Below are 55,244 nucleotides of genomic sequence, written 5' to 3' on the forward strand. Positions count from 1 at the left end.
CGGTTATATCCGAATTATTAAAATTAAAATGAACGATAAAATTGATTTGATTGACAACATTATGAATCATATCTATACAAGGCTCTCCCAGGCTGCTTCAGACGATATCATTTTAAGGCTTTTAGAAAATGGTGTCATTACAAAAAGTGAAGCAAAATTGATGGTGAGTGTCATGGATCGTTCTGTATTATATATTGATTTGCCTGAACGAGACGAATTAAGAGCAAGAATGATGAAAGCCATGCTTACGTCACTTAAATTTAAGTAAAGCGGGTGAGAAGCGTGATATGTCAAGAGTGTAAAGAAAGACCAGCAACTTTTCACTTTACGAAAGTCATTAATGGCGAAAAAAAAGAAATGCATATCTGTGAACAATGTGCGAAAGAAAACAGTGAGTCATATTCTATGAATGAAAGTGGCGGATTTTCCATCCATAATTTGTTATCCGGACTGCTGAATTTTGACTCGTCTTTTACTAACAGCAGCGAGGCTCAGCTTTTTCAACAGCCGGACCAGGTTCTGAGATGCAAAAAATGCAATATGACATTCCCGGAATTTCGAAAAACAGGCCGATTTGGATGTTCGGAATGTTATAAAACCTTCCATTCCTATATCACTCCGGTTTTAAGGAAAGTTCACAGCGGGAACACGGTCCATGCCGGTAAAATACCAAAGCGGATCGGCGGTAACCTGCATGTAAGAAGACAAATTGAAGCATTGAAAAAAGAGCTGAAAGAATTAATTCAGCAGGAGGAATTTGAAAAAGCAGCCAACATTAGAGACCAGATCAGGTCGCTTGAACAAAACCTGAATGCAAACAAGGAGGAGGAGGACTGATGTCACTGCAGCATTTTATTCAGAATGCTTTAAGCAATTGGATGCGGCAGGAAGGCCCTGAAAGTGACATCGTGCTTAGCAGCCGGATCCGTCTTGCTCGCAACTTGGATAAAGTTCGTTTTCCAACGCTTTTTTCAAACGAAGAGGCTTCAGCGATTATTACATTGTTTGAAGAACAATTCACAGGCTATGAAGTGCCAGGTATTGGGAAATTCGAGCTTGTGAAAATGGATCAGGTGCAGCCTTTGGAAAAAAGGGTTCTTGTAGAAAAACATCTGATCAGTCCGCATTTGACGGAAGCTTCCTTTGGCGCATGCCTTCTTTCTGAAAATGAAGAAGTGAGTATTATGCTGAATGAGGAAGATCATATTCGCATTCAATGTCTGTTCCCGGGATTTCAGCTTTCAGAAGCATTAAAAGCAGCAAATCAGGTGGACGATTGGATTGAAGAACGGATTGACTATGCTTTTTCAGAACAAAGAGGCTACTTAACCAGCTGTCCTACAAATGTCGGAACCGGGCTTAGAGCTTCTGTCATGATGCACCTTCCTGCTTTAGTGTTAACTAGGCAAATAAACAGAATTATTCCGGCAATTAATCAATTGGGGCTTGTTGTTAGAGGAATTTACGGTGAAGGCAGCGAAGCATTAGGGAATATCTTTCAAATTTCCAACCAAATTACCCTCGGTAAATCGGAACACGACATTGTCGAAGATCTGAACAGCGTCGTTGCTCAGTTGATCGAACAAGAGCGTTCAGCAAGAAAGGCGCTTTATCAGACTTCGCAAATCGAGCTTGAAGACCGCGTCTACAGATCTTACGGCGTACTGTCCAATTGCCGGATGATCGAATCGAAAGAAACAGCAAGATGTCTTTCAGACGTTCGTCTTGGAATTGACCTGGGGATAATAAAAGGTCTTTCCAGCAATATACTTAATGAGCTGATGATCCTCACGCAGCCTGGATTTCTCCAGCAATATTCAGGAGGAGTCTTAAGGCCAAACGAGAGGGACATCAGGCGGGCTGCTCTTATCAGGGAGCGTCTGAAATTAGAAAACAACGGCAATAGACAGGAGGATGAAACGATATGATGTTTGGAAGATTCACAGAAAGAGCACAAAAAGTATTGGCGCTTGCTCAAGAAGAAGCTCTGCGTCTGGGCCATAATAACATTGGAACAGAACATATTCTCCTCGGCCTTGTCCGCGAGGGAGAAGGGATTGCTGCAAAGGCGCTGCAGGCATTGGGACTCAGCCCTGACAAGATTCAAAAAGAAGTTGAAAGCCTCATTGGCCGAGGGCAAGAGATGTCACAATCGATCCATTACACACCGAGAGCCAAAAAAGTGACTGAACTGGCAATGGATGAAGCAAGAAAGCTTGGTCACTCCTACGTTGGAACTGAACACATTCTCCTCGGCTTAATCCGAGAAGGGGAAGGTGTTGCGGCAAGGGTGCTGAATAATTTAGGCGTCAGCTTAAACAAAGCGAGACAGCAAGTATTGCAGCTGTTGGGCAGCAATGAGAGCGGTGGCGCTGCTTCAGGCGCCAACAGCAATGCCAACACACCAACCTTAGACAGTCTTGCCAGGGATCTCACGGCGATTGCAAAAGAAGACAGCCTTGACCCCGTAATCGGCAGAAGCAAAGAAATTCAGCGCGTAATTGAAGTGCTGAGCCGCAGAACGAAAAACAACCCTGTGTTAATCGGGGAGCCCGGTGTCGGTAAGACAGCGATTGCCGAAGGCCTCGCCCAGCAGATCATCAATAATGAAGTACCGGAGATTCTCCGCGACAAGCGCGTCATGACGCTTGATATGGGAACGGTTGTCGCCGGTACGAAATACCGCGGTGAATTTGAAGACCGCCTGAAAAAAGTGATGGACGAAATTCGTCAAGCGGGAAATATCATCCTCTTTATCGATGAGCTGCATACTCTCATCGGAGCCGGGGGAGCGGAAGGGGCCATCGATGCCTCCAATATCCTTAAACCGTCTCTGGCGCGCGGAGAGCTGCAATGCATCGGAGCGACAACCCTTGATGAATACCGCAAATACATTGAAAAAGATGCTGCACTCGAACGGCGTTTTCAGCCGATTCAGGTTGACCAGCCGTCTCCTGAAGAGAGCATTCAAATATTGAGAGGTCTCAGAGACCGCTATGAAGCCCACCACCGCGTATCGATTACGGATGAAGCGATTGAAGCGGCTGTGAAGCTGTCAGACCGGTATATTTCGGACCGTTTTCTGCCTGACAAGGCGATCGACTTAATCGATGAAGCCGGTTCAAAGGTTCGCCTGCGTTCATTTACAACGCCTCCGAACTTAAAAGAGCTTGAACAAAAGCTTGATGAAGTAAGGAAAGAAAAAGATGCCGCTGTCCAAAGCCAGGAATTCGAAAAAGCAGCGTCATTACGGGATACGGAGCAGCGCCTGCGCGAACAGGTCGAAGAAACCAAGAAAACCTGGAAAGAAAAGCAGGGACAGGAAAATTCAGAAGTGACCGTCGACGATATTGCAATGGTTGTTTCAAGCTGGACCGGAGTGCCGGTTTCGAAAATTGCGCAGACTGAAACAGACAAATTACTGAACATGGAGAGCATTCTTCATTCCCGCGTTATCGGCCAAGATGAGGCTGTCGTTGCGGTTGCCAAAGCAGTCAGACGCGCGCGTGCCGGCTTAAAAGATCCAAAACGTCCTATCGGTTCTTTTATTTTCCTCGGCCCTACAGGCGTAGGAAAAACGGAGCTTGCCCGTGCACTTGCCGAGTCCATTTTCGGCGATGAAGAAGCCATGATTCGCATCGATATGTCCGAGTATATGGAAAAACATTCAACATCAAGACTCGTCGGTTCCCCTCCGGGATATGTCGGCTATGATGAAGGCGGACAGCTCACTGAAAAAGTGAGAAGAAAACCGTATTCCGTCGTCTTGCTTGACGAAATCGAAAAAGCGCACCCTGATGTCTTCAATATTTTGCTGCAAGTGCTTGAAGACGGTCGCCTGACTGATTCAAAAGGGCGCACGGTCGACTTTAGAAATACGATTTTGATCATGACATCAAACGTCGGTGCGAGCGAACTGAGAAGAAATAAATACGTCGGGTTTAATGTGCAGGATGAAACCCAGAATTATAAAGATATGAAAGACAAAGTCATGGGCGAATTAAAACGCGCCTTCAGACCTGAATTTATCAACCGGATTGATGAGATTATCGTCTTCCACTCTTTGGAGAAAAAACATTTGAAAGATATTGTATCCCTCATGTCAGAACAATTAACTAAGCGTCTGAAAGAACAGGATCTGTCAATTGAGCTGACTGAAGCGGCTAAAGAAAAAATTGCCGATGAAGGCGTGGATCTCGAATACGGGGCGCGCCCTCTCAGAAGAGCAATCCAAAAACACGTGGAGGACCGGCTGTCTGAAGAGCTCCTGAAAGGCCATATTGAAAAAGGCCAGCATATTGTTTTGGATGTAGAAGGCGGAGAATTTGTCGTAAAAACCGAAGCTAAAACGAACTAATATAGAGACAAAAGAAAGAGGCATACGATGTTCATCAGTATGCCTCACTTTCTTATAAAGGGAGCGTTTTGAAAAATCAATGGCTAAAACAAAGACTAAATTCATTTGTCACTCATGCGGTTACGAATCCGCCAAGTGGATGGGGAAGTGCCCCGGATGCGGCACATGGAATACCATGGTGGAAGAAACGATAAAAAAACCCGCCGCCAACAGAAGAACCGCTTTTTCACATTCCGTTCAAACGGTGCAAAAGCCTTCACCTCTCACTTCAATCGAAACAACAGAAGAGCCGCGAATTAAAACGAAACTGGGCGAATTCAACCGCGTCTTGGGAAACGGTATTGTCAAAGGTTCACTCGTTTTAATCGGAGGCGATCCCGGCATCGGGAAATCAACCTTGCTGCTTCAAGTATCTGCCCAGCTCGCTGATTCAAAAGAAAATGTCCTGTACATCTCAGGTGAAGAATCTGTCAAGCAGACAAAGCTGAGAGCAGACCGTCTAGGCATCAACAGTCCCACTCTTCACGTTTTATCTGAAACCGATATGGAGTATATTACGTCTTCTATAGAAGAGATGAATCCATCATTCGTGGTGGTTGATTCGATTCAAACCGTTTACCAAAGTGATATTACATCTGCTCCAGGCAGCGTGTCCCAGGTCAGGGAATGCACCGCTGAGCTGATGAGAATTGCAAAAACAAAAGGGATTCCGATATTTATCGTCGGGCATGTCACAAAAGAAGGTTCGATTGCCGGACCGAGACTTCTGGAACATATGGTCGACACCGTCCTTTATTTTGAAGGTGAGCGGCATCATACATTTCGGATTTTAAGAGCCGTCAAAAACCGGTTTGGATCAACGAATGAAATGGGAATCTTTGAAATGAGGGAAGAGGGCCTGACAGAAGTGCTGAATCCGTCGGAGATCTTTCTCGAAGAGCGCTCGGCTGGAGCAGCCGGCTCGAGTGTCGTGGCTTCAATGGAAGGCACGAGGCCGGTCTTAGTAGAGATTCAGGCGCTGATTTCCCCGACGAGTTTTGGAAATCCGCGCAGGATGGCAACCGGAATTGATCATAACCGCGTCTCATTGCTGATGGCGGTTTTAGAAAAAAGGGTGGGGCTGCTGCTGCAAAATCAAGACGCCTATTTAAAAGTCGCCGGCGGCGTCAAGCTGGACGAGCCGGCGATCGACCTCGCCGTTGCGGTGAGCATCGCCTCAAGCTTCAGAGACACCCCGCCTCATCCGACGGATTGTTTTATCGGCGAAGTCGGCTTGACAGGGGAAGTCCGCAGAGTATCAAGGATAGAACAGAGGGTGCAGGAAGCGGCGAAGCTTGGTTTTAAAAGAATGATTATTCCTTCTGCAAATGTGGAAGGATGGACAAAGCCGAAAGGAATTGAAGTCGTCGGCGTTGAAAATGTAGCTGAGGCCCTTCGAGCTTCATTAGGAGGATCATAATATATGGAAAAAGACAAAAAAGGAGCGAAACAGGATCTTTCAGAAATATTGCAGTTTGTCGCCCCCGGCACACCTCTTCGCGAGGGAATCGAAAACGTCCTTCGGGCCAAAACAGGCGGATTAATCGTGGTCGGCTTCAATGATAAAGTGAAAGAAGTGGTTGACGGAGGGTTCCACATTAATTCTTCTTTCTCTCCGGCTCATCTGTACGAGCTGGCTAAAATGGACGGGGCGATTATTCTCAGCGATTCAGGGCAGAAAATTCTATATGCCAATACGCAGCTTATGCCTGAGGCGACGATACCATCCTCTGAGACGGGCATGAGGCACAGAACGGCCGAGCGTGTGGCCAAGCAGACCGGCTGTCTGATCATTGCAATTTCTGAAAGGCGGAATGTGATTACGCTCTATCAGGAAAATATGAAATATATACTCAAAGATATCGGCTTTATCTTAACAAAAGCCAATCAGGCGATTCAGACACTCGAAAAATACAAACTCATTTTGGACCATGCGATTTCCAATTTGAATGCGCTGGAGTTTGAAGAGCTTGTGACATTTGGGGATGTCATCTCTGTTCTGCATCGATATGAAATGGTGCTCAGAATCAAAAATGAAATTAATATGTATATTAAAGAGCTTGGAACAGAAGGCCATCTCATCAGGCTCCAGGTTAGTGAACTGATCACTGATATGGAGCAGGAAGCGGCGCTGTTCGTTAAAGATTATGTGAAAGAAAAAATCAAAGACCCGTTTGTCTTGCTGAAGCAGCTACAGGATATGTCGAGTTTCGAATTGCTGGATGACTCGATTCTCCTTAAGCTTTTAGGCTATTCAGCAACTACGAATATGGAGGAATACGTTTTCCCGAGAGGCTACAGGCTCCTTCACAAAATCCCCCGTCTCCCGATGCCGATCGTAGAAAATGTTGTCGAAGCATTCGGCCATTTAAAGCTCATTATCGAAGCGGATGTAAAAGAATTGGATGAAGTGGAAGGAATTGGGGCGGTCCGTGCCCAAAAGATAAAGAAAGGGTTAAAGAGACTTCAGGAGAAACATTATACTGACAGGCAGCTGTGAGAAAAATTTCTAAAAGTGATTAAAATTTGCAATTTATGGGTATATTATTCTTACTTTTTGTTTTCCCTTTTTCCGGTTGAAACAGCTGCATTCATAAAAATTAAAACGATTATTTTAAAGGAGGTGAAGGTATGTTGAAACGAATAGTTCAAGCGTTCTTTGCGATTTTGGGAGGCGTTATCGGTATTTTTCTCATACCGGAATTGTTTGTGCTGTTAAATGTACAGGACATACCTTTAGTAACAAACCCGTATGCGTCCGCTTGTTTAGGAGCTATCATCTTTTTTCTTCTGGGCATCTGGTGTGCGGATCATGTCATCAACTGGGTGAAACAAATTGAGGATTCCTTGATCAAAGCACCTGTCTCAGATTTATTGTTCGGCTCTTTGGGATTAATCTTCGGACTTATGCTCGCTTATCTTATCGTCAATGTCATTCCGTTAAAAGACATCCCTTATCAGTTGATCAGCACGGTCATTCCGATTGTGTTGGCCGCATTTCTCGGCTATCTCGGATTCCGTGTAGGTTTCAAGAAAAAGGATGAAATGCTGACACTTTTCACATCGAGAAAGAAAAAAGGTTCTGCTGAGGAAGAGCGTCCTGAAGAAGACAAAAAGCTGAAAATTTTAGACACAAGTGTTATTATAGATGGGAGAATTGCTGATATTTGTCAGACCGGATTTCTTGAAGGCGTCATTGTGATTCCTCAGTTTGTGCTTGAGGAGCTGCAGCATATCGCCGACTCTTCAGACGTCCTCAAACGAAACAGAGGACGGAGAGGACTGGATATTTTAAATCGGATCCAGAAAGAGCTCGATATCAAAGTTGAAATTTATGAAGGCGATTTTGAAGATATTCAAGAGGTCGACAGCAAGCTTGTCAAACTGGCGAAATTGACCTCAGGCGTTGTCGTTACCAACGATTTCAATTTGAACAAAGTATGCGAGCTCCAAAAGGTTGCCGTATTGAACATCAACGACCTTGCCAACGCCGTCAAACCTGTCGTGCTTCCGGGAGAAGAAATGAAGGTGCAGGTCATCAAAGACGGGAAAGAACATAATCAGGGCGTGGCTTATCTGGACGACGGCACGATGATTGTTGTGGAAGAAGGACGAAATTATATCGGCAAACATATCGACGTGCTCGTGACCAGCGTGCTGCAGACAGCGGCTGGCAGAATGATATTCGCCAAGCCAAAACTGCTGGAAAAGGCGCTTTGAAAAAGGGAGAAATAAAATGAATTACGAAGTCGTCATTCCTGCCGCCGGACAAGGTAAACGAATGAATGCCGGGAAAAACAAACTGTTTATCGAGGCGAAAGGAATACCTGTGATTATTCATACATTAAAGGTGTTTGAAAACCATGATGCCTGCAAAAGGATCATTCTTGTCATCAATGAACAGGAATTCGGTGAATTCAGCACCCTTTTAAAAACCTATCATTTTACAACGCCGATCGAGATGGTTCCGGGCGGAAGAGAACGCCAGCAAAGCGTATTTGCGGGTATTAAAGCGGCCGGCAAAGAGGAAACGGTCCTCGTCCATGACGGAGCAAGACCCTTTATTAAACGGGAATATATCGAACAGCTTGTCGAGAAAGCGAAGGAAACAGGGGCTGCTATCGTTGCCGTACCTGTTAAAGACACGATCAAACGCGTTCAAGACGGTGAAGTAGCCGGAACGATTGAACGTTCAAGCTTGTGGGCCGCTCAAACCCCACAAGCTTTTCGTCTTTCTATTCTGATGAATGCTCACCTTGAGGCTGAAACAAAAGGTTTCCTCGGTACGGACGACGCCAGTCTGGTCGAGGAAGCCGGAGGTACGGTTGCAATCATTCAAGGGGATTATCAAAACATCAAACTGACGACCCCGGATGACTTGCTTGTCGCAGAAGCGATATTAGAAGCGGAAAAGAGGAATGAACATGTTTAGAATAGGCCAAGGATTTGACGTCCATCAACTAGTGGAAGGCAGGCCGCTCATTATCGGGGGAATTACGATTCCTTACGAAAAAGGCCTGCTCGGACATTCGGATGCCGATGTGCTTTTGCACACGATTGCGGATGCGTGTCTCGGCGCCGTCGGCGAGGGCGATATCGGAAAACACTTTCCGGATACCGACCCTGAGTTCAAAGATGCCGACTCCTTCAAACTCCTTCGTCACGTCTGGATGATTGTGAAGGAAAAAGGCTATACGCTCGGGAACCTGGATTGTACAATCATCGCCCAAAAGCCTAAAATGGCGCCGTATATCGAAGACATGAGAGCCAGAATTGCCGAAGGGCTTGAGGCGGAAATGTCCCAAATTAACGTAAAAGCGACCACAACCGAAAAGCTTGGATTTACGGGAAGAGCCGAAGGAATCGCCGCTCAGGCTTCCGTTCTGCTCCAAAAGGTATAATTCATTTTGAAGACAGGTTCATTTGATGATAGAATAGGAAATAAATTTGAACTCTGTTAGAGACGAAAGGAAGTTAGACAGATGGGAAACGAAGTTCGGGTTCGTTATGCGCCGAGCCCAACAGGCCATTTACATATCGGAAATGCCAGAACCGCTCTCTTTAATTATTTGTTTGCCCGGAGCCAAGGCGGAAAATTCATCATCCGCATTGAAGATACGGACCGGAAGCGTAACATTGAAGGCGGAGAGCAAAGCCAGCTGAACTATTTAAAATGGCTGGGCATCGACTGGGATGAAAGCGTGGATGTCGGCGGAGAATACGGACCATACCGCCAATCCGAAAGAAACGACATTTACAAAACATATTACGAGGAGCTTCTTGAAAAAGGGCTTGCCTACAAATGTTACTGCACGGAAGAAGAGCTTGAGAAAGAGCGAGAGGAACAGGCTGCCCGCGGAGAAATGCCGCGCTACTCAGGCAAGTGCCGCAATTTAACTAAAGAAGAGCAGGAAAAGCTCGAAGCTGAAGGAAGACAGCCGAGCATCCGCTTTAAAGTCCCTCAAGGAGAAGTCATCAGCTTCAATGACATCGTCAAAGGAGAAATTTCTTTTGAAACAGACGGCATCGGCGACTTCGTTATCGTGAAGAAAGACGGAACGCCTACTTACAACTTTGCCGTAGCTGTCGATGACTATTTAATGAAAATGACGCATGTCCTGCGCGGCGAAGACCACATTTCCAATACGCCGAAGCAGATCATGATTTACAACGCCCTTGGCTGGGACATCCCGGCATTTGGACATATGACATTAATCGTCAATGAAAACCGTAAAAAACTGAGCAAACGGGATGAGTCCATCATTCAGTTTATCGAACAGTACGAAGAGCTCGGCTATTTGCCGGAAGCATTGTTTAACTTCATCACTCTTCTCGGCTGGTCGCCGGTCGGAGAAGAAGAACTGTTTACAAAAGAACAGTTTATTGAGATATTTGATGTACACCGTTTGTCAAAATCACCAGCGGTGTTTGATACGCATAAACTGAAATGGGTCAACAACCAGTATGTGAAAAAACTTGATCTTGATCAGGTGATCGAATTGACCGTTCCGCATTTGCAAAAAGCGGGCAAGGTTTCAGAAGAGCTAACTGGCAGCGAACAGGAATGGGTTCGCAAGCTGATTTCTCTATATCAGGAACAGTTGAGCTACGGCGCTGAAATCGTCGAGTTAACAGAGTTGTTCTTTAAAGACGATATCCAGTATAATCGTGAAGCAAGAACAGTTTTAGAAGAAGAGCAGGTTCCGGAAGTGCTTCGTGTATTTGCCGAAACGCTTGAGCAGCTTGACTCGTTTACGGCAGATGAGATCAAGGCATCCATCAAAGCCGTTCAAAAAGAAACAGGACATAAAGGGAAAAAGCTGTTTATGCCGATCCGCGTAGCGACGACAGGCCAGACCCACGGTCCTGAACTGCCTCAGTCCATTGAATTATTGGGGAAAGACACCGTTTTAAAACGGCTGAATAACATTATTCAATAAGATAAATCGTTGACAGGGATAAGTATAAAGCCAGGGCCTTTAAAGAGAGAGTCTTCATCGGCTGGAAAAGACTTAAGCGCCGGGCTTTAGAAATGCACCTCTTGAGACCTTTGAAGAACGTTTTTACACAAGTATTCAAAGGCGGTATCCGCCGTTATGGATGAGAGTTGAGAAAACAGCTGTGCTGTTTTCTAAACAGAGTGGAACCGCGCGTCAAAAAGCGTCTCTGTCATTAGACAGAGGCGTTTTTTTATATGGTTTGACAATAGATAGAGACAAAGGAAGCGGGGAACGGGGGGAATCATGTGTTCTTTAAAATGCTGAAAGAAGATGTAGATGTCGTATTTGATCAAGATCCAGCTGCGAGAAGCTACATTGAAGTCATCTTAACTTATTCAGGTTTGCATGCTATATGGGCGCATCGAATTGCACATGCTTTATATAAAAGAAAAAGGTTTTTCATCGCCAGAACGATCTCTCAAATCGCCCGCTTCTTTACAGGAATCGAAATTCACCCGGGTGCCAAGATCGGCAGGAGGTTTTTCATCGATCACGGCATGGGGGTTGTGATCGGCGAAACCTGTGAGATCGGAAACAATGTCACGGTTTTTCAGGGCGTAACGCTAGGAGGAACTGGAAAAGAAAAAGGCAAAAGGCATCCGACAATCGAGGACCATGCCCTGATCTCAACAGGGGCAAAAGTGCTTGGGTCCATTACAATCGGAAGAGGGGCGAAAATCGGCGCCGGCTCCGTCGTCCTGCATGATGTGCCTGAATGTTCCACCGTTGTCGGCATCCCGGGCCGCGTCGTCGTACAAAACGGAAAGAAAATCAGACGCGACTTGAACCACCAGGACTTGCCGGATCCGGTGGCTGACCGCTTCAGAGAATTGGAAAACGAAATCAGGCAGCTGAAACAAGAGCTCCGGAGAAAAGAAAGGGAAGATGAGCTGTGACACTAAAACTGTATAATACTCTCACACGAAAAAAAGAGCCGTTTGTGCCTCTTGAAGAAGGCAAGGTCAAAATGTATGTGTGCGGGCCGACCGTATATAACTACATCCACATCGGAAACGCGAGGCCGGCGATCGTCTATGACACGGTCAGAAAGTATTTGGAGTATAAAGGCTATGACGTCCAATACGTCTCCAATTTTACAGATGTCGATGACAAATTAATTAAAGCGGCAAATGAGCTTGGAGAGGAAGTGCCGGTCATCGCCGAACGCTTTATTAAGGCGTACTTCGAAGATGTCGGTTCACTGGGCTGCACAAAAGCGGACTGCCATCCGCGCGTCACTGAAAACATGGATGAAATCATCGATTTTATTCGAACGCTGATCGATAAGGGCTATGCTTATGAGGCAGACGGGGATGTTTATTATAAAACAAGATCGTTTGAAGGCTATGGAAAGCTGTCGCATCAATCAGTCGATGAGCTGAGATCAGGCGCCCGGATTCAAGTGGGCGAGAAAAAAGAAGATGCGCTCGATTTCGCATTATGGAAAGCGGCGAAAGATAACGAAATCTCCTGGGATAGCCCTTGGGGAAAAGGCCGTCCCGGCTGGCATATCGAGTGCTCTGCGATGGCGAAAAAATATTTGGGCGATTCGATCGACATTCACGCCGGCGGCCAGGATTTGACCTTCCCGCATCACGAAAACGAAATTGCCCAATCGGAAGCATTGACAGGGAAGCCTTTCGCGAAATATTGGCTTCATAACGGCTACATTAATATCGATAATGAGAAAATGTCAAAATCGCTCGGTAACTTTGTGCTTGTGCATGACATTATTAAAGAGCATGATCCCCAAGTGCTGCGGTTTTTCATGCTGTCTGTTCATTACAGACATCCGATCAACTATTCGGCCGAACTTCTTGAGAACACAAAAAATGCTTTTGGGCGTCTAAAAACAGCTTATAGCAATTTGCAGCATCGCCTGAAAAGCAGTACAAATTTAACAGAGGGCGATTCAGAATGGCTCGGAAAAATTGAAGAGCAGCGAAAAGCCTTTGAAACGGCAATGGATGATGATTTTAATACAGCGAATGCAATTTCCGTCCTGTTTGATCTGGCCAAACACGCCAACTACTATCTGCAGGAAAAGAATACTTCAGAACATGTCATTCAGGCGTTTCTACAGCTGTTTGACGAGATCTGCTCAGTGCTCGGCTTCTCCCTCAAGGAACAGGAACTTTTGGATAAGGACATTGAAGAACTGATCGAGAAGCGGAATGAAGCCCGCAGAAACCGTGACTTCGCAACATCTGACCAGATTCGCGACCAGCTGAAAAGCATGAACATTATCCTGGAGGACACTCCACAGGGTACGCGCTGGAAAAGAGGAGAATCGTAAACATGAATTTGGAAACCATTAAAGACGCCAAACAGCTGAATGGTTTGGCGCTTGCTTACATGGGTGATGCCGTATTAGAGGTATACGTCAGGCATCACCTCTTAAAGCAAGGCATGACAAGGCCCAATGATCTGCACAGGCAGTCGAGGCGCTATGTCTCTGCCAAGTCGCAGGCAAGCATGCTGTTTGCGCTAGAGGAGCAGAAATTTTTCACCGAGGAAGAACAGGCTGTGCTGAGAAGAGGACGGAATGCCAAATCCGGAACGGTACCGAAAAATACGGATGTTCAAACATATCGTTACAGTACGGCTTTTGAGGCGGTCATCGGGTATCTTTTTCTTGAGAACAGGGAAGATAGGCTTAATGAACTCATCAAAGCAGCGCTGGAAAAACGGGATGGCAGGGAGGAAGTCAAATGAGTGAGCAGCATGATTACGTCATAGGAAAAAACGCGGTCATCGAAACATTAAAGTCAGGCCGGGAATTGTATAAGCTGTGGATGGCGGAAAACACAGTGAAGGGACAGGCTCAGCAAGTCGTTGAACTTGCTGCCAAAAAAGGCATCACGATTCATTATGTCCCAAGAAAAAAACTCGATCAAATGGTTTCCGGACAGCATCAAGGCGTCGTCGCTCAGGTCGCGGCTTACGAGTATGCCGAACTGGATGATCTTTTTCAAAAGGCCGAAGACAGAAATGAACAGCCGTTTATCCTCGTTTTAGACGAGATTGAGGATCCGCACAATCTGGGCTCTATTATGCGCACCGCAGATGCGGTTGGGGCTCATGGCATCATCATCCCGAAGAGGCGCGCGGTCGGCCTTACGACGACTGTCGCCAAAGCCTCGACAGGAGCCATCGAACATATTCCGGTCGTCAAAGTGACCAACCTGTCGCGAACCCTGGAAGAAATGAAGCAACGGGGCATTTGGGTAGTCGGTACCGATGCGTCTGGAAAACAGGACTACAGGTCGCTCGACGGAAATATGCCGCTTGCGCTTGTCATCGGCAGTGAAGGAAAAGGCATGGGAAGGCTTGTAAAAGAGAAATGTGATTTTCTCATCCGCCTGCCGATGGCGGGAAAAGTTACGTCCCTGAACGCCTCAGTCGCAGCCGGCCTCCTGATGTATGAAGTGTACCGGAAACGAAGCCCTCTGGGAGAATAGACGGAATGGACATCCTGTTGGTCGACGGTTATAACATGATTGGGGCATGGCCTCAGTTGAAAGATTTAAAAGAAAACAGTTTTGAAGAAGCAAGGGATCTGTTGATACAGAAGATGGCGGAATATCAATCGTATACTGGGTTCCGGGTAATCGTTGTCTTTGATGCGCATCTCGTTAAAGGAATCGAGAAAAAGAAGGTCAATCATCGCGTAGAAGTGATATTCACAAGGGAAAATGAAACGGCTGATGAACGGATCGAAAAACTGGTGTCAGACTTGAATAATATTCAGACGCAACTCCATGTTGCCACATCCGACTACACAGAGCAATGGGCGATTTTCGGCCAAGGGGCCCTGCGCAAATCAGCCAGGGAGCTGCTCAGGGAAGTCGAAGCGATCGAAAGGCAAATCGAAAAAAGGGTGAAACAAATCACCTCAGAACGTCCCGCGGGGAAAATTCCATTGTCAGAAGACGTCTTGAAGATCTTCGAAAAATGGCGGCGTGGCGACTTGGATTAGGTTGACGCTTTTTTGTCCATTACTGTATAATATTTCTATCTACGTGCGGTCGGGGGGATCGGAGTGAACTTACAAAACAACCAGGGAAAATTCAGCAAAGAACAGTTCAGCAAAGAACGTTTTTGCCAGTTGGAAGACGAGCAGGTCATTGAAATGGTTCATGTCGGAGACAGTGATGCGTTAGATTACTTGATTACAAAGTACCGTAATTTTGTAAGGGCAAAAGCAAGATCCTACTTCTTAATCGGGGCTGATCGGGAAGATATCGTTCAGGAAGGCATGATTGGACTCTACAAATCTATCCGTGATTTTAGAGAGGACAAGCTGACTTCATTCAAAGCTTTTGCAGAATTATGCATTACCCGCCAAATTATTACCGCTATCAAAACAGCTACTCGCCAGAAACATATTCCGCTCAATTCTTATGTGTCGCTGGACAAGCCCATTTATGACGAGGAATCAGACCGGACGCTTCTCGATGTGATTTCCGGAGCCAAGGTCATGAATCCTGAAGAGCTGATCATCAATCAGGAAGAATTCGATGATATCGAGCTGAAAATGGGAGAATTGCTTAGTGATTTAGAAAGAAAAGTTCTTGCGCTCTATCTCGACGGAAGATCCTATCAGGAAATATCCGAAGAACTAAACCGCCATGTAAAATCGATCGATAATGCGCTCCAGCGTGTCAAAAGAAAGCTTGAAAAGTACCTGGAGCTCCGCGAAATCAGCTTGTAGCCAATGCTTATGGCATATTGACAGTCATTTTATGACTGTGATATGTTACTTAGGAAAATGATCGTCCAGAAAAAGGTGTAAACATGAAGAAAAAAGTAACGTTAGCCTGCAAAAATTGCGGAAGTCGTAATTATACGACAATGAAAAGCTCCGCAGCTTTGGCTGAACGGCTCGAAGTAAAGAAATACTGCAATAACTGCAATTCACATACAGTACATCTGGAAACAAAATAGGCGTTTTTGTTTTTAGGTTGTGGAGGTTTCTTACCATGGGTATTATCAAATTTTTAAAGAATGTCGGAAAAGAAATGAAAAAGGTCACCTGGCCTAAAGGAAAAGAACTAACGCGCTATACGATCACTGTTATCACCACCGTTATCTTTTTCGCTATCTTTTTTGCACTCATCGATTCGGGTATTACGCAATTAATTCGTTTAATAGTTGAATAATGATCAGCATAACGTGTTATAATAGATCTAAATATGACTTGCCAAAAAACCCGTTTAACGGGTTTTTTCATTGTTTCAAAATATGAGGCTCGTATAAAAGAAAGTGTCAGTTTCCCGGTACGGCCAAAAACTTTTAAGGTGTGGGGAGGGAAGGACTGAAAGGGTCCTGAATGAGAATGGAAAAGAAATGGTATGTGGTTCATACGTACTCCGGCTATGAAAATAAAGTAAAGGCGAATTTGGAAAAACGGGTGGAATCGATGGGGATGCAGGATAAGATATTCCGCGTCGTTGTACCTGAAGAGGAAGAAACCGATATTAAAAACGGCAAGAAAAAAGTCGTTAAAAAGAAAGTATTCCCTGGGTATGTACTTGTCGAACTAGTCATGACGGATGATTCCTGGTATGTTGTTCGAAATACGCCTGGCGTGACCGGGTTTGTCGGTTCAGCCGGATCAGGTTCAAAGCCGACTGCGCTGCTTCCGGGCGAAGCGGAAAAAATTCTGAAGCGGATGGGGCTTGAAGAAAGAAAAACAGAAATCGACTTTGAATTAAAAGAAACCGTCAAGGTGATCGACGGCCCGTTTGCTGATTTCACAGGGACGATCGAAGAGATCGACCACGACAAAAATAAAGTCAAAGTATTCGTTAATATGTTCGGAAGAGAGACCCCGGTTGAGCTCGAATTTACTCAAGTTGACAAATTGTAATGGAAAAGCGCTTGAAATCACTATATAAAAGTGATAATATACAAAGGTGCGTCTTGGCAAAAAGGTCAAGGCAGCTAGCTTGATATTTTCATCATTCATATAAAGAATGAGACCTTGAGTGGGAGGGTTCACCCTATTACCACATCACGGACTTAAGGAGGTGTGTCTCGTGGCTAAAAAAGTAGTTAAAGTTGTAAAATTGCAAATTCCTGCTGGAAAAGCGAATCCAGCTCCGCCAGTTGGTCCTGCATTGGGTCAAGCCGGTGTTAACATCATGGGATTCTGTAAGGAGTTTAACGCTCGTACATCTGACCAAGCTGGTCTGATCATTCCTGTAGAAATTTCGGTTTACGAAGACCGTTCATTTACATTTATCACAAAAACTCCGCCTGCTGCTGTATTGCTTAAAAAAGCGGCTGGAATTGAGTCAGGTTCTGGTGAGCCTAACCGTAATAAAGTCGCAACCGTTAAACGCGATAAAGTACGTGAAATCGCCGAAACAAAAATGCCTGACTTAAATGCGGCAGATGTTGAAGCGGCTATGCGTATGGTTGAAGGAACTGCCCGCAGTATGGGTATTGTGATCGAAGACTAATTTTTGTCTCTTTGCTGGGTTGCGAGTTTGGATCAGACAAGTTCGCAACCCTTATTCGTGGGAGGTTATTCCGCTAAAACCACTAAGGAGGAAATTTTAAAATGGCTAAAAAAGGTAAAAAATACGTCGAAGCTGCCAAGCTTGTAGAGCGTACAAAAGCTTACGACGTAAACGAAGCGATTGAGCTTGTGAAAAAAACAAACACAGCTAAATTCGATGCCACTGTTGAAGCGGCATTCCGTTTAGGTGTTGACCCTCGTAAAAACGACCAGCAAATCCGCGGTGCAGTTGTACTTCCAAACGGAACAGGCAAAACTCAGCGCGTTCTTGTTTTTGCTAAGGGCGAAAAAGCGAAAGAAGCGGAAGCTGCTGGTGCAGACTACGTAGGCGATTCTGATTACATCAACAAAATTCAGCAAGGCTGGTTTGATTTTGATGTAATCGTTGCGACTCCTGATATGATGGGTGAAGTCGGTAAAATCGGACGCGTGCTTGGACCAAAAGGTCTTATGCCAAACCCTAAAACAGGAACGGTTACTTTCGAAGTTGAAAAAGCAGTCAACGAAATCAAAGCTGGTAAAGTTGAATACCGCGTTGATAAAGCAGGAAACATCCACGTTCCAATCGGAAAAGTGTCATTCGAAGAAGGCAAGCTTGTAGAAAACTTCGCGACAATGTACGACACAATTTTGAAAGCGAAACCTGCTGCTGCTAAAGGTGTATACGTGAAAAACGTTTCTGTTACATCTACAATGGGACCTGGAATCAAAGTGGACCCTTCAACTTTCAACGTAAAATAATATTGACTTTTGATAAGACGTTCTGATATAATTCAAAACGTTGTAAAAATAAAATAAGTCCATTTATACCGTAGACAGTAGGTGCCGATAAGGCTTAATCTCCTACCGAGGTGTATATATATCACAGCTCTAGCGTTACGTATGCTTGTATATACAGCCTCCATGTCGAATGGAGGCTTTTTATATGGAAGATGTCGTTAAAGAACGTGATCACCGAACGGTATAAGTGTTACACAGATGAATCTTACAGGAGGTGTAACCATGAGCAGCGCAATTGAAACAAAAAAAGTTGTTGTTGAAGAAATTACTTCTAAACTGAAAGAAAGTAAATCAACGATCATCGTTGACTATCGCGGCCTTAACGTAGCTGAAGTAACAGAACTTCGTAAACAGCTTCGCGAAGCTAACGTTGAGTTCAAAGTGTACAAAAACACGATGACTCGCCGTGCGGTTGAACAAGCTGAACTTGATGGTTTGAACGATTTCTTAACAGGACCGAATGCGATTGCATTCAGCACTGAAGATGTTGTCGCTCCAGCTAAAGTTCTTAACGAGTTTGCTAAAAAGCACGAAGCTCTTGAAATCAAAGCGGGCGTAATCGAAGGCAAAGTATCTACAGTTGAAGAAGTGAAAGCTCTTGCTGAACTTCCATCTCGCGAAGGCTTGCTTTCTATGTTGCTTAGCGTACTTCAAGCTCCAGTTCGCAACCTTGCTCTTGCAACTAAAGCTGTTGCAGAACAAAAGGAAGAACAAGGCGCTTAATAGCATCAGTATCTAAAAAATAAAACAAAATGGAGGAATTACAAATGGCTTTAAATATCGAAGAAATCATTGCTTCCGTTAAAGAAGCAACTGTACTTGAATTGAACGACTTAGTAAAAGCAATCGAAGAAGAATTTGGCGTAACTGCTGCTGCTCCTGTAGCTGTAGCTGGCGGAGCTGCTGCAGGCGGTGCTGCTGAAGAAAAAACTGAATTTGATCTTGTTCTTGCTGGTGCAGGAGATCAAAAAATCAAAGTTATCAAAGTTGTTCGTGAAATCACTGGTCTTGGCTTGAAAGAAGCTAAAGAACTTGTTGACAACACTCCAAAACCTCTTAAAGAAGGTATTGCGAAAGAAGAAGCTGAAGAGCTTAAAGCTAAACTTGAAGAAGTTGGCGCTTCTGTAGAAGTTAAGTAATCTTCACCTAATCTTTAGGGGAAAGCTCGCTTTTAAAAGCGGGCTTTTTCTTTGCTAATTAATTGTAGTCCCTTCCGCATAAGATACGCCATCTTGTTTCAAGATATCTGGAGAGTTCACCAACTGAGGAGGTTCTGTGATGACTGACCATTATTATTCGGAAAAACCTTCAGCAAAAAGCAGCAGATCAACGTGGGCATTTCGCTTGAGAAACCGGACGTTTACTTTTATCAGCGACAGCGGAGTTTTTTCAAAAAAAGAAGTGGACTTTGGCTCAAGGCTGCTGATTGAAGCTTTCCGGGAACCGGATACAGAAGGTGATTTTTTGGATGTAGGCTGCGGCTATGGCCCGATTGGTCTTTCGCTTGCTGCGGATTTCGAAGATCGAATGGTTCACATGATCGATGTTAATGAAAGAGCTGTCGAACTTTCGAAGGAAAACGCGTTAAATAATCAGATCGACAACACGAAGATCTATCAGAGTGATCTGTTTGCCAACGTCGAACCTGCAAAAAAATTCGCTTCTATTATTACTAATCCCCCCATACGCGCCGGGAAAAAAACTGTGCACGCCATCTTTGAAAAAAGCGCTGAACATTTGCGGCCTTCAGGAGAGCTGTGGGTCGTCATTCAGAAAAAACAAGGCGGGCCTTCTGCCATTGAAAAATTAAAAGAACTTTTTGCGGACGTTGAAGTCGTTCACAAAAAGAAAGGGTACTATATCATCAAAGCAAAAAAAGTTTGACTCGGATTTTCAGCTATGTTAATATTATAAAATGCCAATGTATATATTTTGCTGCTGTTTTTAAGAAACGCCTAGGTTTGTATAAAATATACATTTTTGGGAACACTAATAAAATCGGTATTTTGTTTTTGGATGTGGTTTTCTAAATTAGAAACCCTTTTTTCTTTTGTCTTGTAAAAGTATTTCTTACATATTTGCGGAAGAAATGCTTGTTACACATATATTACGCATGATTTGAGGGGTGAATCAGTTGACAGGTCAACTAGTTCAGTATGGACGACACCGCCAGCGCAGAAGCTATGCACGCATTAGCGAAGTGTTAGAATTACCAAATCTCATTGAAATTCAAACCTCTTCTTATCAGTGGTTTCTTGATGAGGGTCTTAGAGAGATGTTTCAAGACATATCGCCAATTGAGGATTTCACTGGTAACCTCTCTCTGGAATTTATCGACTACAGCTTGGGCGAGCCTAAGTATCCGGTAGAAGAATCAAAAGAGCGCGACGTGACCTACTCAGCTCCGCTGCGTGTTAAAGTCCGCTTAATCAACAAAGAGACCGGTGAAGTAAAGGATCAGGATGTCTTCATGGGTGATTTCCCTATTATGACAGACACTGGAACCTTTATTATCAACGGTGCGGAACGGGTCATTGTATCTCAGCTCGTTCGTTCTCCAAGTGTATATTTTAGTGGTAAAGTAGACAAAAACGGTAAGAAAGGTTTTACCGCGACTGTCATTCCAAACCGTGGCGCATGGTTAGAATACGAGACTGATGCGAAAGATGTTGTTTATGTACGCATCGATCGCACACGTAAGTTGCCGGTTACGGTTCTTTTGCGTGCTCTTGGCTTCGGATCTGACCAAGAGATCATTGATCTCATCGGTGAAAACGAGTATTTGCGCAATACGCTTGATAAAGATAATACGGAAAACACCGATAAAGCGCTTCTTGAAATCTACGAGCGTCTTCGTCCAGGAGAGCCGCCTACAGTAGAAAACGCAAAAAGCCTGCTTGATTCAAGGTTCTTTGATCCGAAAAGATATGACCTTGCAAGTGTAGGACGTTATAAAATTAATAAAAAGCTTCACATCAAAAACAGACTGTTTAATCAGCGGCTTGCTGAAACGCTGATCGATCCTGAAACAGGCGAAATTCTTGCCGAAAAAGGCGCGATTTTAGACAGAAGAACGCTTGACAAAGTCCTGCCTTACCTTGAAAACGGAATCGGTTTTAAAAAGCTGTATCCGAACGGCGGAGTTGTTGAAGATGAAGTGACGCTTCAGTCTATTAAAATCTATGCCCCGACAGATCAAGAAGGGGAGCAGACAATCAATGTGATTGGAAATGCTTATATTGAAGAAGGCGTTAAAAATATTACACCTTCTGATATTATCTCTTCCATCAGCTATTTCTTTAACCTGCTTCACGGAGTGGGCGATACCGACGATATCGACCATTTAGGAAACCGCCGTCTCCGTTCAGTGGGAGAGCTTCTGCAAAACCAATTCCGTATCGGTTTAAGCAGAATGGAGCGTGTTGTTCGTGAAAGAATGTCTATTCAAGATACAAACACGATCACGCCACAGCAGCTGATCAATATTCGCCCTGTCATCGCATCAATCAAAGAGTTTTTCGGAAGCTCGCAGCTTTCTCAGTTTATGGATCAGACGAATCCGCTTGCTGAGCTGACGCATAAGCGCCGTCTGTCAGCGCTCGGACCGGGCGGTTTGACCCGTGAGCGCGCCGGAATGGAAGTCCGTGACGTTCACTATTCCCACTACGGCCGGATGTGTCCGATTGAAACTCCTGAGGGTCCAAACATCGGCTTGATCAACTCGCTTTCTTCATTCGCGAAAGTGAACCGTTTCGGCTTCATCGAAACGCCGTATCGCCGCGTTGACCCTGAGACTGGAAAAGTAACGCCGAGAATCGATTACTTGACAGCTGATGAAGAAGACAACTATGTCGTTGCCCAGGCTAACGCACGTCTGAATGATGACGGATCTTTTGTGGATGACAGCATCGTCGCCCGTTTCAGAGGGGAGAACACCGTTGTTCCGAAAGACCGCGTCGACTATATGGACGTTTCGCCTAAACAGGTTGTCTCTGCCGCGACTGCATGTATTCCTTTCTTGGAAAACGACGACTCAAACCGCGCCCTAATGGGAGCGAACATGCAACGGCAGGCTGTACCTCTTATGCAGCCTGAATCTCCGATCGTCGGAACCGGAATGGAGTATGTATCTGCAAAAGACTCCGGTGCCGCTGTTATTTGCCGCCATCCTGGAATCGTTGAACGGGTGGAAGCGAAAAACATCTGGGTGCGCCGCTATGAAGAAGTCGACGGCCAGAAAGTCAAAGGAAACCTTGATAAATACAGCCTGCTGAAGTTTGTTCGTTCCAACCAGGGAACTTGCTACAACCAGCGTCCGATCGTAAGCGTCGGTGATGAGGTTGTAAAAGGTGAAATTTTAGCTGACGGTCCGTCTATGGAAAAAGGTGAGCTTGCCCTTGGACGCAACGTCATGGTCGGCTTTATGACATGGGATGGCTACAACTACGAGGATGCCATCATCATGAGCGAACGCCTTGTAAAAGACGACGTATACACGTCTATTCATATTGAGGAATACGAATCAGAGGCCCGGGATACAAAACTCGGACCTGAAGAAATTACACGCGATATTCCAAACGTCGGTGAAGACGCTCTTCGCAATCTCGATGAACGCGGAATTATCCGTGTCGGTGCTGAAGTAAAAGACGGAGATCTTCTTGTTGGTAAAGTAACGCCTAAAGGTGTTACAGAGCTAACTGCAGAAGAGCGCCTGCTTCACGCCATCTTCGGCGAAAAAGCGCGTGAAGTCCGCGATACGTCGCTGCGTGTGCCTCACGGAGGCGGCGGTATCATCCTTGATGTAAAAGTGTTCAACCGCGAAGACGGAGACGAACTGCCTCCGGGCGTTAACCAGCTCGTCCGCGTTTACATCGTTCAGAAGCGTAAAATTTCTGAAGGGGACAAAATGGCCGGACGCCATGGGAACAAAGGTGTTATTTCGAAAATCCTTCCGGAGGAAGATATGCCGTATCTGCCTGACGGAACACCGATTGACATCATGTTAAACCCGCTGGGCGTACCATCGCGTATGAACATCGGGCAGGTGTTGGAGCTGCACCTTGGTATGGCTGCACGCCGTCTCGGTCTGCATGTCGCGTCGCCGGTATTTGACGGTGCCCGCGAAGAAGATGTGTGGGAAACGCTTGAAGAAGCCGGCATGTCAAGGGATGCAAAGACAGTTCTTTACGACGGCCGAACTGGGGAGCCGTTTGACAACCGGGTGTCTGTCGGCATCATGTACATGATCAAATTGGCTCACATGGTTGACGACAAATTGCACGCACGTTCTACAGGTCCTTACTCACTCGTTACCCAGCAGCCTCTCGGAGGTAAAGCGCAGTTCGGTGGACAGCGTTTTGGAGAGATGGAAGTTTGGGCGCTTGAAGCTTACGGTGCAGCATATACACTTCAAGAAATCCTGACTGTTAAATCGGATGATGTCGTAGGCCGTGTGAAAACATACGAAGCCATCGTAAAAGGCGACAATGTTCCAGAACCTGGTGTTCCGGAATCGTTCAAAGTATTGATCAAAGAGCTTCAAAGCTTAGGTATGGACGTCAAAATCCTATCAAGCGACGAAGAAGAAATCGAAATGAGAGACTTGGAAGACGACGAAGACGCGAAACAAAACGAAGGGCTTTCTCTGCCGAATGATGAAGAGTCTGAAGAATTCGTTTCTGCTGACGCAGAGCGCGATGTCGTCACAAAAGAATAAACGAATTTTATACGCAAGTGACAGGGTATAACCCGAAGATAAAAAGGGAGGTAGGCCCCTTGCTGGATGTGAACAATTTTGAGTATATGAACATCGGTCTCGCTTCACCTGACAAAATCCGTTCATGGTCTTACGGAGAAGTGAAAAAGCCTGAAACAATCAACTATCGTACTTTGAAACCTGAAAAAGATGGTCTATTCTGCGAGCGCATTTTCGGTCCTCAAAAGGACTGGGAATGCCACTGCGGAAAGTACAAGCGGGTTCGTTATAAAGGCGTAGTCTGCGACCGTTGTGGAGTTGAAGTAACCCGGGCTAAAGTCCGTCGTGAGAGAATGGGGCATATCGAGCTGGCAGCCCCTGTTTCTCACATCTGGTATTTTAAAGGAATCCCGAGCCGTATGGGTCTTGTGCTGGATATGTCTCCGCGCGCATTGGAAGAAGTCATTTACTTTGCTTCTTATGTCGTAACAGATCCGGCCAATACACCGCTTGAGAAAAAACAGCTTCTTTCTGAAAAAGAGTACCGGGCGTACCTTGATAAATACGGAAATAAATTTCAGGCATCAATGGGTGCTGAAGCGATTCATAAGCTCCTTCAAGATATCGACCTCGATAAAGAAGTGGATATGCTGAAAGAAGAGCTTAAAACGTCACAAGGACAGCGCCGCACACGTGCGATCAAACGCTTGGAAGTATTGGAAGCATTCCGCAACTCCGGAAATAAGCCGTCCTGGATGATCCTCGACGTTCTTCCGGTCATTCCGCCTGAGCTGAGACCGATGGTACAGCTTGACGGTGGACGTTTTGCAACTTCCGATCTGAACGATTTGTACCGCCGTGTCATCAACCGTAACAATCGTTTAAAACGTCTTTTGGATCTTGGAGCGCCAAGCATTATCGTTCAAAACGAAAAGCGCATGCTTCAAGAAGCCGTGGACGCGCTGATCGATAACGGACGCAGAGGCCGTCCTGTTACAGGTCCGGGAAACAGACCGTTAAAATCCCTTTCTCACATGCTGAAAGGTAAACAAGGCCGTTTCCGTCAAAACCTTCTCGGTAAACGTGTTGACTACTCAGGCCGTTCGGTTATCGTCGTAGGTCCGAACCTGAAAATGTATCAATGCGGTCTTCCGAAAGAAATGGCGCTGGAACTGTTCAAGCCATTCGTCATGAAAGAGCTTGTTGAAAAAGGTCTTGCCCACAACATTAAGAGTGCGAAGCGTAAAATTGAGCGCGTTCAGCCGGAAGTCTGGGATGTCCTTGAATCAGTTATCAAAGAACACCCTGTGCTTCTCAACCGTGCACCTACGCTTCACAGATTAGGTATTCAAGCGTTTGAACCAACGCTTGTCGAAGGCCGTGCCATCCGTCTTCATCCGCTTGTATGTACAGCATACAACGCTGACTTTGACGGTGACCAAATGGCGGTTCACGTTCCTTTATCAGCAGAAGCGCAAGCTGAGGCGCGCATCTTGATGCTTGCCGCACAAAACATCCTGAACCCTAAAGACGGAAAACCGGTTGTTACGCCGTCTCAGGATATGGTGCTTGGAAACTACTATCTGACGCTAGAACGCCCAGGCGCAGTCGGCGAAGGTATGGTTTTCAAAGATACGGATGAAGCGCTTCTTGCGTATCAAAACGGATATGTTCATTTGCATACGAGAGTAGCCGTTGCGGTTAACTCCCTGAAAAATGAAACATTTACCGAAGAACAGCGTTCCAAGCTGCTCGTTACAACTGTCGGAAAACTGATCTTCAACGAGATTCTTCCGCCGTCGTTCCCATACATGAACGAACCGACGAAGAGCAACATTGAAGAAAAAACACCTGACCGTTTCTTCTTGGATTACGGTGCAGATGTTAAAGAAGCCATTAAGAACCAGGAAATCAACCAGCCGTTCAAAAAAGGCATTTTGGGTAAAATCATTGCGGAGATCTTCAAAAGATTCCATATTACAGAAACATCAAAAATGCTTGACCGCATGAAAAACCTTGGATTTAAATATTCGACAAAAGCCGGAATTACGGTCGGTGTTTCCGATATCGTCGTATTGGACGACAAACAGGAAATCCTTGAAGAAGCGCAAGGAAAAGTTGATAACGTCATGAAGCAGTTCAGACGCGGTCTGATTACTGAAGAAGAGCGTTATGAACGGGTCATTTCCATCTGGAGTGCAGCTAAAGATACGATCCAAGGCAAGCTGATGAAATCCCTGGATGAAATCAACCCGATCTACATGATGAGTGATTCCGGAGCCCGGGGTAACGCATCAAACTTTACGCAGCTTGCGGGTATGCGCGGTCTGATGGCCAACCCGGCTGGACGGATCATCGAACTTCCGATCAAGTCAAGTTTCCGCGAAGGTTTAACGGTACTCGAGTACTTTATCTCTACTCACGGTGCGCGTAAAGGTCTTGCGGATACGGCTCTGAAGACAGCCGACTCAGGTTACCTGACACGCCGTCTCGTAGACGTAGCCCAAGACGTCATCATTCGTGAGACTGACTGCGGCACAGACCGAGGTATTCTTGCCAAAGCCATCACGGAAGGCACAGAAGTGATCGAGCGTCTTGAAGAGCGTCTTGTCGGCCGATTCGCGAGAAAACCTGTTAAACATCCGGAAACAGGTGAAGTGCTTGTGGATGAAAACGAGCTGATCGACGAAGATAAAGCGCTCGAAATTGTCGAAGCAGGCATTGAAGAAGTGTGGATCCGCTCCGCATTTACATGTAATACGTCACATGGTGTATGTAAACGATGCTACGGACGTAACCTGGCAACAGGAACCGACGTCGAAGTCGGGGAAGCAGTCGGAATCATCGCTGCCCAGTCCATTGGTGAGCCGGGTACACAGTTAACAATGCGTACCTTCCATACGGGCGGGGTTGCCGGAGACGATATTACACAAGGTTTGCCGCGTATCCAGGAATTGTTTGAAGCGCGAAACCCTAAAGGTCAAGCGACGATCTCTGAAATTGACGGTGTCGTAGCTGAAATCAATGAAGTGCGTGACAAACAGCAGGAAATCGTCGTTCAGGGCGAAGTCGAAAGCCGTTCATATACGGCGCCTTACAACGCGCGCCTGAAAGTCACTGAAGGAGAGAAAATTTCCCGTGGCCAGGTGCTGACAGAAGGTTCGGTTGATCCGAAAGAGCTTCTGAAAGTTACTGACATCACGACGGTGCAAGAATACCTCCTTCATGAAGTGCAGAAGGTTTATCGTATGCAAGGGGTTGAAATCGGGGATAAGCACGTCGAGGTTATGGTTCGCCAGATGCTTCGCAAAGTGCGTGTCATCGATGCCGGCGACACGGAAGTGCTGCCAGGCACGCTGCTCGATATTCACCAGTTTACCGAAGCGAACAAAAAAGTTCTGCTCGGAGGCAAACGCCCTGCAACAGGCCGTCCGGTGCTTCTCGGTATCACCAAAGCATCGCTTGAAACGGATTCCTTCCTGTCTGCCGCGTCATTCCAGGAAACAACACGTGTCCTGACAGATGCAGCAATCAAAGGAAAACGCGATGAGCTTCTCGGCCTGAAAGAGAATGTTATCATCGGTAAGCTTGTTCCTGCTGGAACGGGTATGCTGAACTACCGTAAAGTGAAGCCGGTATTGCAAGTCCAATCATCTGATGAAATGGTTCCGGCTGAATAAATAAAAAAAAAAATCCTAAAGAAGGATGTCACTAAAAATTGTCATCATGTGTTGACATCCTTCTTTCAGGATGATAATATAACCAAGGTGCTCAATTTAAACCTGTTACTTTGGAGGATATATGATGTCTTATGATAAAGTATCACAGGCTCAATCTATTATTATCGGTACGAAGCAGACAGTCAAAGCGCTGAAGCGCAATTCTGTTAAGGAAGTCGTCGTAGCAAAAGACGCTGATCCTTTTCTGACGTCAGATGTTATTAACCTGGCAAATGAACAAGGGATTCCCGTCTCAATGGCAGAGTCCATGAAAAAGCTCGGCAAAGCCTGCGGAATTGAAGTCGGAGCTGCAGCTGTTGCCATTATTCAATAACGTACTCGTTGTTTTTGCTTTTATGCAAAGGCATTGTTTTTTGCTTTTAAATGAACCACCTGGGTATGTGGGTTATAAAACATGATGAAGGGAGGAATTACAAAATGCCTACAATTAATCAGCTAGTCCGCAAAGGACGCGTAAGCAAAGTTGAAAATTCTAAGTCTCCAGCACTTAACAAAGGATACAACAGCTTCAAGAAAGAGCACACTAACGTATCTTCACCACAAAAACGCGGAGTATGTACCCGTGTCGGTACAATGACACCGAAGAAGCCGAACTCGGCGCTTCGTAAATATGCCCGTGTTCGTTTAACTAACGGAATCGAGGTTACGGCCTACATTCCTGGTATCGGACACAACCTGCAAGAGCACAGTGTCGTATTGATCCGCGGTGGACGTGTAAAAGACTTACCGGGGGTACGCTACCACATCGTGCGTGGCGCGCTTGATACTGCCGGAGTTGAAAACCGTGCACAAGGCCGTTCTAAATACGGTACAAAACGTCCTAAGAAAAAATAATTCCGTTTAAATACAAATAAAAGGGTTTTTAAAAGCAAGGAGTTCTGGCAATGCTGTTAAGGGCATCAGGCTTTTCGCGCCTAGCGCTGGTTTGATCCCGGCAGCTGAACCGTGAATCCCTCTGCTTACTGTAAACCCGTAACAAGAGAAGGGAGGATAATCAGATGCCACGTAAAGGTCCTGTAGCAAAAAGAGATGTTTTACCTGATCCGCTTTACAACTCTAAACTGGTTACTCGTTTGATCAACAAAATGATGATCGACGGTAAAAAAGGTAAAGCTCAAACAATCCTATACAAGTCATTCGATATTATTAAAGAACGTACCGGCAACGATGCAATGGAGGTTTTCGAACAAGCATTGAAGAACATCATGCCAGTGCTTGAAGTTAAAGCACGCCGTGTAGGTGGTGCAAACTACCAAGTACCTGTAGAGGTTCGTCCTGAACGCCGTACGACTCTTGGACTTCGCTGGTTAGTAAACTACGCTCGTCTTCGCGGAGAAAAAACGATGGAAGAGCGTTTAGCTAACGAAATCCTTGATGCAGCTAACAACACTGGTGCAGCTGTTAAGAAACGTGAAGATACTCATAAGATGGCTGAAGCAAACAAAGCGTTCGCTCACTATCGCTGGTAATCTCACACGACAAAATATTATTCCCTAAGAAGGAAGGAGAAAAGACCCAATGGCAAGAGAGTTCTCCTTAGAAAAAACTCGTAATATCGGAATCATGGCTCACATCGATGCCGGTAAAACGACAACAACTGAACGTATCTTGTTCTACACAGGCCGTATCCATAAAATTGGTGAAACTCATGAAGGGGCTTCCCAAATGGACTGGATGGAGCAGGAACAAGAACGCGGTATCACAATCACATCCGCTGCAACAACTGCACAGTGGAAAGGTTACCGCGTAAACATCATCGACACACCAGGACACGTAGACTTCACAGTTGAGGTTGAACGTTCCCTGCGCGTACTTGATGGTGCCGTTGCCGTTCTTGACGCACAATCAGGCGTTGAGCCGCAAACTGAAACAGTTTGGCGTCAGGCAACAACTTACGGAGTACCTCGTATCGTATTTGTCAACAAGATGGACAAAACGGGTGCGGACTTCCTTTACTCTGTAGGAACTCTTAAAGACCGTCTTGAGGCGAACGCTCACGCGATCCAATTACCGATTGGCGCCGAAGACAATTTCGAAGGGATCATCGACCTTGTAGAAAACGTTGCGTACTACTATGAAGATGATCTTGGAACACGCTCTGATGCGCGTGAAATCCCTGCCGAGTACAAAGACAAAGCTGAAGAGCTTCGCGCCAGCTTGATTGAAGCTGTTGCTGAGCTTGATGAAGAGCTTATGATGAAGTACTTGGAAGGCGAAGAAATCACAGTTGACGAGCTGAAAGCGGCAATCCGCAAAGGAACTTGTAACGTTGAGTTCTATCCGGTTCTTTGTGGTTCAGCTTTCAAAAACAAAGGTGTTCAATTAGTGCTTGACGCAGTTCTTGACTACCTGCCAGCTCCAACTGACGTACCAGCAATTAAAGGTACTCTGCCTGATTCTGAGGAAGAGGTTACTCGTGAGTCTTCTGACGACGCACCTTTCTCAGCACTTGCATTTAAAGTTATGACTGACCCTTACGTTGGTAAATTGACGTTCTTCCGTGTGTACTCAGGAACACTTGATTCCGGTTCATACGTAAGAAACTCAACAAAAGGCAAACGTGAGCGCGTCGGACGTATCCTGCAAATGCACGCCAACAGCCGTGAAGAAATCTCTACTGTGTACGCAGGGGATATCGCTGCTGCTGTAGGTTTGAAAGACACGACTACAGGGGACACGCTTTGCGACGAGAAAAACCTTGTTATCCTGGAATCAATGGAATTCCCTGAGCCTGTTATCCACGTTGCAATCGAGCCTAAATCTAAGGCTGACCAAGACAAAATGTCTACTGCACTGGCTAAATTGGCTGAAGAGGATCCAACATTCCGTGCGCATACTGACCCTGAAACAGGTCAAACGATCATCGGCGGTATGGGTGAGCTTCACCTTGATATCATCGTTGACCGTATGAAACGCGAATTTAAAGTTGAAGCCAACGTCGGTGCTCCTCAAGTTGCGTATCGTGAAACATTCCGTGCGAGCGCGCAAGTTGAAGGTAAATTCGTACGTCAGTCTGGTGGACGCGGACAGTTCGGACACGTTTGGATCGAATTCTCTCCAAACGAAGAAGGAAAAGGCTTTGAGTTCGAAAACGCAATCGTCGGTGGTGTCGTTCCTCGTGAATACATTCCGGCTGTTCAAGCAGGACTTGAAGATGCACTTCAAAACGGTGTAGTCGCAGGTTACCCTGTTATCGACATCAAAGCGAAACTTTTTGACGGTTCTTACCACGATGTCGACTCTAACGAAATGGCGTTTAAAATCGCTGCTTCCATGGCGCTTAAAAACGCGGCAAGCAAGTGTAACCCAGTTATTCTTGAGCCGATCTCCAAAGTTGAAGTCGTTATCCCAGAAGAATACATGGGAGACATCATGGGCGACATTACGTCACGCCGCGGTCGCGTAGAAGGTATGGAAGGACGCGGAAACGCTCAAGTCGTTCGCGCGATGGTTCCACTTTCTGAAATGTTCGGTTACGCTACGGCTCTCCGTTCAAACACACAAGGACGCGGTACGTTCACAATGGTCTTTGACCACTATGAAGAAGTGCCTAAGAGCATCGCTGATGAGATCATCAAAAAAAATCAAGGTGAATAATTGATTTTGCCTCTTCATTAAAGTATAAATACTATTGTAAGATGAGAAAGTGAAACATTGCTTTCACTTTCTATCACTCTATATAACAAAAACTAACCTTTTTAAGGAGGATTTTCAGAATGGCTAAAGAAAAATTCGACCGTTCCAAATCACATGCCAACATTGGTACAATTGGACACGTTGACCATGGTAAAACTACATTAACAGCTGCTATCACTACTGTGCTTCATAAGAAATCTGGTAAAGGTACTGCTATGGCATACGACCAAATCGACGGTGCTCCAGAAGAGCGTGAGCGCGGTATCACAATCTCTACTGCACACGTTGAGTACGAAACAGAAACTCGTCACTATGCACACGTTGACTGCCCAGGACACGCTGACTATGTTAAAAACATGATCACTGGTGCTGCGCAAATGGACGGAGCGATCCTTGTTGTATCTGCTGCTGACGGTCCAATGCCACAAACTCGTGAGCACATCCTTCTTTCTCGTAACGTAGGTGTGCCTTACATCGTAGTATTCTTGAACAAATGCGACATGGTAGACGACGAAGAGCTTCTTGAGCTAGTTGAAATGGAAGTTCGCGATCTTCTTTCTGAGTATGAGTTCCCTGGTGACGATGTACCAGTTATCAAAGGTTCTGCACTTAAAGCTCTTGAAGGTGACGCTGAATACGAAGCTAAAATCTTCGAACTGATGGATGCAGTTGACGAATACATCCCAACTCCAGAGCGCGATACTGAAAAGCCATTCATGATGCCTGTTGAGGACGTATTCTCAATCACAGGTCGTGGAACAGTTGCTACTGGACGCGTAGAGCGCGGACAAGTTAAAGTCGGTGACGAAGTTGAAATCATCGGTCTTCAAGAAGAAAACAGCAAAACAACTGTTACAGGTGTTGAAATGTTCCGTAAGCTTCTTGACTATGCAGAAGCTGGAGACAACATCGGTGCACTTCTTCGCGGTGTATCTCGTGAAGATATCCAACGTGGTCAAGTACTTGCTAAACCAGGTACAATCACTCCACATAAAAAGTTCAAAGCTGAAGTTTACGTTCTTTCTAAAGAAGAGGGTGGACGTCACACTCCATTCTTCTCTAACTACCGTCCTCAGTTCTACTTCCGTACAACTGACGTAACTGGTATCATTCAGCTTCCAGAAGGCGTAGAAATGGTTATGCCTGGAGACAACATCGAAATGACTGTTGAATTGATTTCAACAATCGCGATCGAAGACGGAACTCGCTTCTCTATCCGTGAAGGCGGACGTACAGTTGGTTCTGGCGTTGTTTCTTCAATCATCGAATAATACTTATAAAATAAAAAACGAGATCCAGCCGGGTCTCGTTTTTTATTTGTCCTGAAGTCCTTGATTATCCTTGCTGGAATCTGTATAATAAAAAAAGTGTGCAAAAGCCGGTAATATTCAATATTACCTTGCATCATGCCTATAAATTTTGTATAATAGTGCATGTTGGTCTTTGACTGCGATGAAGTGAGAGGTTGCTGACACACCCGGCCGCTTTGCCATGGCAAGGTGATTCAGGTTTTTCTCACGGAGAATTGTCTAATGTAAGTAGGCGAAAAGGAGGGAAAATAATGGCAAAACAAAAAATTCGTATTCGTTTAAAAGCGTATGATCATAGAATCCTTGATCAATCTGCTGAGAAGATTGTTGAAACGGCTAAACGTTCCGGAGCCAGCGTTTCTGGTCCGATTCCGTTGCCAACTGAGAAATCAGTTTACACAATCCTTCGTGCGGTGCACAAATACAAAGATTCTCGTGAGCAATTCGAAATGCGTACACATAAACGTTTAATCGACATTGTGAACCCAACACCACAAACTGTCGATGCTCTAATGCGATTAGATTTACCATCTGGTGTCGATATCGAAATTAAACTTTAATCTAAAATATAGAATGATTTTTATAGGAGGTGTGACGAATGACCAAAGGAATCTTAGGAAGAAAAATTGGTATGACGCAAGTTTTCGCAGAAAACGGTGATCTTATTCCGGTAACTGTTATCGAAGCTGCTCCTAACGTTGTACTTCAGAAGAAAACTTCTGAAAACGACGGCTATGAAGCGATTCAGATCGGTTTTGACGACAAGCGTGAGAAGCTTGCCAACAAACCAGAAAAAGGACACGTTGCAAAAGCGGAAACTGCTCCTAAGCGCTTCGTTAAAGAATTACGCGGAGTGGATATGGATGCGTATGAAGTTGGTCAGGAAGTCAAAGTTGATATTTTCTCTAACGGAGAAGTCGTAGATGTAACAGGAACATCGAAAGGTAAAGGTTTCCAAGGCGCTATCAAACGCCACGGACAATCTCGCGGACCTATGTCTCACGGTTCACGCTACCATCGCCGTCCTGGTTCAATGGGACCGGTAGACCCTAACCGTGTATTCAAAGGAAAGCTGTTGCCTGGACGTATGGGCGGAGAGCAAATCACTGTTCAAAACCTTGAAATCGTAAAAGTGGATGCAGAGCGCAACCTTCTTTTAGTTAAAGGTAACGTTCCTGGTGCGAAAAAATCATTAGTCGCTGTTAAAAGCGCTGTTAAATCTAAATAATTCTCTTAGGAAAGGAGGAAATTGATCATGCCAAAAGTAGCTTTATATAACCAAAACGGTTCTACTGCTGGTGATATCGAATTAAACGACTCTGTATTTGGAATCGAGCCAAATGAGAGCGTAGTATTCGACGCTATTCTTATGCAAAGAGCTTCCTTACGTCAAGGAACTCATAAAGTAAAAAATCGTTCGGAAGTACGTGGCGGAGGTCGCAAACCTTGGCGTCAAAAAGGTACCGGCCGTGCTCGTCAGGGATCTATCCGTTCACCGCAATGGCGCGGAGGTGGTATCGTATTCGGTCCTACACCACGCAGCTATGCATATAAATTACCGAAAAAAGTTCGCCGCTTGGCTATCAAATCAGCATTGTCTTCTAAAGTGAATGACAACAACTTGATCGTTCTTGAAGATCTTAATCTTGATGCGGTTAAAACAAAAGAAATGGCAGCTATCCTTAAAGGTCTGTCTATCGAGAAGAAAGCTTTAATCGTAACTGCGGATGCAAACGAGACAGTTGAACTATCTGCTCGTAACCTTCCAGGAGTTACTGTTGTTGAAGCTAACGGAATCAACGTCCTCGATGTTGTCGGTCATGAGAAGCTTGTGATCACGAAAGCAGCGGTTGAAAAAGTAGAGGAGGTGCTTGCATAATGAAAGATCCTCGTGATGTTCTAAAGCGCCCCGTCATTACTGAACGTTCTGCTGATTTAATGACTGAGAAAAAATATACGTTTGAAGTAGACGTAAGAGCTAACAAAACAGAAGTGAAAGACGCTGTTGAGCAAATCTTTGGAGTGAAAGTTGAAAAAGTCAACATCATGAACTACAAAGGGAAATTCAAACGTGTCGGCCGCTACTCTGGTATGACAAACAAACGCAGAAAAGCGATTGTTAAGCTTACTGAAGACAGCAAAGAAATCGAAATTTTTGAAGCTTAATCACTTGTAAAAAGAAGGAGGGAAATTCAAAATGGCGATTAAAAAGTACAAACCGACCTCTAACGGACGTCGCGGCATGACTACGTCTGATTTCGCGGAAATCACGACAGATCAGCCGGAAAAATCCTTGCTTGCCCCGCTTCACAAAAAAGGCGGACGCAACAACCAAGGTAAATTAACTGTACGTCATCAAGGCGGCGGACATAAACGCCAATACCGTATTATCGACTTCAAACGCGATAAAGATGGTATACCTGGACGCGTTGCTACAGTTGAGTACGATCCAAACCGTTCAGCTAACATTGCTCTAATTAACTATGTAGACGGAGAAAAACGCTACATCCTGGCTCCTAAGGGCCTTCAAGTAGGAACTGAAATCATGTCAGGACCAGAAGCTGACATTAAAGTAGGTAACGCACTTCCACTGATCAACATCCCTGTTGGTACAGTCGTGCACAACATTGAATTGAAACCTGGAAAAGGCGGACAGCTTGTACGTTCAGCTGGTACATCTGCTCAAGTTCTTGGTAAAGAAGGAAAATACGTTCTTGTGCGTCTGAACTCCGGTGAAGTTCGCATGATTCTTTCTGCTTGCCGCGCTTCTATCGGTCAAGTAGGTAACGAACAGCACGAACTGATCAACATCGGTAAAGCAGGACGTTCACGCTGGAAAGGCATCCGTCCTACAGTTCGCGGTTCTGTTATGAACCCTAACGATCACCCGCACGGTGGTGGTGAAGGACGCGCTCCGATCGGACGTAAATCACCTATGTCTCCATGGGGTAAACCAACTCTTGGATTCAAAACTCGTAAGAAAAAGAACAAATCAGATAAATTCATCGTACGTCGTCGTAAAAATAAATAACGGGGTTGTCTACGGTTCATATCGGACCGTAGTGCAATCACGAAGGGAGGTTCCAAAATGGCTCGCAGCTTAAAAAAAGGACCATTTGTCGATGATCATCTAATGACAAAAATCGAGAAATTAAATGAAGCGGATAAGAAACAAGTTGTGAAAACTTGGTCTCGCCGTTCTACTATTTTCCCGCAATTTATCGGTCACACAATCGCAGTCTATGATGGACGCAAACATGTGCCTGTTTACATCTCTGAAGATATGGTAGGTCACAAGTTGGGTGAATTCGCACCGACACGCACTTACAAAGGTCATGCTAGTGATGACAAAAAAACAAGACGCTAATGAGAGGAGGCTTTTAAATGCAACAAGCTAAAGCTGTCGCAAGAACAGTCCGTATTGCTCCTCGTAAGGCACGTCTAGTAATGGACCTGATTCGAGGCAAGCAAGTAGGTGAAGCAGTATCGATCTTAAACCTTACGCCAAAAGCTGCTTCCCCGATTATTGAAAAAGTTTTAAAATCTGCTATCGCTAACGCTGAGCACAACTACGAAATGGATGCAAACAACCTGGTTGTTACTCAAGCTTACGTGAACGAAGGCCCTACGTTGAAAAGATTCCGTCCGCGCGCTATGGGACGTGCAAGCCAAATCAACAAACGTACGAGCCACATTACTATCGTTGTATCAGAAAAGAAGGAGGGATAACTCGTGGGTCAAAAGGTAAATCCAGTCGGTCTTCGTATTGGTGTTATACGTGATTGGGAATCTAAGTGGTACGCTGGCAAAGATTACGCTGACTTCCTTCACGAAGATCTGAAAATCCGTGAATTTATTAATCAACGCCTGTCTGACGCTTCTGTTTCTAAAGTGGAAATCGAGCGTGCGGCAAACCGTGTAAATATTACGATCCACACAGCTAAGCCTGGTATGGTTATCGGTAAAGGCGGTTCTGAAGTCGAAGCGCTTCGCAAAGCCCTTAACAGCCTTACTGGCAAGCGTGTACACATTAACATTCTTGAAATCAAAAGAGCTGATCTTGATGCTCAGCTAGTTGCTGATAACATCGCTCGTCAATTGGAAAACCGCATCTCTTTCCGTCGTGCGCAAAAGCAACAAATCCAACGCACAATGCGCGCTGGTGCACAAGGAATTAAAACAATGGTTTCCGGTCGTCTTGGCGGCGCAGACATCGCTCGTTCTGAATACTACAGTGAAGGAACTGTTCCATTGCACACACTTCGTGCAGACATCGACTATGCTACATCTGAAGCTGACACAACTTACGGCAAGCTTGGTGTAAAAGTCTGGATCTATCGTGGAGAGGTTCTTCCTACTAAGAAGAAAACTGAGGAAGGAGGAAAATAATATGTTAATGCCAAAACGCGTTAAATATCGCAGAGAGCATCGCGGAAAAATGCGCGGCCGTGCAAAAGGCGGCTCTGAAGTGCATTTCGGTGAATACGGCATCCAGGCTCAAGAAGCTTCTTGGATTACAAACCGTCAAATCGAAGCTGCGCGTATCGCAATGACTCGTTACATGAAACGTGGCGGTAAAGTTTGGATCAAAATTTTCCCTTCTAAGCCTTATACAGCTAAGCCTCTAGAGGTTCGGATGGGTTCCGGTAAAGGTGCTCCTGAAGGATGGGTAGCTGTTGTAAAACCGGGCAAAGTTTTATTTGAAATTTCTGGTGTGTCTGAGGAAGTCGCTCGTGAAGCTCTTCGTCTTGCATCTCACAAATTGCCAATTAAAACGAAGTTCGTAAAACGTGAAGAAATTGGTGGTGAATCAAATGAAAGCTAATGAAATTCGTGACCTTACCACTGCTGAAATTGAACAAAAAGTAAAGTCTCTTAAAGAAGAACTTTTCAATCTTCGCTTTCAATTAGCGACAGGACAACTTGAAAACACTGCTCGCATTCGTGAAGTGCGCAAGTCAATCGCGCGCATGAAAACTGTGATTCGGGAAAGAGAAATTGCTGCCAACAAATAATTCCGGAGGGAGGTTCTCTAAAACATGAGCGAACGCAATCAGCGCAAAGTCTACCAAGGACGTGTTGTTTCTGACAAAATGGATAAAACCATTACTGTTGTTGTAGAAACTTACAAAAAACATTCACTCTACGGTAAACGCGTAAAGTACTCTAAAAAATTCAAAGCACATGATGAAAATAACCAAGCTAAAATCGGAGACATCGTAAAGATCATGGAAACTCGTCCATTATCTGCGACTAAACGTTTTCGTCTAGTTGAAGTTGTCGAAGAAGCTGTTATTATCTAATAAAGTTCGGAAACCTTTTTCCGAAGGGAGGTAACAAATAATGATTCAACAAGAGACTCGTTTAAAAGTAGCTGATAACTCTGGTGCCCGTGAAGTATTAACAATCAAGGTGCTTGGTGGTTCTGGACGCAAAACAGCTAACATTGGTGATGTCATTGTTTGCACGGTTAAACAAGCAACACCAGGAGGCGTTGTCAAAAAAGGTGAGGTCGTAAGAGCTGTAATCGTACGTTCTAAGAGCGGTGCGCGCAGAAATGACGGATCTTACATCAAATTCGATGAAAATGCATGTGTTATCATCCGTGACGACAAAAGCCCGCGCGGAACTCGTATCTTCGGACCTGTAGCACGTGAACTTCGTGATAACAACTTCATGAAAATTGTTTCTCTAGCTCCAGAAGTACTTTAATGATATCAATGCCGGACTAAGGAGGTGCGATCAGGATGCATGTTAAAAAAGGCGATAAAGTAATGGTTATCTCTGGTAAAGACAAAGGGAAACAAGGTGTGATCCTTGCAGCTTTCCCTAAAAAAGACCGCGTAATCGTTGAGGGTGTCAACATGGTGAAGAAGCACTCAAAGCCGACTCAAGCTAACCCTCAAGGCGGAATTTTAAATCAAGAGGCGCCAATTCATGTGTCAAACGTAATGCCGCTCGATCCTAAAACAGGTGAAGTGACTCGCGTAGGATACAAAGTGGAAAATGGCAAAAAAGTTCGTATTGCAAAAAAATCTGGGCAAGTTCTAGATAACTAGTAATAAAGGAAGGGAGGTCTATCTCATGAACCGCCTTAAAGAAAAGTACAATAAAGACATTACACCTGCATTAATGAAAAAGTTCGAATACAAATCTGTGATGCAAGTGCCTAAAATTGAAAAAATCGTAATCAACATGGGTGTTGGTGACGCTGTTCAAAACGCTAAAGCTATCGATAGCGCTGTTGAAGAACTAACGTTTATCGCTGGTCAGAAACCTGTCGTTACTCGTGCGAAGAAATCTATTGCTGGATTCCGTCTTCGTGAAGGAATGCCAATCGGTGCGAAAGTAACTCTTCGCGGAGAGCGCATGTACGATTTCCTTGATAAACTAATTTCTGTTTCTTTACCACGTGTTCGTGACTTCCGCGGAATTTCAAAAAAATCTTTTGACGGTCGCGGAAACTACACACTAGGAATCAAAGAACAGCTGATCTTCCCTGAAATTGACTATGATAAGGTAACTAAAGTTCGCGGTATGGACATCGTTATCGTAACGACTGCCAACACTGATGAAGAAGCTCGTGAACTGTTAACTCAATTAGGTATGCCATTCCAGAAATAATCAATGAAAGGGAGGCGAAATCGTGGCTAAAAAGTCAATGATTGCGAAACAAAAACGCACACCGAAGTTTAAAGTACAAGAGTACACTCGCTGCGAACGCTGCGGCCGTCCGCACTCTGTTATTCGTAAATTTAAACTTTGCCGTATTTGTTTCCGTGAACTTGCATATAAAGGACAAATTCCTGGCGTTAAAAAAGCCAGCTGGTAATCCCCGTTTATGGGAAGGAGGTTATTAAATAATGGTTATGACAGATCCGATTGCAGATATGCTGACTCGAATTCGTAATGCAAACATGGTACGTCATGAGAAGCTCGAAATTCCTGCTTCGAAGTTGAAAAGAGAAATCGCTGAAATCTTGAAAAGAGAAGGTTTCATCCGTGACGTAGAATTCATTGAAGATAACAAGCAAGGTATCATCCGTGTTTTCTTGAAATACGGACAAAACAACGAGCGTGTCATCACTGGCCTTAAGAGAATCAGCAAACCAGGTCTGCGCGTTTACGCTAAGTCAAACGAAGTGCCTCGCGTACTGAACGGACTTGGAATCGCAATTCTTTCTACATCACAAGGTGTGTTAACAGATAAAGAAGCCCGCGCTAAACAGGCTGGCGGAGAAGTATTAGCATACGTTTGGTAAGAAGTTTAACATGAATGGAGGTGTTTGGTATGTCTCGTGTAGGTAAGAAGCTACTTGAGATTCCTTCAGGCGTTACAGTTACTCTGAACGACAACACTGTAACCGTGAAAGGACCAAAAGGAGAATTAACTCGTACGTTTCATCCTGATATGAAGATTAAAATTGAGGACAATGTACTTACTGTAGAGCGTCCTTCAGATAATAAAGAACACCGTGCGCTGCATGGCACAACTCGCAGCATCATCGGAAACATGGTTGAAGGTGTATCTAAAGGTTTTGAAAGAGGTTTGGAATTAGTCGGTGTCGGTTACCGTGCTTCTAAATCCGGAAACAAACTTGTTTTGAACGTTGGATACTCTCACCCTGTAGAAATCGTTCCTGAAAACGGAATTGAAATCGAAGTTCCATCTCAAACAAAAGTGGTTGTAAAAGGTACAGATAAAGAGCGTGTTGGAGCTACTGCTGCAAACATTCGCGCTGTACGTTCTCCAGAACCTTACAAAGGCAAAGGGATCCGCTATGAAGGAGAAATGGTTCGTCGTAAAGAAGGTAAATCTGCTAAGTAAAACCGCTTAATGTGAGAAAGGAGTGACCCAGATGATTACGAAAACAAGCAAGAATGCTGCACGTCTTAAAAGACACGGTCGTGTTCGCGCGAAGCTTTCAGGAACCCCTGAGAGACCTCGTCTAAATGTTTTCCGTTCAAACAAACATATTTACGCACAAGTGATCGATGATGTGAACGGTGTTACACTTGTGAGTGCATCAACTCTTGATAAAGACTTTAACGCTGAAAATGGCAGCGATACGTCTGCGGCTGCAAAAGTTGGCGAGCTTGTTGCAAAACGCGCTTCTGAAAAAGGTATCACAAATGTCGTGTTCGACCGTGGCGGTTACCTTTATCATGGACGTGTAAAAGCATTGGCTGATGCTGCACGCGAAGCTGGATTAGAATTTTAATAAAAGAAGGAGGGACATATGAATATGCGTCGTATTGACCCAAGCAAATTAGAGTTAGAAGAACGCTTAGTTACCGTTAACCGCGTAGCGAAAGTTGTTAAAGGTGGTCGTCGTTTCCGCTTCGCAGCTCTAGTCGTTGTCGGTGACAAAAACGGACACGTAGGATTCGGTACTGGTAAAGCACAAGAAGTACCAGAAGCGATCCGCAAAGCTGTTGAAGATGCGAAAAAGAATTTGATCGAAGTACCAATGGTTGGAACTACAATTCCACACGAAATCATCGGACGTTTCGGTGCAGGAAACATCTTGTTAAAACCTGCTTCTGAAGGTACGGGAGTTATCGCTGGAGGCCCAGTACGTGCGGTACTTGAGCTTGCAGGTGTAGCTGATATCCTTTCTAAGTCTTTAGGTTCTAACACACCGATCAACATGATCCGTGCAACAGTCCAAGGTTTAAGCGAGCTGAAACGCGCTGAGGACGTTGCGAAGCTTCGTGGAAAATCTGTAGAAGAACTGTTAGGATAAGGAGGGAACATTAATGGCTAAATTAGAAATTACCCTCAAACGCAGTGTAATCGGACGCCCGGAAGATCAGCGTATTACTGTAAGAACGCTCGGTTTAAAGAAAACAAACCAAACTGTCGTTCATGAAGACAACGCTGCAATCCGCGGTATGGTTAACAAAGTATCTCATTTAGTTTCTGTTAAAGAACTTTAAAAATAAACGATAGGCTAAGGAGGTGTCCAAATGAAACTTCATGAATTAAAGCCCGCAGAAGGTTCACGTAAAACGCGCAACCGCGTAGGTCGTGGTATTGGTTCTGGTAACGGTAAAACAGCAGGTAAAGGTCATAAAGGTCAAAACGCTCGTTCTGGCGGCGGTGTACGTCCTGGATTCGAGGGTGGACAAATGCCTTTGTTCCAACGTCTTCCTAAACGCGGTTTCACAAACATCAACCGCAAGGATTTCGCTGTAGTCAACCTAGACAAACTCAACAGCTTTGCAGAAGGGACGGAAGTTACTCCTGAACTTCTTTTAGAAACAGGTGTAATCAGCAAGTTGAAATCTGGAGTGAAAATTCTTGGCGACGGTCAATTAGAAAAGAAATTAACTGTTAAAGCCAATAAATTCTCCGCTTCTGCTAAACAAGCAATTGAGGCTGCTGGCGGTACAGCTGAGGTGATCTAACTTGTTTAAGACAATCTCCAATTTTATGCGTGTGAAGGATATTCGGAATAAGATTATCTTCACTCTTTTAATGCTTATCGTCTTTCGTCTCGGTTCGTTCATTCCTGTGCCGCATGTAAACACAGAAGTTTTAAAGGCACAGGATCAAATGAGCGTATTTGGGATTCTAAACACATTTGGCGGCGGTGCATTGTTCAACTTCTCCATTCTTGCGATGGGAATCATGCCTTACATCACAGCTTCAATCATCATTCAGCTCCTGCAGATGGATGTTGTGCCGAAGTTTACCGAATGGTCTAAGCAAGGAGAAGTTGGTCGCCGAAAACTAGCACAGTTCACAAGGTACTTCACAATCGTTCTTGGATTTATCCAGGCTTTAGGTATGTCTTACGGGTTTAACAACATGGCCGGCGGCGCGTTGATTACAAACCCTGGAGTCGGTACTTATTTGCTTATTGCGGTTGTACTAACTGCTGGAACTGCTTTTTTAATGTGGCTGGGAGAACAAATTACGTCTCATGGAGTTGGTAACGGAATATCCATTATCATCTTCGCCGGTATCGTTGCCGGCATTCCGCAGACGATTAATCAGATCTACGCTCAGCAGTTTGTAGATGCTGGAGATCAGTTATTCTTGCAAATCATAAAGGTTGTCGTTATATTGGTTGCGATTTTGGCGATTGTCGTTGGCGTTATTTTCATCCAACAGGCAGTTAGAAAAATCTCAATTCAATATGCGAAAGGTTCAGGCCGTTCACCGGTTCCTGGCGGCCAGTCTACACACTTGCCGCTGAAGGTTAACCCGGCGGGAGTTATTCCGGTTATCTTTGCAGTAGCATTTATCACCACTCCGCGGACCGTGGCAACATTTTTTGGTACCAATGACGTCACGAATTGGATTCAAAAAACGTTTGATTACACGCATCCGGTCGGAATGGGAGTTTATGCGGCGTTGATCATCGCCTTTACCTATTTCTATGCATTTGTGCAGGTAAACCCTGAGCAAATGGCCGATAATCTTAAAAAACAAGGTGGCTATATTCCGGGAGTTCGTCCAGGAAAAATGACTCAAGATAGAATTACGAGCATTTTGTATCGACTTACATTTGTAGGCTCCATATTCTTGGCCGTGATTGCCATTCTTCCTGTCTTGTTCGTTAATATTGCTGGGCTGCCTTCATCTGCACAAATTGGTGGAACAAGTTTGCTGATTGTCATCGGGGTTGCACTTGAAACAATGAAGCAGCTTGAAAGCCAGCTGGTAAAACGAAACTATCGTGGATTTATGAAGCACTAGAGGAAATGGGGCGCGCCCATTCCCTCTAAAATAGAGAGGACGGGGAATCCGAAATGAACTTAGTCTTAATGGGACTGCCTGGGGCCGGTAAAGGGACACAGGCTGAACGGATTGTTGAAGATTTTGGGATACCTCATATCTCAACAGGAGACATGTTCCGCGCTGCGATGAAAGAAGAAACGGATCTGGGACTCGAAGCCAAATCATACATTGATAAAGGTGAGCTTGTTCCGGATGAAGTGACAATTGGTATTGTCAGGGAGAGACTTGGCAAGAATGATTGTGACGGAGGTTTTCTTCTGGACGGATTTCCGAGAACAGTCGCTCAAGCTGAAGCACTTGAGGAAATTCTTAAAGGACTTGGCAAGTCGATTGACCATGTCATCAACATTCAAGTCGATAAAGATGCATTGATGGAACGTCTGACAGGACGCAGAATCTGCAGAAACTGCGGTGCAACTTATCATTTAGTCTTTAATCCGCCTGCGAAAGAAAATGTATGCGACAAGTGTGGAGGAGAGCTTTATCAGCGTGAAGACGATAATGAAGCTACTGTATCTACACGGTTAGAGGTCAACATGAAGCAAACCCAGCCTTTACTCGATTTCTATGCGGATAAAGGATATCTCGTAAACATTGACGGGCAGAAGCACATCAATGAAGTTTACGCTGATATAAAGGAGCTTCTCGGAGGCCTGGACAAATGATTATTTGTAAAACTCCCCGAGAAATCGAAATCATGCGGGAAGCCGGAAGAATTGTCGCTTTAACTCATCAGGAGCTGAAAAAGCACATTAAACCCGGCATCTCGACAAAAGAACTGGATCAAATTGCCGAACGTTTTATTACAAAGCAAGGTGCAATCCCGTCTTTTAAAGGGTATAATGGTTTTCGCGGGAGCATTTGCGTTTCGGTCAACGAAGAACTCGTGCACGGTATTCCGGGAAAACGGGTCCTTCGCGACGGAGACATCATCAGCATCGATATCGGTGCGAAGCTGAACGGTTATCATGGTGACTCTGCATGGACTTATCCAGTGGGTACGATTAGCGATGATGATCAAAAGCTGCTGGATGTGACAGAGGAGTCTTTATATAGAGGCTTGAAGGAAGCAAAACCGGGAGAACGTTTGTCGAATATTTCCCACGCAATTCAAACGTATGTCGAAAGCGAACAATTTTCAGTCGTCAGGGAATATGTAGGACACGGGGTAGGGCAGGATCTTCATGAGGATCCGCAAATTCCTCACTACGGTCCGCCGAACAAAGGCCCGCGTTTAAAGCCTGGCATGGTCCTGGCCATTGAGCCGATGGTCAATGCAGGCACACGCTATGTCAAAACATTGGCTGACAACTGGACGGTTGTAACTGTGGACGGGAAGAAGTGTGCTCACTTTGAACACACGATTGCCATAACGGAAGCCGGTTTTGAGATACTGACAAAAGCCTAGGTGAAATGAGATGTATCGGAAAACACCTGAAATTGGACAGTTCGTACGCATAGCAAGAGGCCGCGAAATGAACCAATACGCAGTTGTTATTGATATAGTCGATCATCATCATGTGCTGGTAGCAGACGGAGAAAAGCGTAAATTTCATTCTCCTAAGAAAAAGAATATCAATCATTTAACCTTTTATGATTGCGTATCTCCGGAAGTTCAGAACAGTATAAACGAAACAGGGCGTGTGACAAACGGAAAATTGAGATTTTCTCTTTTGAAATTTGTCAGAGAGCAAGTTACTGATTTGAAGAAGGGAGAACACTTGAATGGCGAAAGACGATGTAATTGAAGTGGAAGGTACTGTAGTCGAAACGCTGCCAAACGCAATGTTCAAAGTTGAACTTGAGAATGGCCATACGGTTTTGGCTCACGTATCTGGTAAAATCCGCATGCACTTCATTCGCATTTTACCTGGAGACAAAGTTACGGTAGAATTATCTCCATATGACTTAACTCGTGGTAGAATTACGTACCGTTACAAATAAAGCACTCCGGAAATTGAAGGAGGTTGGAAACACATGAAAGTGAGACCATCAGTTAAACCGATCTGTGAAAAATGTAAGGTCATTCGCAGAAAAGGAAAAGTAATGGTGATCTGTGAAAATCCAAAGCATAAACAAAAACAAGGATAATTTTTAAGGAGGTGCGAGAGAGATGGCTCGTATTGCTGGTGTAGATATCCCACGTGATAAACGTGTTGTTATTTCATTAACATACATCTTTGGAATCGGTCGTACAACGGCTCAGCAAATCTTAAAAGAAGCTGGAGTTTCTGAAGATACTCGCGTTCGTGATTTGACTGAAGAAGAACTTGGTAAAATCCGTGACGTGATTGACAAATTGAAAGTTGAAGGTGACCTTCGCCGTGAAGTGTCTCTTAACATCAAACGTCTGATCGAAATCGGAAGCTACCGCGGAATTCGTCATCGTCGCGGATTGCCTGTTCGCGGTCAAAATACTAAAAATAACGCGCGTACTCGTAAAGGTCCGCGTCGTACTGTAGCTAACAAGAAAAAATAAGCAAGGGAGGTAATTAAACAATGGCTGCTGCTCGTAAAACAAACACGCGTAAACGCCGCGTGAAAAAGAATATTGAATCTGGAATTGCTCATATCCGTTCAACTTTCAACAACACGATTGTTACTATCACAGATGTTCATGGTAATGCTCTTTCTTGGTCAAGCGCCGGATCTCTTGGATTTAAAGGTTCTAAAAAATCCACTCCGTTCGCTGCGCAAATGGCCGCTGAAACAGCTGCTAAAGGTTCTATCGAACATGGACTTAAAACTCTTGAAGTTACTGTAAAAGGACCTGGTTCTGGCCGTGAAGCTGCAATTCGTGCACTTCAAGCTGCTGGACTGGAAGTTACAGCAATCAGAGACGTAACGCCTGTTCCTCATAACGGATGCCGTCCGCCAAAACGTCGCCGCGTGTAATTTGTTTGTATAGATTTTGTGTCCCTGTCAATAATGGGTTATGATACAGTTAATTTATAAAACGAATGCACACTCGTTGCCTGAGCACATACGGGACTAAACAATGGGGAATTTCGGATAGAATCAGAGAAATTCTTTCCGGGGTTTCGACGTTTTGAAGGAGGGTTTTATGAAATGATCGAGATTGAAAAACCAAAAATCGAAACGGTTGAAATCAGCGACGATGCCAAGTATGGTAAATTTGTCGTAGAGCCACTTGAGCGTGGATATGGTACAACTTTGGGTAACTCCTTACGTCGTATCCTTTTATCCTCACTCCCTGGTGCCGCTGTAACATCGATCCAAATAGATGGTGTACTGCATGAATTCTCGACGATCGAAGGCGTCGTTGAAGATGTTACAACGATTATCTTAAACATTAAAAAACTTGCACTGAAAATCTACTCTGAAGAAGAGAAGACGCTTGAGATTGATGTACAGGGTGAAGGAGTTGTAACAGCTGCTGATATTACCCACGACAGTGATGTTGAGATTTTGAATCCTGATCTTCACATTGCGACTCTTGGCCAAAATGCGAGTTTTCGAGTTCGCTTAACCGCTCAAAGAGGTCGCGGGTATACACCAGCTGACTCGAATAAGAGAGACGATCAGCCAATTGGGGTCATCCCGATTGATTCCATCTTTACACCTGTTTCTCGTGTAACATATCAAGTTGAGAATACTCGTGTGGGTCAGATTACAAACTATGACAAACTTACGCTTGACGTATGGACAGATGGAAGCACTGGACCAAAAGAAGCAATTGCGCTTGGTTCAAAGATTTTGACTGAACACCTTAATATTTTTGTCGGTTTGACCGACGAAGCTCAGCATGCTGAAATCATGGTTGAAAAAGAAGAGGACCAAAAAGAAAAAGTTCTTGAAATGACTATTGAAGAGCTCGATCTTTCAGTCCGTTCTTACAACTGCTTGAAGCGTGCGGGAATCAATACAGTTCAAGAACTTGCGAACAAAACTGAAGAAGATATGATGAAAGTTCGCAACCTGGGTCGCAAGTCGCTTGAAGAAGTAAAAGCGAAACTTGAAGAACTTGGACTTGGCCTTCGCAAAGACGATTGACTAGTTTCCATGTGAACTAGGATTTTCGTGTGTTTTTTATTTCAGATCGAGTATTTCAATAAAGGAGGGGACACCACATGTCATACAGAAAACTAGGACGCACTAGTGCACAGCGTAAAGCAATGCTGCGTGATCTTACAACAGACTTGATCATCAACGAGAGAATCGAAACAACAGAAGCTCGCGCGAAAGAACTTCGCTCTGTTGTAGAAAAAATGATTACACTTGGCAAGCGCGGAGATTTACACGCACGCCGCCAAGCAGCTGCATACATCCGCAATGAGGTTGCAGATGCAGAGAAAGACCAAGATGCACTCCAAAAACTTTTCTCTGATGTAGCACCTCGTTATGAAGAGCGCCAAGGCGGATACACACGTATTATGAAGCTTGGTCCTCGCCGTGGTGACGGAGCACCAATGGCTATCATCGAATTGGTTTAATCACATATTTTGTGTGTCTAAAGAAGGGCGGGACAGTTTTTAACTGGATCTATGCCCTTTTTTTAGATACCGGGAAATTTTCTATGATAAAAGAATAGTCAGAAAAGCAGAGCTTTAGAGGAGAGGAGGCCGGACGGGCAAATGAATCAAGATCGATTAATCGCTGCAGAGGATATCACGTTTCGCTACCAGAAAGATGCGGACAGGCCTGCGCTTGATCATGTATCTTTCCATGTGTCGAAAGGAGAATGGCTTGCGATCGTAGGTCACAACGGCTCAGGGAAGTCGACGCTCGCCCGTGCTTTAAACGGACTGATCCTGCCTGACGAAGGATCGATTGAAGTCGGCGGTATTCAGCTGACGGAAGAGACGGTCTGGGATGTCCGAAAAAAAATCGGCATGGTGTTTCAAAATCCGGATAACCAATTTGTCGGGACAACCGTCCGCGATGATGTGGCTTTTGGTTTAGAAAACAACGGAGTTCCAAGAGAAGACATGGTGGAAAGGGTGGATTGGGCCGTTCAACAGGTGAACATGCAAGAATTTCTCGATCAAGAGCCGCACCATCTCTCTGGAGGGCAAAAGCAGCGTGTTGCGATTGCGGGAGTGCTTGCCGCCCGTCCTGACATCATGATTCTCGACGAGGCGACTTCCATGCTCGACCCGATGGGACGGGAAGAAGTGCTGGATACGGTCAGAAGGCTGAAAGACCAGGGAATGGTTACGGTCATTTCGATTACACATGACTTAAACGAAGCTGCTAAGGCCGACCGGATCATCGTCATGAACGGCGGAAGAAAATTTGCCGAAGGCACGCCGCAGGAAGTCTTTCGTCTGAATCAAGACCTGATAAAAATCGGGCTTGATTTGCCTTTTTCTTTTCAGCTCAGCCAAATGCTGAAGGAAAGCGGTCTGGCTTTGAAAGGCGATCATCTGACACAAGAAGGATTGGTGAATGAGCTATGGACATTGAAATCAAAGATGTAGAGCACCGATACCAGATGAAAACGCCTTTTGAACGCCTTGCGATCTATGATGTCAACGCCGTGATTAAAGAAGGAAGCTATGTCGCAGTGATCGGCCATACAGGATCGGGAAAATCGACGTTGCTTCAGCACCTGAACGGGCTTTTAAAACCGACAAAAGGACAGATACGCCTCGGCGGGGACGTTCTCGAAGCAGGCAAAAAGAATAAACACTTAAAAGCTTTGCGGAAAAAGGTCGGGATTGTCTTTCAGTTTCCTGAACATCAGCTGTTTGAAGAAACAATTTTAAAGGACATTTCATTCGGCCCGATCAATTTCGGCATGAGCCGGGAGAAGGCGGAAGAAAAGGCGAGGGAAATGCTGAAGCTTGTAGGTTTGGATGAGGAGCTGTCCGACAGGTCCCCGTTTGAACTAAGCGGCGGGCAAATGCGCCGCGTGGCCATTGCGGGAGTGCTGGCGATGGAGCCGGAGGTTCTCGTCCTCGATGAACCGACGGCAGGGCTCGACCCAAGAGGCCGCAAAGAGATCATGGACATGTTCTACAGCCTCCATAAGCAGAGGAATCTGACGACGATTCTCGTCACCCACAGTATGGAAGATGCGGCGGCGTATGCAGATGAACTGATTGTGATGCATAAAGGCACGGTCAAAGCAAAAGGGACGCCGCGGGAGCTTTTTTCAAGGAAAGACGATATCGCTGCCTTTGGGCTTGATTTGCCGGAAACGATTAAATTCCAAAAACGTCTTGAAGAAACGCTGGGCATTACGTTCAAAGCGCCGATCTTGACGATTGAAGAAGCAGCCTCCGAAATTAAAGCTCTTTTTCAGGAGGAAAATGCCCTATGATGGACAATATCATTATCGGCAAATATGTACCCGGGACATCGATCATTCACCGGCTTGATCCGCGTACAAAGCTGTTAACCATTTTCCTTTTTGTCTTTATCGTTTTTTTCGCGAATAATACGGAAACATATGCACTGCTCGGCCTGTTTACGGTCGCAGCCGCAGCTTTGTCGGGCGTTCCGGTGCGATTCCTTTTAAAAGGGATGAAGCCCGTGTTCTGGATTGTGCTGTTTACGTTTCTGCTTCATATTTTTATGACAAGGGAAGGGCCGCTTCTCGCCGATCTCGGCTTGTTTAAAATTTATGAGCAGGGGCTTGTTCAAGGGATTTTTATTTCGCTGCGCTTTGTTTACCTCATCATGATCACAACGATTTTAACATTGACGACGACTCCAATCGAAGTGACCGATGGTTTGGAGCATTTGCTCGGTCCGTTTAAAAAATTAAAGCTTCCCGTTCATGAACTCGCTCTCATGATGTCCATCTCCCTCAGATTTATACCGACTCTGCTCGAAGAGACGGATAAGATCATGAAAGCGCAAATGGCAAGAGGCGTTGATTTTACGAACGGCCCGGTCAAAGAACGTGTCAAAGCGATCGTTCCTCTTCTTGTTCCGCTGTTTGTCAGTGCCTTTAAAAGAGCCGAAGAGCTTGCAACTGCGATGGAGGCGCGAGGATACAGGGGAGGGGAAGGCCGTACAAAATACAGGCAGCTGACGTGGAAATGGAAGGATACTTCCGTGCTCCTCATTTTAGCTGGTCTTGGCGTATTGCTAATTTTATTGCGGACTTAGGTGATAGACGATGAGAATGAAGTGTACGATTTCATATGACGGACACCTTTTTTACGGCTACCAAGTGCAGCCTGGTCAAAGAACGGTGCAGGATGAGCTTGAAAAAGCGCTGCAAACGCTCCATAAAGCGAAGGAGCGTATTCCTGTCGTTTCATCCGGGCGCACCGACAGCGGCGTTCACGCGGTCGGACAGACGATTCATTTTGACAGTCCGCTATCCATCCCTGAGGCGAAATGGCCGTATGCTTTGAATGCCCTGCTGCCTGATGATATATCGGTCCACAATGCGGAAGCTGTGGATGATCAATTTCATGCGAGGTTTTCTGCAAAAAGAAAAGAATACCGGTATATGATTTACAGGGGCAGACATCCGGACGTTTTTAAACGCCACTATGCATACCATGTTCCGTATGACCTTGATATGGAAAAAGTCCAAGAAGCCTCCCGCTTTCTGGTTGGAACCCATGATTTCACAAGCTTTTGTGCAACCAAAACCGAAGTGAAGGACAAAGTTAGAACGGTCTATGAACTCGAATGGTCTGACACAGGGGACGGACTGCAGATGAGGATTGTGGGCAGCGGATTTTTGTATAACATGGTTAGAATCATTGCCGGCACGCTTCTTGATGTAGGAACCGGAAAATTTTCCCCTGGAGACATTGAAAAGATGATTCTTGCCAGAAGCCGCGATGCCGCAGGGCGCACTGCACCGGCGCACGGCTTGTATTTATGGCGTGTTATCTATGACAACTAAACCAGGTGTAACATTTTCTTGACAGAGAGTACAGAAAGTTATAAGATATCATATGGTATGTATTTCAACCCCACGATAAGCCCCGGAAACTTATTGTGTTTTGAAATAGAACGTAATTGAAGTTTATTGAAAATGGCAGATTTATTTAGGAGGGAAATTTAATGCGTACAACACCTATGGCTAACGCAAGTAATATTGAACGCAAGTGGTTAGTTGTTGATGCTGCTGGCAAGACGCTAGGACGTCTTTCTACAGAAGTTGCATCTATCCTTCGCGGAAAACATAAACCAACTTACACACCACACGTTGACACTGGAGATCATGTGATCATCATCAACGCTGAAAAAATCGAGTTAACTGGTAAAAAGTTAACGGACAAAATCTACTACCGTCACACTCAACATCCAGGCGGTTTAAAATCAAGAACTGCTCTTGAAATGCGTACAAACTACCCTGAGAAAATGCTTGAACTTGCGATCAAAGGCATGCTTCCAAAAGGTTCTCTAGGTCGTCAAATGTTCAAAAAATTGAACGTATACCGTGGTTCTGAGCATCCACACCAAGCACAAAAACCTGAAGTTTACGAACTTCGCGGTTAATTAAAAAGGAGGTTACCAATTTGGCACAGGTTCAATATTACGGTACTGGCCGTCGTAAAAGCTCTGTAGCGCGTGTGCGTTTAGTTCCAGGAGAAGGCCGTATCATCGTGAATAATCGTGAAATCAGCGAGCACATCCCATCTGCAGCTCTAATCGAAGATATCAAACAACCATTAAATTTGACTGAAACAGCTGGTACTTATGACGTTTTAGTAAACGTTCATGGAGGCGGCTTATCCGGTCAATCCGGAGCAATCCGTCACGGTATCGCCCGCGCTTTGCTTGAAGCAGATCCGGAATACCGTTCAACTCTAAAACGTGCCGGTCTACTGACTCGTGACGCACGTATGAAAGAACGTAAAAAATACGGACTTAAAGGCGCACGCCGTGCACCTCAGTTCTCAAAACGTTAATTTATGGCGTTTCAAAGGCTCTCAAGACTTTTGTCTTGGGGGTCTTTTTTATTGCTGCCGTCCTACATATGAAGCGGATACCGGAACACGGTTCATCTCCCGCGCCCAGACGGATATTTGTCCGATGTGATGTATTTCATGGGCGATCAAATGCCTTAAAATGTCGCCTTGTGTATAGGTATCTTCTGACCAAGACGTTTTGACAGGCTTTTGTTCGGCTGTGCTGGAAAAATGAAAAACCACACTCTCAACCTCGGGACGATACGCTTCAGAAAACTTGATAATGTGCTGAATCGACGGGTAGTCGGAAAACTCGGGAGTGAAGTCCGGCTTGTCTAAAATGGCATACATCCAGCTCACCTCAACATCGACAATATGAAACAAGTTTTTCAAAATGCTTTCCATACCGCCTGAACGCTTCTTTTCGATTTCCTCCGGCTGCTGCTTCAGGCACCAGTCAAACCATTCATCACGAACTTGCCAATTATACTGAAACAAACCTTTCATCTCATGCTCACCTCTCCTAATATGTTCGGCTTTTCGCTCTGTTTCCCTTCCCGGATTGCCAAGGATACACATTCATGATGTAATTAGTCTTACAAAGCATGAAGGAGAGAAAAGATGATTCAAACAATGATGAAACAGTTGCATACTGAATTAAAACAACATTTCCGTCCGTTTTTGAATCCTCCTGCAACAGAGGAAGACATTCAAAAAGCCGAAAATGAAATGGAAGCTACGTTTCCTGAAGAGCTCAGGGCGCTTTATCTTACCCATAATGGTGAAAAAGAATCGGGCCCCGGATTATTTTTCGGACTTCCTTTTCTTTCCTTGCAAGAAATGCTCACGGAGTGGCGAATATGGAAGGGGCTTGAAGGAGATGGAGAATTGGAAGAGATCGATGCATATTCGGTTCCGCCGTGTTGGATTAAAGAAAAATATGTGAACCGCCGATGGATTCCGATTAGCAGGGATTACGGAGGAAATCATATTGGTGTAGACCTTGATCCTGATCAGGAGGGGCAAGCTGGACAAGTAATCAATTTCGGGCGTGACGAAGAAATAAAGTATGTGATTGCTCATCATGTGACAGATTTACTGATCCATATAACAAATACGCTCAAAAATGGTCATTATACAATTGATGAATATGATGATGCTGTCAGCTGGAGCTACGGCAAAGAGGAAGAGCTTCATTTCCTGGATGCCATCCGTTCTATGGAACTTCCGGTGTTGCATGCAAGACCGCAGGAAGCCAATCTTGAACATACGGACAGATGGCTTCGTCAGCTGGACGATCGCTGGACTGCGATTGTGGAAACGATGGCTGAAAGTCCAAAGGCATTTTGTAACAAGATAAAGCTGCGTTTAGCGGGCAGGGAGCTGACACACATTAAACCGCTATCAATCTGTACGGATATGAGGGAATTAAATATAAGTGCAAATCGTATTCATGATTTAACGCCTTTGCAAAGCATGATCTTTTTGAAAAAGCTTTATCTTGGAAATAACCCGGTAGCAGATTTAAAGCCAATCGCTCAATTGAAACATCTGCAGTATTTAAATGTGGAGAAAACATGCGTGATCGATTTGTCTCCGCTTGCGGATTTATCATCTTTGAGAGGATTGGATATGACAGATATTCAAGCTGCAGAATACGCGCCGCTCAGTCACTGTAAAAACCTTGAGTTTTTAAAGGTAGATGTTTGTAATGAAAAGCAAATAAACGATATTTCTCAAATCAGCACGTTGAAACGATTACATATACGCGGAGATGAACATGTATCCGAAGAAGAGATAAAAGCGATAGCAGGTTTGAAAACATTAAGGTCTTTAACGGTTGAAAATATTACGTTAGAAAACGTTGATTTCTTAGGCACGATTCATACGCTTCAAACACTAAAACTTATAAATTCGTCCGTTAAAGACGGAACCGTTCTTGCCGGCCTGGAACATTTGAAAAGACTGGAATTGGATGGTTCTGAAATCGTAAACCTTAAAGTGGTGGCCCAATCTCCTTCGTTAGAGGAGTTTACCGGTTCTTTTGACCAATTTTATGTATTGAAGGACATATGCAAGAAAAAAGTGGATTTCTCTAAAGTAATTGGCGATATGTCTGAAGAAGAAGAGGAGATATGGAGCAGCTATGTGAGGTGAATAGCTTTTCATCTCGCGGCTCCTAATATTTTCGGCTTCTTCCTCCGTTTCCCTTCCTTAGAAAAGCATGATTTCCGGCTCCTGACTGCACAATACAAGGTAAAAAGGAGGCGGTTCTATGGGGACGGTTGTATCTTTTAATAATGAAAAACAAAAGAAGCAGATCAATTTGGAAAAAAAGCTTCTGCGCGAACTGTCTTTGGAAAAAATGCTGAATTCTGCGGAGGAATGCTTTGCTCCTCTTTTTCACTTTTTTTCTAAGCACACGGATATTTTGTATGACGGCTGCATCGATTTTGCCATTGAGGCCTATTTGCTGGGAGCCGAGTACGGAAAGTTCGGCTATCACGGAGAACCCGTTCAACGAGCGATGGTCCGCTCAGAAAAAGAAGAAAAACAGCTTCTGCACGAGCTTTATGAATATGCGGTGAGCTGGTCTGAGGCTTTTAATATTCAAACGGCTCAAGAACCGCTCTATTATGCGTGCGAATACTTCATCCAAAGCTGGTGGAAGGAAGGCTTCAGCCAGCGTGAAAGACGCTTTAAGCTTCGGCTCAGATAATTTATGTAAAAGTGCGGCCAAGCTGAATCATATTTCCTTTCCTTGTCCCATATGTTGTAGTAAGGACGAGCGGGAGGGAAAGGGATGAAGAAAAAAATAAAATGGCTCGGGTTTTTACTCGGCTTTGTCGTTTTATTATGTTTATTTCAATATCAATTTCACAATGATGATTCTTGGCGGTCATGGAATCTTCCGTTGAGCGGCAAGATCATTTATATTGATCCTGGACACGGGGGCGCAGATGGAGGGGCATCAAGCGGTGAACTCCTTGAAAAAGATGTGGCGCTTGAAGTATCCCTTAGAATCAGGGACTATCTCCAGGAGCAGGGCGCCTTGGTGTTGCTGA

Annotated in this window: 72 protein-coding genes and 2 other annotated features (2 of these 74 only partly in view); of the genes, 71 read left to right on the forward strand and 1 reads right to left on the reverse strand. The window is 44.9% G+C overall.

The window, feature by feature from the left end; translation table 11 throughout:
* The 68 genes from MKZ04_RS17580 to rpsI all read left to right on the forward strand — a co-directional run.
* Window positions 1–268, forward strand: the 3' portion of a protein-coding gene (locus tag MKZ04_RS17580; protein WP_020449835.1) for a CtsR family transcriptional regulator. The gene continues 197 nt to the left of window position 1, outside the view; the window shows 268 of its 465 coding nt (coding positions 198–465); its start codon lies off the left edge, out of view; it ends in the stop codon at window positions 266–268.
* A gap of 14 nt (window positions 269–282) precedes the next feature.
* Window positions 283–837, forward strand: a complete 555-nt coding sequence (locus MKZ04_RS17585) for a UvrB/UvrC motif-containing protein (RefSeq protein WP_003178271.1) — start codon at window positions 283–285, stop codon at window positions 835–837.
* On the forward strand, window positions 837–1,928 hold the full coding sequence (locus tag MKZ04_RS17590; RefSeq protein WP_023855926.1) for a protein arginine kinase: 1,092 nt from the start codon (window positions 837–839) through the stop codon (window positions 1,926–1,928). Before MKZ04_RS17585 ends, MKZ04_RS17590 begins: the two co-directional genes overlap by 1 nt.
* Entirely contained in the window at window positions 1,925–4,357 is a 2,433-nt protein-coding gene (clpC, locus tag MKZ04_RS17595) for an ATP-dependent protease ATP-binding subunit ClpC (protein ID WP_020449838.1), read from the forward strand. Before MKZ04_RS17590 ends, clpC begins: the two co-directional genes overlap by 4 nt.
* 79 nt (window positions 4,358–4,436) lie before the next feature.
* Entirely contained in the window at window positions 4,437–5,816 is a 1,380-nt protein-coding gene (radA, locus tag MKZ04_RS17600) for a DNA repair protein RadA (protein WP_020449839.1), read from the forward strand.
* A gap of 3 nt (window positions 5,817–5,819) precedes the next feature.
* Complete coding sequence (gene disA, locus MKZ04_RS17605) at window positions 5,820–6,896, forward strand: DNA integrity scanning diadenylate cyclase DisA (RefSeq protein WP_020449840.1); 1,077 nt, start codon at window positions 5,820–5,822, stop codon at window positions 6,894–6,896.
* A 131-nt stretch (window positions 6,897–7,027) separates the two neighbouring features.
* A complete protein-coding gene (locus tag MKZ04_RS17610; protein WP_009330350.1) occupies window positions 7,028–8,116 on the forward strand; it encodes a PIN/TRAM domain-containing protein in 1,089 nt (362 codons plus the stop codon).
* A 16-nt stretch (window positions 8,117–8,132) separates the two neighbouring features.
* Window positions 8,133–8,828: a 2-C-methyl-D-erythritol 4-phosphate cytidylyltransferase gene (gene ispD, locus MKZ04_RS17615; RefSeq protein WP_020449841.1), complete on the forward strand. Its 696-nt coding sequence runs from the start codon at window positions 8,133–8,135 to the stop codon at window positions 8,826–8,828.
* A complete protein-coding gene (ispF, locus tag MKZ04_RS17620; protein WP_020449842.1) occupies window positions 8,821–9,297 on the forward strand; it encodes a 2-C-methyl-D-erythritol 2,4-cyclodiphosphate synthase in 477 nt (158 codons plus the stop codon). Before ispD ends, ispF begins: the two co-directional genes overlap by 8 nt.
* 81 nt (window positions 9,298–9,378) lie before the next feature.
* Window positions 9,379–10,836 (forward strand): glutamate--tRNA ligase, encoded by a 1,458-nt coding sequence (gene gltX / locus MKZ04_RS17625; protein WP_020449843.1) that lies wholly within the window; start codon window positions 9,379–9,381, stop codon window positions 10,834–10,836.
* Window positions 10,837–11,067, forward strand: a binding site (T-box leader).
* 74 nt (window positions 11,068–11,141) lie between these two features.
* Complete coding sequence (gene cysE / locus MKZ04_RS17630; protein WP_020449844.1) at window positions 11,142–11,792, forward strand: serine O-acetyltransferase; 651 nt, start codon at window positions 11,142–11,144, stop codon at window positions 11,790–11,792.
* Window positions 11,789–13,192 (forward strand): cysteine--tRNA ligase, encoded by a 1,404-nt coding sequence (cysS, locus tag MKZ04_RS17635; RefSeq protein WP_020449845.1) that lies wholly within the window; start codon window positions 11,789–11,791, stop codon window positions 13,190–13,192. Before cysE ends, cysS begins: the two co-directional genes overlap by 4 nt.
* Before the next feature lie 2 nt (window positions 13,193–13,194).
* Window positions 13,195–13,611, forward strand: coding sequence for a Mini-ribonuclease 3 (locus MKZ04_RS17640; protein WP_023855919.1), 417 nt, complete (start codon window positions 13,195–13,197; stop codon window positions 13,609–13,611).
* Entirely contained in the window at window positions 13,608–14,357 is a 750-nt protein-coding gene (gene rlmB, locus MKZ04_RS17645; protein ID WP_023855918.1) for a 23S rRNA (guanosine(2251)-2'-O)-methyltransferase RlmB, read from the forward strand. The genes MKZ04_RS17640 and rlmB overlap by 4 nt, the downstream gene beginning before the upstream one ends.
* Window positions 14,358–14,362: 5 nt before the next feature.
* On the forward strand, window positions 14,363–14,875 hold the full coding sequence (gene rae1, locus MKZ04_RS17650; protein ID WP_020449848.1) for a ribosome-dependent mRNA decay endonuclease Rae1/YacP: 513 nt from the start codon (window positions 14,363–14,365) through the stop codon (window positions 14,873–14,875).
* 63 nt (window positions 14,876–14,938) lie between these two features.
* Window positions 14,939–15,610 carry an RNA polymerase sporulation sigma factor SigH gene (sigH, locus tag MKZ04_RS17655; protein WP_003178288.1) on the forward strand — a complete coding sequence of 224 codons (672 nt, stop codon included), beginning with the start codon at window positions 14,939–14,941 and terminating at the stop codon, window positions 15,608–15,610.
* 83 nt (window positions 15,611–15,693) lie between these two features.
* Window positions 15,694–15,843 (forward strand): 50S ribosomal protein L33, encoded by a 150-nt coding sequence (gene rpmG / locus MKZ04_RS17660; protein WP_020449849.1) that lies wholly within the window; start codon window positions 15,694–15,696, stop codon window positions 15,841–15,843.
* 35 nt (window positions 15,844–15,878) lie between these two features.
* Window positions 15,879–16,058, forward strand: coding sequence for a preprotein translocase subunit SecE (gene secE, locus MKZ04_RS17665; protein WP_003178291.1), 180 nt, complete (start codon window positions 15,879–15,881; stop codon window positions 16,056–16,058).
* A gap of 176 nt (window positions 16,059–16,234) precedes the next feature.
* A complete protein-coding gene (gene nusG, locus MKZ04_RS17670) occupies window positions 16,235–16,768 on the forward strand; it encodes a transcription termination/antitermination protein NusG (RefSeq protein ID WP_003178298.1) in 534 nt (177 codons plus the stop codon).
* A 169-nt stretch (window positions 16,769–16,937) separates the two neighbouring features.
* Window positions 16,938–17,363: a 50S ribosomal protein L11 gene (gene rplK, locus MKZ04_RS17675; protein WP_003178300.1), complete on the forward strand. Its 426-nt coding sequence runs from the start codon at window positions 16,938–16,940 to the stop codon at window positions 17,361–17,363.
* A 101-nt stretch (window positions 17,364–17,464) separates the two neighbouring features.
* The gene (gene rplA / locus MKZ04_RS17680) at window positions 17,465–18,163 is read left to right on the forward strand and encodes a 50S ribosomal protein L1 (protein ID WP_020449850.1); all 699 of its coding nucleotides are present in this window, start codon (window positions 17,465–17,467) and stop codon (window positions 18,161–18,163) included.
* A 50-nt stretch (window positions 18,164–18,213) separates the two neighbouring features.
* Window positions 18,214–18,355 (forward strand) — a sequence feature (ribosomal protein L10 leader region).
* Window positions 18,356–18,424: 69 nt separating this feature from the next.
* Window positions 18,425–18,925 carry a 50S ribosomal protein L10 gene (gene rplJ, locus MKZ04_RS17685; RefSeq protein ID WP_003178304.1) on the forward strand — a complete coding sequence of 167 codons (501 nt, stop codon included), beginning with the start codon at window positions 18,425–18,427 and terminating at the stop codon, window positions 18,923–18,925.
* Window positions 18,926–18,969: 44 nt separating this feature from the next.
* Complete coding sequence (rplL, locus tag MKZ04_RS17690; protein ID WP_003178305.1) at window positions 18,970–19,341, forward strand: 50S ribosomal protein L7/L12; 372 nt, start codon at window positions 18,970–18,972, stop codon at window positions 19,339–19,341.
* 139 nt (window positions 19,342–19,480) lie between these two features.
* Window positions 19,481–20,086, forward strand: a complete 606-nt coding sequence (locus MKZ04_RS17695; RefSeq protein ID WP_245118726.1) for a class I SAM-dependent methyltransferase — start codon at window positions 19,481–19,483, stop codon at window positions 20,084–20,086.
* Between the two features lie 250 nt (window positions 20,087–20,336).
* The gene (gene rpoB, locus MKZ04_RS17700; RefSeq protein WP_020449852.1) at window positions 20,337–23,918 is read left to right on the forward strand and encodes a DNA-directed RNA polymerase subunit beta; all 3,582 of its coding nucleotides are present in this window, start codon (window positions 20,337–20,339) and stop codon (window positions 23,916–23,918) included.
* A 59-nt stretch (window positions 23,919–23,977) separates the two neighbouring features.
* On the forward strand, window positions 23,978–27,577 hold the full coding sequence (gene rpoC / locus MKZ04_RS17705; RefSeq protein WP_020449853.1) for a DNA-directed RNA polymerase subunit beta': 3,600 nt from the start codon (window positions 23,978–23,980) through the stop codon (window positions 27,575–27,577).
* Between the two features lie 124 nt (window positions 27,578–27,701).
* Window positions 27,702–27,950 (forward strand): 50S ribosomal protein L7ae-like protein, encoded by a 249-nt coding sequence (locus MKZ04_RS17710; RefSeq protein ID WP_023855916.1) that lies wholly within the window; start codon window positions 27,702–27,704, stop codon window positions 27,948–27,950.
* 104 nt (window positions 27,951–28,054) lie between these two features.
* Window positions 28,055–28,471, forward strand: a complete 417-nt coding sequence (rpsL, locus tag MKZ04_RS17715; protein ID WP_020449855.1) for a 30S ribosomal protein S12 — start codon at window positions 28,055–28,057, stop codon at window positions 28,469–28,471.
* A gap of 164 nt (window positions 28,472–28,635) precedes the next feature.
* On the forward strand, window positions 28,636–29,106 hold the full coding sequence (rpsG, locus tag MKZ04_RS17720) for a 30S ribosomal protein S7 (protein ID WP_003178317.1): 471 nt from the start codon (window positions 28,636–28,638) through the stop codon (window positions 29,104–29,106).
* A gap of 49 nt (window positions 29,107–29,155) precedes the next feature.
* Complete coding sequence (fusA, locus tag MKZ04_RS17725; RefSeq protein ID WP_020449856.1) at window positions 29,156–31,234, forward strand: elongation factor G; 2,079 nt, start codon at window positions 29,156–29,158, stop codon at window positions 31,232–31,234.
* A 119-nt stretch (window positions 31,235–31,353) separates the two neighbouring features.
* Entirely contained in the window at window positions 31,354–32,544 is a 1,191-nt protein-coding gene (tuf, locus tag MKZ04_RS17730; protein WP_020449857.1) for an elongation factor Tu, read from the forward strand.
* Between the two features lie 290 nt (window positions 32,545–32,834).
* Entirely contained in the window at window positions 32,835–33,143 is a 309-nt protein-coding gene (gene rpsJ / locus MKZ04_RS17735; RefSeq protein ID WP_003156464.1) for a 30S ribosomal protein S10, read from the forward strand.
* Window positions 33,144–33,181: 38 nt separating this feature from the next.
* Window positions 33,182–33,811: a 50S ribosomal protein L3 gene (rplC, locus tag MKZ04_RS17740; RefSeq protein WP_020449858.1), complete on the forward strand. Its 630-nt coding sequence runs from the start codon at window positions 33,182–33,184 to the stop codon at window positions 33,809–33,811.
* 27 nt (window positions 33,812–33,838) lie between these two features.
* Entirely contained in the window at window positions 33,839–34,462 is a 624-nt protein-coding gene (gene rplD / locus MKZ04_RS17745) for a 50S ribosomal protein L4 (RefSeq protein WP_020449859.1), read from the forward strand.
* A complete protein-coding gene (rplW, locus tag MKZ04_RS17750) occupies window positions 34,462–34,749 on the forward strand; it encodes a 50S ribosomal protein L23 (protein ID WP_020449860.1) in 288 nt (95 codons plus the stop codon). Before rplD ends, rplW begins: the two co-directional genes overlap by 1 nt.
* A gap of 31 nt (window positions 34,750–34,780) precedes the next feature.
* Window positions 34,781–35,614 carry a 50S ribosomal protein L2 gene (gene rplB / locus MKZ04_RS17755; RefSeq protein ID WP_020449861.1) on the forward strand — a complete coding sequence of 278 codons (834 nt, stop codon included), beginning with the start codon at window positions 34,781–34,783 and terminating at the stop codon, window positions 35,612–35,614.
* 57 nt (window positions 35,615–35,671) lie between these two features.
* Window positions 35,672–35,950 (forward strand): 30S ribosomal protein S19, encoded by a 279-nt coding sequence (gene rpsS, locus MKZ04_RS17760; protein ID WP_003178334.1) that lies wholly within the window; start codon window positions 35,672–35,674, stop codon window positions 35,948–35,950.
* A gap of 17 nt (window positions 35,951–35,967) precedes the next feature.
* Window positions 35,968–36,312, forward strand: a complete 345-nt coding sequence (rplV, locus tag MKZ04_RS17765) for a 50S ribosomal protein L22 (protein WP_020449862.1) — start codon at window positions 35,968–35,970, stop codon at window positions 36,310–36,312.
* A gap of 3 nt (window positions 36,313–36,315) precedes the next feature.
* Window positions 36,316–36,972, forward strand: a complete 657-nt coding sequence (gene rpsC / locus MKZ04_RS17770) for a 30S ribosomal protein S3 (RefSeq protein ID WP_003178339.1) — start codon at window positions 36,316–36,318, stop codon at window positions 36,970–36,972.
* Between the two features lies 1 nt (window position 36,973).
* Window positions 36,974–37,408: a 50S ribosomal protein L16 gene (rplP, locus tag MKZ04_RS17775; protein ID WP_020449863.1), complete on the forward strand. Its 435-nt coding sequence runs from the start codon at window positions 36,974–36,976 to the stop codon at window positions 37,406–37,408.
* A complete protein-coding gene (gene rpmC, locus MKZ04_RS17780) occupies window positions 37,398–37,598 on the forward strand; it encodes a 50S ribosomal protein L29 (protein WP_003178343.1) in 201 nt (66 codons plus the stop codon). Before rplP ends, rpmC begins: the two co-directional genes overlap by 11 nt.
* A gap of 24 nt (window positions 37,599–37,622) precedes the next feature.
* Window positions 37,623–37,886: a 30S ribosomal protein S17 gene (gene rpsQ, locus MKZ04_RS17785; protein ID WP_003178345.1), complete on the forward strand. Its 264-nt coding sequence runs from the start codon at window positions 37,623–37,625 to the stop codon at window positions 37,884–37,886.
* A 40-nt stretch (window positions 37,887–37,926) separates the two neighbouring features.
* Window positions 37,927–38,295 (forward strand): 50S ribosomal protein L14, encoded by a 369-nt coding sequence (gene rplN / locus MKZ04_RS17790; RefSeq protein ID WP_020449864.1) that lies wholly within the window; start codon window positions 37,927–37,929, stop codon window positions 38,293–38,295.
* Window positions 38,296–38,330: 35 nt separating this feature from the next.
* Window positions 38,331–38,642, forward strand: coding sequence for a 50S ribosomal protein L24 (rplX, locus tag MKZ04_RS17795; protein ID WP_003178350.1), 312 nt, complete (start codon window positions 38,331–38,333; stop codon window positions 38,640–38,642).
* Between the two features lie 25 nt (window positions 38,643–38,667).
* The gene (rplE, locus tag MKZ04_RS17800; protein ID WP_020449865.1) at window positions 38,668–39,207 is read left to right on the forward strand and encodes a 50S ribosomal protein L5; all 540 of its coding nucleotides are present in this window, start codon (window positions 38,668–38,670) and stop codon (window positions 39,205–39,207) included.
* 22 nt (window positions 39,208–39,229) lie between these two features.
* The gene (gene rpsN / locus MKZ04_RS17805) at window positions 39,230–39,415 is read left to right on the forward strand and encodes a 30S ribosomal protein S14 (RefSeq protein ID WP_003178353.1); all 186 of its coding nucleotides are present in this window, start codon (window positions 39,230–39,232) and stop codon (window positions 39,413–39,415) included.
* A gap of 31 nt (window positions 39,416–39,446) precedes the next feature.
* On the forward strand, window positions 39,447–39,845 hold the full coding sequence (gene rpsH / locus MKZ04_RS17810) for a 30S ribosomal protein S8 (RefSeq protein ID WP_003178355.1): 399 nt from the start codon (window positions 39,447–39,449) through the stop codon (window positions 39,843–39,845).
* Window positions 39,846–39,874: 29 nt separating this feature from the next.
* Entirely contained in the window at window positions 39,875–40,411 is a 537-nt protein-coding gene (rplF, locus tag MKZ04_RS17815; RefSeq protein WP_003178356.1) for a 50S ribosomal protein L6, read from the forward strand.
* A 31-nt stretch (window positions 40,412–40,442) separates the two neighbouring features.
* Window positions 40,443–40,805 carry a 50S ribosomal protein L18 gene (gene rplR / locus MKZ04_RS17820; protein WP_020449866.1) on the forward strand — a complete coding sequence of 121 codons (363 nt, stop codon included), beginning with the start codon at window positions 40,443–40,445 and terminating at the stop codon, window positions 40,803–40,805.
* 24 nt (window positions 40,806–40,829) lie between these two features.
* Window positions 40,830–41,330: a 30S ribosomal protein S5 gene (gene rpsE, locus MKZ04_RS17825; protein ID WP_023855910.1), complete on the forward strand. Its 501-nt coding sequence runs from the start codon at window positions 40,830–40,832 to the stop codon at window positions 41,328–41,330.
* Between the two features lie 13 nt (window positions 41,331–41,343).
* On the forward strand, window positions 41,344–41,523 hold the full coding sequence (rpmD, locus tag MKZ04_RS17830; RefSeq protein WP_020449868.1) for a 50S ribosomal protein L30: 180 nt from the start codon (window positions 41,344–41,346) through the stop codon (window positions 41,521–41,523).
* Between the two features lie 30 nt (window positions 41,524–41,553).
* A complete protein-coding gene (gene rplO, locus MKZ04_RS17835; RefSeq protein WP_020449869.1) occupies window positions 41,554–41,994 on the forward strand; it encodes a 50S ribosomal protein L15 in 441 nt (146 codons plus the stop codon).
* Window position 41,995: 1 nt separating this feature from the next.
* Window positions 41,996–43,291 (forward strand): preprotein translocase subunit SecY, encoded by a 1,296-nt coding sequence (gene secY / locus MKZ04_RS17840; RefSeq protein WP_020449870.1) that lies wholly within the window; start codon window positions 41,996–41,998, stop codon window positions 43,289–43,291.
* A gap of 53 nt (window positions 43,292–43,344) precedes the next feature.
* The gene (locus MKZ04_RS17845; protein ID WP_020449871.1) at window positions 43,345–43,998 is read left to right on the forward strand and encodes an adenylate kinase; all 654 of its coding nucleotides are present in this window, start codon (window positions 43,345–43,347) and stop codon (window positions 43,996–43,998) included.
* Complete coding sequence (gene map, locus MKZ04_RS17850; protein WP_023855909.1) at window positions 43,995–44,741, forward strand: type I methionyl aminopeptidase; 747 nt, start codon at window positions 43,995–43,997, stop codon at window positions 44,739–44,741. The genes MKZ04_RS17845 and map overlap by 4 nt, the downstream gene beginning before the upstream one ends.
* A gap of 10 nt (window positions 44,742–44,751) precedes the next feature.
* Entirely contained in the window at window positions 44,752–45,081 is a 330-nt protein-coding gene (locus MKZ04_RS17855; RefSeq protein WP_023855908.1) for a KOW domain-containing RNA-binding protein, read from the forward strand.
* Window positions 45,059–45,277, forward strand: a complete 219-nt coding sequence (gene infA / locus MKZ04_RS17860; RefSeq protein ID WP_003178377.1) for a translation initiation factor IF-1 — start codon at window positions 45,059–45,061, stop codon at window positions 45,275–45,277. The genes MKZ04_RS17855 and infA overlap by 23 nt, the downstream gene beginning before the upstream one ends.
* Before the next feature lie 33 nt (window positions 45,278–45,310).
* Complete coding sequence (gene rpmJ / locus MKZ04_RS17865; protein WP_003156543.1) at window positions 45,311–45,424, forward strand: 50S ribosomal protein L36; 114 nt, start codon at window positions 45,311–45,313, stop codon at window positions 45,422–45,424.
* A gap of 22 nt (window positions 45,425–45,446) precedes the next feature.
* Window positions 45,447–45,812 (forward strand): 30S ribosomal protein S13, encoded by a 366-nt coding sequence (gene rpsM / locus MKZ04_RS17870; protein ID WP_003178378.1) that lies wholly within the window; start codon window positions 45,447–45,449, stop codon window positions 45,810–45,812.
* Window positions 45,813–45,832: 20 nt separating this feature from the next.
* A complete protein-coding gene (rpsK, locus tag MKZ04_RS17875; RefSeq protein ID WP_020449874.1) occupies window positions 45,833–46,228 on the forward strand; it encodes a 30S ribosomal protein S11 in 396 nt (131 codons plus the stop codon).
* Between the two features lie 174 nt (window positions 46,229–46,402).
* Window positions 46,403–47,347 carry a DNA-directed RNA polymerase subunit alpha gene (locus MKZ04_RS17880; RefSeq protein ID WP_020449875.1) on the forward strand — a complete coding sequence of 315 codons (945 nt, stop codon included), beginning with the start codon at window positions 46,403–46,405 and terminating at the stop codon, window positions 47,345–47,347.
* 77 nt (window positions 47,348–47,424) lie between these two features.
* On the forward strand, window positions 47,425–47,787 hold the full coding sequence (gene rplQ, locus MKZ04_RS17885; RefSeq protein ID WP_020449876.1) for a 50S ribosomal protein L17: 363 nt from the start codon (window positions 47,425–47,427) through the stop codon (window positions 47,785–47,787).
* 141 nt (window positions 47,788–47,928) lie between these two features.
* Window positions 47,929–48,774 carry an energy-coupling factor ABC transporter ATP-binding protein gene (locus MKZ04_RS17890; RefSeq protein WP_328066888.1) on the forward strand — a complete coding sequence of 282 codons (846 nt, stop codon included), beginning with the start codon at window positions 47,929–47,931 and terminating at the stop codon, window positions 48,772–48,774.
* Entirely contained in the window at window positions 48,750–49,619 is an 870-nt protein-coding gene (locus tag MKZ04_RS17895) for an energy-coupling factor ABC transporter ATP-binding protein (protein ID WP_020449878.1), read from the forward strand. Before MKZ04_RS17890 ends, MKZ04_RS17895 begins: the two co-directional genes overlap by 25 nt.
* Window positions 49,616–50,413, forward strand: a complete 798-nt coding sequence (locus MKZ04_RS17900) for an energy-coupling factor transporter transmembrane component T family protein (protein WP_023855906.1) — start codon at window positions 49,616–49,618, stop codon at window positions 50,411–50,413. The genes MKZ04_RS17895 and MKZ04_RS17900 overlap by 4 nt, the downstream gene beginning before the upstream one ends.
* A gap of 10 nt (window positions 50,414–50,423) precedes the next feature.
* Window positions 50,424–51,167, forward strand: a complete 744-nt coding sequence (gene truA, locus MKZ04_RS17905; RefSeq protein WP_025810423.1) for a tRNA pseudouridine(38-40) synthase TruA — start codon at window positions 50,424–50,426, stop codon at window positions 51,165–51,167.
* Window positions 51,168–51,328: 161 nt separating this feature from the next.
* Entirely contained in the window at window positions 51,329–51,766 is a 438-nt protein-coding gene (gene rplM, locus MKZ04_RS17910) for a 50S ribosomal protein L13 (protein WP_003178393.1), read from the forward strand.
* Window positions 51,767–51,786: 20 nt separating this feature from the next.
* Window positions 51,787–52,179 (forward strand): 30S ribosomal protein S9, encoded by a 393-nt coding sequence (gene rpsI, locus MKZ04_RS17915; protein WP_023855904.1) that lies wholly within the window; start codon window positions 51,787–51,789, stop codon window positions 52,177–52,179.
* A 48-nt stretch (window positions 52,180–52,227) separates the two neighbouring features.
* Here rpsI and MKZ04_RS17920 read toward each other — a convergent pair whose 3' ends face one another.
* Complete coding sequence (locus MKZ04_RS17920; RefSeq protein WP_023855903.1) at window positions 52,228–52,686, reverse strand: DinB family protein; 459 nt, start codon at window positions 52,684–52,686, stop codon at window positions 52,228–52,230.
* A 129-nt stretch (window positions 52,687–52,815) separates the two neighbouring features.
* On the opposite strand from MKZ04_RS17920, the gene MKZ04_RS17925 reads away from it, so the two are divergent.
* The 3 genes from MKZ04_RS17925 to cwlD form a co-directional block, all read left to right on the forward strand.
* Window positions 52,816–54,336, forward strand: coding sequence for an SMI1/KNR4 family protein (locus tag MKZ04_RS17925; protein WP_331837641.1), 1,521 nt, complete (start codon window positions 52,816–52,818; stop codon window positions 54,334–54,336).
* Window positions 54,337–54,454: 118 nt separating this feature from the next.
* Window positions 54,455–54,898, forward strand: a complete 444-nt coding sequence (locus MKZ04_RS17930) for a YbaK family protein (RefSeq protein WP_026578979.1) — start codon at window positions 54,455–54,457, stop codon at window positions 54,896–54,898.
* 84 nt (window positions 54,899–54,982) lie between these two features.
* Window positions 54,983–55,244, forward strand: the beginning of a protein-coding gene (cwlD, locus tag MKZ04_RS17935; protein WP_023855900.1) for an N-acetylmuramoyl-L-alanine amidase CwlD. Its footprint extends 452 nt past the window's final position; the window shows 262 of its 714 coding nt (coding positions 1–262); its start codon is at window positions 54,983–54,985; its stop codon lies beyond the right edge, outside the window.

Source organism: Bacillus sp. FSL W7-1354 (genome assembly GCF_038002405.1).
GTDB classification, from domain to species: domain Bacteria; phylum Bacillota; class Bacilli; order Bacillales; family Bacillaceae; genus Bacillus; species Bacillus paralicheniformis.

Bases quoted from the DNA above. Each gene is read 5' to 3' on its own strand.
- MKZ04_RS17590 (WP_023855926.1), top strand. From the start codon at position 837: ATGTCACTGCAGCATTTTATTCAGAATGCTTTAAGCAATTGGATGCGG.
- clpC (WP_020449838.1), top strand. From the start codon at position 1,925: ATGATGTTTGGAAGATTCACAGAAAGAGCACAAAAAGTATTGGCGCTT.
- radA (WP_020449839.1), top strand. From the start codon at position 4,437: ATGGCTAAAACAAAGACTAAATTCATTTGTCACTCATGCGGTTACGAA.
- disA (WP_020449840.1), top strand. From the start codon at position 5,820: ATGGAAAAAGACAAAAAAGGAGCGAAACAGGATCTTTCAGAAATATTG.
- MKZ04_RS17610 (WP_009330350.1), top strand. From the start codon at position 7,028: ATGTTGAAACGAATAGTTCAAGCGTTCTTTGCGATTTTGGGAGGCGTT.
- ispD (WP_020449841.1), top strand. From the start codon at position 8,133: ATGAATTACGAAGTCGTCATTCCTGCCGCCGGACAAGGTAAACGAATG.
- ispF (WP_020449842.1), top strand. From the start codon at position 8,821: ATGTTTAGAATAGGCCAAGGATTTGACGTCCATCAACTAGTGGAAGGC.
- gltX (WP_020449843.1), top strand. From the start codon at position 9,379: ATGGGAAACGAAGTTCGGGTTCGTTATGCGCCGAGCCCAACAGGCCAT.
- MKZ04_RS17640 (WP_023855919.1), top strand. From the start codon at position 13,195: ATGAATTTGGAAACCATTAAAGACGCCAAACAGCTGAATGGTTTGGCG.
- rlmB (WP_023855918.1), top strand. From the start codon at position 13,608: ATGAGTGAGCAGCATGATTACGTCATAGGAAAAAACGCGGTCATCGAA.
- rae1 (WP_020449848.1), top strand. From the start codon at position 14,363: ATGGACATCCTGTTGGTCGACGGTTATAACATGATTGGGGCATGGCCT.
- rpmG (WP_020449849.1), top strand. From the start codon at position 15,694: ATGAAGAAAAAAGTAACGTTAGCCTGCAAAAATTGCGGAAGTCGTAAT.
- secE (WP_003178291.1), top strand. From the start codon at position 15,879: ATGGGTATTATCAAATTTTTAAAGAATGTCGGAAAAGAAATGAAAAAG.
- nusG (WP_003178298.1), top strand. From the start codon at position 16,235: ATGGAAAAGAAATGGTATGTGGTTCATACGTACTCCGGCTATGAAAAT.
- rplA (WP_020449850.1), top strand. From the start codon at position 17,465: ATGGCTAAAAAAGGTAAAAAATACGTCGAAGCTGCCAAGCTTGTAGAG.
- rplJ (WP_003178304.1), top strand. From the start codon at position 18,425: ATGAGCAGCGCAATTGAAACAAAAAAAGTTGTTGTTGAAGAAATTACT.
- rplL (WP_003178305.1), top strand. From the start codon at position 18,970: ATGGCTTTAAATATCGAAGAAATCATTGCTTCCGTTAAAGAAGCAACT.
- MKZ04_RS17695 (WP_245118726.1), top strand. From the start codon at position 19,481: ATGACTGACCATTATTATTCGGAAAAACCTTCAGCAAAAAGCAGCAGA.
- MKZ04_RS17710 (WP_023855916.1), top strand. From the start codon at position 27,702: ATGTCTTATGATAAAGTATCACAGGCTCAATCTATTATTATCGGTACG.
- rpsL (WP_020449855.1), top strand. From the start codon at position 28,055: ATGCCTACAATTAATCAGCTAGTCCGCAAAGGACGCGTAAGCAAAGTT.
- rpsG (WP_003178317.1), top strand. From the start codon at position 28,636: ATGCCACGTAAAGGTCCTGTAGCAAAAAGAGATGTTTTACCTGATCCG.
- fusA (WP_020449856.1), top strand. From the start codon at position 29,156: ATGGCAAGAGAGTTCTCCTTAGAAAAAACTCGTAATATCGGAATCATG.
- tuf (WP_020449857.1), top strand. From the start codon at position 31,354: ATGGCTAAAGAAAAATTCGACCGTTCCAAATCACATGCCAACATTGGT.
- rpsJ (WP_003156464.1), top strand. From the start codon at position 32,835: ATGGCAAAACAAAAAATTCGTATTCGTTTAAAAGCGTATGATCATAGA.
- rplC (WP_020449858.1), top strand. From the start codon at position 33,182: ATGACCAAAGGAATCTTAGGAAGAAAAATTGGTATGACGCAAGTTTTC.
- rplD (WP_020449859.1), top strand. From the start codon at position 33,839: ATGCCAAAAGTAGCTTTATATAACCAAAACGGTTCTACTGCTGGTGAT.
- rplW (WP_020449860.1), top strand. From the start codon at position 34,462: ATGAAAGATCCTCGTGATGTTCTAAAGCGCCCCGTCATTACTGAACGT.
- rplB (WP_020449861.1), top strand. From the start codon at position 34,781: ATGGCGATTAAAAAGTACAAACCGACCTCTAACGGACGTCGCGGCATG.
- rpsS (WP_003178334.1), top strand. From the start codon at position 35,672: ATGGCTCGCAGCTTAAAAAAAGGACCATTTGTCGATGATCATCTAATG.
- rplV (WP_020449862.1), top strand. From the start codon at position 35,968: ATGCAACAAGCTAAAGCTGTCGCAAGAACAGTCCGTATTGCTCCTCGT.
- rplP (WP_020449863.1), top strand. From the start codon at position 36,974: ATGTTAATGCCAAAACGCGTTAAATATCGCAGAGAGCATCGCGGAAAA.
- rpmC (WP_003178343.1), top strand. From the start codon at position 37,398: ATGAAAGCTAATGAAATTCGTGACCTTACCACTGCTGAAATTGAACAA.
- rpsQ (WP_003178345.1), top strand. From the start codon at position 37,623: ATGAGCGAACGCAATCAGCGCAAAGTCTACCAAGGACGTGTTGTTTCT.
- rplN (WP_020449864.1), top strand. From the start codon at position 37,927: ATGATTCAACAAGAGACTCGTTTAAAAGTAGCTGATAACTCTGGTGCC.
- rplX (WP_003178350.1), top strand. From the start codon at position 38,331: ATGCATGTTAAAAAAGGCGATAAAGTAATGGTTATCTCTGGTAAAGAC.
- rplE (WP_020449865.1), top strand. From the start codon at position 38,668: ATGAACCGCCTTAAAGAAAAGTACAATAAAGACATTACACCTGCATTA.
- rpsH (WP_003178355.1), top strand. From the start codon at position 39,447: ATGGTTATGACAGATCCGATTGCAGATATGCTGACTCGAATTCGTAAT.
- rplF (WP_003178356.1), top strand. From the start codon at position 39,875: ATGTCTCGTGTAGGTAAGAAGCTACTTGAGATTCCTTCAGGCGTTACA.
- rplR (WP_020449866.1), top strand. From the start codon at position 40,443: ATGATTACGAAAACAAGCAAGAATGCTGCACGTCTTAAAAGACACGGT.
- rpsE (WP_023855910.1), top strand. From the start codon at position 40,830: ATGCGTCGTATTGACCCAAGCAAATTAGAGTTAGAAGAACGCTTAGTT.
- rpmD (WP_020449868.1), top strand. From the start codon at position 41,344: ATGGCTAAATTAGAAATTACCCTCAAACGCAGTGTAATCGGACGCCCG.
- rplO (WP_020449869.1), top strand. From the start codon at position 41,554: ATGAAACTTCATGAATTAAAGCCCGCAGAAGGTTCACGTAAAACGCGC.
- MKZ04_RS17845 (WP_020449871.1), top strand. From the start codon at position 43,345: ATGAACTTAGTCTTAATGGGACTGCCTGGGGCCGGTAAAGGGACACAG.
- map (WP_023855909.1), top strand. From the start codon at position 43,995: ATGATTATTTGTAAAACTCCCCGAGAAATCGAAATCATGCGGGAAGCC.
- MKZ04_RS17855 (WP_023855908.1), top strand. From the start codon at position 44,752: ATGTATCGGAAAACACCTGAAATTGGACAGTTCGTACGCATAGCAAGA.
- infA (WP_003178377.1), top strand. From the start codon at position 45,059: ATGGCGAAAGACGATGTAATTGAAGTGGAAGGTACTGTAGTCGAAACG.
- rpmJ (WP_003156543.1), top strand. From the start codon at position 45,311: ATGAAAGTGAGACCATCAGTTAAACCGATCTGTGAAAAATGTAAGGTC.
- rpsM (WP_003178378.1), top strand. From the start codon at position 45,447: ATGGCTCGTATTGCTGGTGTAGATATCCCACGTGATAAACGTGTTGTT.
- rpsK (WP_020449874.1), top strand. From the start codon at position 45,833: ATGGCTGCTGCTCGTAAAACAAACACGCGTAAACGCCGCGTGAAAAAG.
- MKZ04_RS17880 (WP_020449875.1), top strand. From the start codon at position 46,403: ATGATCGAGATTGAAAAACCAAAAATCGAAACGGTTGAAATCAGCGAC.
- rplQ (WP_020449876.1), top strand. From the start codon at position 47,425: ATGTCATACAGAAAACTAGGACGCACTAGTGCACAGCGTAAAGCAATG.
- MKZ04_RS17890 (WP_328066888.1), top strand. From the start codon at position 47,929: ATGAATCAAGATCGATTAATCGCTGCAGAGGATATCACGTTTCGCTAC.
- MKZ04_RS17895 (WP_020449878.1), top strand. From the start codon at position 48,750: ATGGACATTGAAATCAAAGATGTAGAGCACCGATACCAGATGAAAACG.
- MKZ04_RS17900 (WP_023855906.1), top strand. From the start codon at position 49,616: ATGATGGACAATATCATTATCGGCAAATATGTACCCGGGACATCGATC.
- truA (WP_025810423.1), top strand. From the start codon at position 50,424: ATGAGAATGAAGTGTACGATTTCATATGACGGACACCTTTTTTACGGC.
- rplM (WP_003178393.1), top strand. From the start codon at position 51,329: ATGCGTACAACACCTATGGCTAACGCAAGTAATATTGAACGCAAGTGG.
- MKZ04_RS17920 (WP_023855903.1), bottom strand. From the start codon at position 52,686: ATGAAAGGTTTGTTTCAGTATAATTGGCAAGTTCGTGATGAATGGTTT.
- MKZ04_RS17925 (WP_331837641.1), top strand. From the start codon at position 52,816: ATGAAACAGTTGCATACTGAATTAAAACAACATTTCCGTCCGTTTTTG.
- MKZ04_RS17930 (WP_026578979.1), top strand. From the start codon at position 54,455: ATGGGGACGGTTGTATCTTTTAATAATGAAAAACAAAAGAAGCAGATC.